Below are 55,846 nucleotides of genomic sequence, written 5' to 3'. Positions count from 1 at the left end.
TAAGAATGGCTGAAAGAGCGGCGGTTGGCCGCCCACCGCAATGGCAGATGCCCAATCTGCCATTGCGGTGAGCACATTTCCGTGTCAGCATGGTTTTCCTGCCTTCCAAGGCACATCTGGAGATCATGATGACGACATACCTGCCTGCCTTGATCTGGTCGCTGTCGGCCTTCGCTTGCCTCTTCATTGCCAAGCGCCGCCTCGTCAAGACAACGGCCGTCCGGGCCGTCCTAGTGACCTTGCTGGGGCCGTTTGCCATTCCCTTCGTGCTGGTCGCAAAGCCCGAAAAACCTACTCTGGCGTAATCACCCGCGACCGTCATCTACGGCTAAGCGTGCGGCCTGCGGGCATTCCTCTTTGCTATATTCAAGTTTTTAGCCGAAAGAGCATGCCCATGAAACGCAGCGCGACCCTGTTCCTGATGACTATCCTTCCCCTGTGCGCGGCCACGTTCGCCTCGGCAGCCGAGCCTGTGCAGCGCCTGCAGCGCGCCACGGGGTTGTGGATGGTGACGCCCGCCACCTCGCCGTTTTCCTGGGAAATCTGTGTTGACCAGCAATACGACCGCCTGATCGAAGATGACTTGTGGACCGATTTCGAGCAGGAATGCCAGATCGCGTCGCAAAGCCGCCAGGGCGACAGTTACCATTTCCAGTCCAGCTGTCCGGGTGCCATGCTGGCCGGCAGCTTCAAGGGCGACCTTGCCAAGGCATACACTTTGATCGCCGACACCACGATGGAATTGAACGGCAAGAGCGAGGTACAACGCACCGAACTGGCAGGGGAGTTTCAGGGCGCTTGTCCAGCAGGGCTGGCGCCGGGCGCCAAGAAAATGCGCGGCGGCATGGTGATGAAGAGTCTGTATCTAAACCGCCAGCAGCCACGCTGAAACAACAGTTTCCAGGGATAGGCAGGCGCCGGCATTGACGCCGGAGGCAATGATTTGTGATAATGAGAATTATTATCAATTAGCAGCGCCTTGCCATGAGCGCATCGGAGTCCCTAGTGAACATTGCGCAGTCCAGCGAGTCGATCGCAGGCATCTACAGCAGCCACCACGGCTGGCTGATGCGCTGGCTGCGCGCCAAGCTGCAGTGCGCGGACCATGCGGCCGACCTGGCGCAGGATACCTTTGTGCGCCTGCTGACGGCGCCGCCGGAAGGCCGGCAGACCTTGCGCGAACCGCGCGCCTACCTGACCACCGTGGCGCAGCGCTTGCTGATCGACCATTACCGGCGCGTGTCGCTGGAGCAGGCGTGGCTGGAAACCCTGGCGCAGCAGCCTGAATTGCTGATGCAGTCGCCGGAAGAGCGTTTGCTGGTGCGCGAAGCCTTGCAGCGCATTGATGCCATGCTCGACGGCTTGCCGCCGCTGGTGCGCAGCGCCTTCCTGCTGGCGCATGTGGACGGCCTTGCTTATGGGGAAATCGCCCGGCGCCTGGCCGTGAGCGAGCGCAGCATCAAGCGCTACATGGTGCAGGCGTTTGAGCGCTGCATCCTGCTGATCCTGTGAGCGCCAGCATGACTGCCATCGAGCCACGTGCCGCCCGCGCGGCGGCGCAATGGCTGGTGCGCCTGCACGGGGGCGCCTTGACTCCCGACGAGCAGCAAGCTTTCCTGGCCTGGCGCGCCAGCGATCCCGCGCACGAAACGGCGTGGACGCGGGCCGAGCTGGTGTGCAGCACCCTGGCCAGCGTGCCGCCCGCGCTGCGCCAGACGGCGGACGCGGCGCCGCAGTCGCCGCAGCGGCGTGCCGTGCTTTATGGCTTGGCTGGGCTGATCGCGGCCGGGCCGGCGCTGTGGCTGGCCAGCCGGTCTGCGCCGTGGCAAGCGTGGCAAGGGTGGCATCCTGCCATCCGCACGGCCAGGGGCGAAATCCGCCACATGGCATTACCTGACGGCACGCAACTGGTGCTCAATACGGACACGGCCATCAATGTGCATTACGGCGCGGTGGAGCGGCTGCTCGTGCTGCATGCCGGGGAAATCCATGTCGCCACGGCGCACGACGCAGCCGTGCCGGCGCGACCGTTCCTCGTGCGCAGCAGCAATGGCGCCGTGCGCGCGCTGGGCACGCACTTCAGCGTGCGCCACGCTGGCACCGTGCTGGCGCCGCGTACGCAGGTGAGCGTCAGCGAAGGCGCCGTCGAGATCCAGCCGTCGCAGGCGCCCGAGGCCTGGCGCAGGATCGATGCGGGCCAGCAGGGCAGCTTCGATGACGTGGCCGTTGCCCCCTTGTCGCCGCTGGCGCCGCACGCTGCCGGCTGGCTGCAGGGCGTGCTGATCGCCGAACGCATGCCGCTGGGCGAGGTGCTCGAACAGGTGGCGCGCTATCGCTACGGCGTGCTGCGCTGCGATCCGGCGCTCGCTGCCATGCCGGTGGACGGCATTTTCCAGCTGAACGACCCGGACAACATCCTGCTCTTGCTGCAGCGCTCCTTGCCGATCCGGCTGGCGCGCCGCACGCGCTACTGGATCAGTGTTGAGGCCGCCTGAAGCAAAATTTGCCACTTGCCTGTCCCTTTTCCCGGATTGCTTCGTCATACAAGATAGAGAACGAACAATCCGAACCATCGAAAGGGCTTACATGGCTTTGCAGCACCGCATCCTTGCACCATTTTCACCAGCGCGAATGACGCTCCATCCCACCACCGGCGCCGTGCGCGCCGCGCTGGTCTTGCTCCTGGCCGTGGGCGCCGCCGGCGCCGGCTTGCCGCAAACGGCGCAGGCCGCCGAGTCCAGCCCGGCCGCCAATGTGCGCGACTACAGCATTCCTGCCGGCGGCCTGCGCGGTGCGCTGTCCACGTTTGCCATCGCCGCCGGCATCAACCTGTCCACCCAGGGCGTGGCGCTCGATGGCTTGGCGACGTCAGGCTTGCAGGGCCGCCATAGCGTCTCCGCTGCCCTGCAAAAACTGCTGCAGGGCAGCGGCCTGGAAGTGACGGACGGTGGCAATGGCAATTATCTGTTGCGCAAGATTAATACCAGCACGGCCGATGCCGGCCTGGCCAGCATGCCCGCCGTGGTCGTCAGCGCCGAGGCGGACCGTGCCACGGAAGGCACGGGTTTATATACGTCGCGCGCCATGTCGACGGCCACGGGCTTGAACTTGTCGCAGCGCCACACGCCGCAAACGGTCAGCGTCATTTCACGCCAGCAAATGGAAGATTTTGATTTGACCACCTTGCAGGATGTGGCGCGTGCCACGCCCGGCCTGTATGGCAAGACGCAGGGCGTGTCCGACCAGGAAACCACGTATTTCGCCCGCGGTTTTGCCTTGAGCCACGTGAATGTCGATGGCTTGCCGCTCGATGTCACGGGTTTTAACGAGCGCAACGTCTCCGCCGACATGCTGATGTATGACCGCGTGGAAGTGGTGCGTGGCGCCACCGGCTTGATGGAAGGGGCTGGCGCACCGTCGGGCAGCATCAATATGATACGCAAGCGCCCCACGGCCACGCCCTTGCTGAACGCGTCGGCCCACCTGGGCAGCTGGAAGGACCGACAATTGACGGTCGATGCCAGCAATGCCTTGAACGCCTCGGGCAGCGTGCGCGGCAGGGTTGCGGCCAGCTGGCGCGACAGCGACAGTTTCGTCGACGTGGTCAACAACACCAACGGCACCGTGTATGCGATCGTGGAAGCGGACCTGACGCCGTCAACCACGGCCGGTATTGGTTTTTCGCGCCAGCACAGCCGCACCGATGGGGTGTTTGTCGGCTTGCCGACCTTGCCCGATGGCCGCCACATGGACTTGCCACGCTCGACTTTCCTGAATAATGCCGATTCTTTCCAGAAGCGCGACAACAACGTGGTCTTCGCCGACCTGGAAACGAAGCTGGAGCAGGGCTGGCGCAGCCGCTTCGCCATCACGCACATCGATGCCTCTTCATCGACGCGCAATACCACCAACAGCCGCGTCGCTGGCGCAACGTATCTGCTGGAACAATCTGAAACGGGCTGGAAGTACAACACGCAACAAGTGGTGGCCGACTGGCGCTTGAGCGGCCCTGTCACCTGGTTCGGCCGGCAGCATGACGTCATCGTCGGCGCCAGCTACCGCCATGACGACTCGGACGCGGGCCAGAGCTGGGACGGCGCGCAAACGCGCGTGATCGATATCCGCCACTGGAATCCGCGCGCCTACCGCATGAATGGCGCGCCGTTCGAGCCCTACAACTGGGGCCGCAAGACGGATGAGAAGGGCCTGTATGCGGCCGGCAACTTCAGCCTGGCCGATCCGCTGCGCCTGGTGCTGGGCGGACGCTTCGGCTGGTATGCGCAGGATGTCACTGGCTGGTATGCCACCAATCCGGCCTGGCGCCGCGACCTGACGGAAAACGCCAAGTTCACGCCGTACGCGGGCCTGGTCTACGATTTGGATCAGCACCATTCCGTGTATGCGAGCGGCACGCAGATCTTCCAGCCGCAAAGCGTGCTCGATGTGCGCGGCAATACCTTGCCGCCGCTGAGCGGCACCAACCTGGAAGTGGGCGTGAAGGGCGAGTATTTCGGCGGCAGGCTCAATGCCAGCGGCGCCCTGTTCCGCATCAGGCAGAATAACCGCGCCATGGCCGATGAAGTCAATTGTCCCACGGGCGGCGCCATCTATTGTGCCCGCGCGACCGGACAGGTGCAAAGCGAAGGCGTCGATCTGCAATTGTCGGGCTCGCCATTGCCGGGCTGGCAGATCGCGGGCGGCTACACCTATGTACTGGCCAAGTACACGAAGGATAGCGTGGTCGCCAACATCGGCCAGCGCATCGCCACGGACGAGCCGAAGCAATTATTCAAGCTGTATACGAATGTGCAGCTGAGCGGCAGCCTGGCGCAATGGAATCTGGGCGCCTCCGTGACTGCGCAGGACAAGATTTACCGACGCGACAAGGCTTTCCTGACGCAGCAGGGCGGTTACGCCATCGTCGGCCTGACGGCCGGCTACCGTCTCAGCGAACAGCTGCAGGTGCGCGTGAATATCGATAACGTGCTCGACCGTCGCTATTACCAGGGACTCGGCTACGCGTGGTCGGGCGGGCTGGAACGCTACGGCGCGCCGCGCAGCGTGCTTGTCTCGCTGAACTACAAGATGTAAAGGCTGTGCTTGCAGAGCGCGTCCTTCGCGGCGCCTCTGCTACACTGCCGCCGTCTTCACTTTCACACTGCTCCCATGTCCGCCACGCCTGTCCTGACGCCCCTGAAAAACGCTTTCCAGCTATCGCGCACCGAAAATAATATCGAGCTGATCCTGCCCGAACTGCTGGCCGCGCAATTGCACGTCGTCATCGGCGGGCAAAGCGAGCAGATCGACCTGTTCCTCGTGCCGTCGCCCAATCCCGAGCGCCAGTGCGTGACGGTGGCGGAAGACCCGGCTTTCCTGGCTGGTATCGCGTTTCCCAACATTCCCGTGACGGGCGCGCAACTGATCGCGTCGATTCCCTCCGAGATCGAAATCGTCCTCCTGCACGGCGACGGCGCCAATTACCTGACGCGCGAGCAACTGGCGTGGTTCCGCGGCATGCTGGCGCCGACCGCTTGAGTGGTGATAAGGCGCGCACGCTGAAAAGGGCGCGCGCGGAGTGGATATGCTTTGCACCAGCCGAGGATGTGACGCCATGCGCGGCACCTGCCGGGCTGGGATAAAACCGTGCAGCGGGAGTTGGCGTAGCTGCAGTGGCTGAAAGTGGTCATGCATGCACGCGCTGCAGGTCTACCGGGCAGCGCCACCGCTGGCGCGCGTTGAACCGCTGCGCTACACGACCCTCGAGGGCTATCCGCTGATCCGCGTGGTGGGCCTGGACTTGCCCGAGCCGCAGCGCTGGTCGCTGTGCCAGATCAAGGACGAACTCAGCAGCCGAAGTAGACTGGCCGCTATCGCTGTCTGCGAGACGCTGGGCCTGTCCAGCTAACAATCCAGCTAACAATCCCGGCGCGGTCCGCGTGTGCTGGCCGCAGGCGTAGACGGACCATTGTCGCATCGCCGCCGCAATAGCTATCATTTTTGATAACTATATTGCTGAAGTCCTATGAATCTTTTCGCAAAGCAACTATACTCAAGGCTCTTTAGAAAATCATCGTCACGCTGGCGGCCAGCTATCCGCGCCAGAGTTCGTACGTATTCCGCTTCTTCTCTCTGAACGAGCACCTTTCCCCCGCGCGGCAGCCGCGGGCGTGATGACCGAGTCTTGCCCTGGTCGACTGCTACCGTTGTCATTTTCGCTGTGTTGCCGCTTTACTAAAAAGCCTGGCGCCGGCGCGCGGTGCGCCGTCATGTTTAGCGACGTTAGGTTTCACTCTCTTATGCCACGACAGTATGTTTAGTTCCATCTTTGCCGTATCGACCGATGCCATGCAGTACATCTATGGCACGCACAATGTCGGGCTGGTGCTGTTTTCCATCGGCATCGCTATCTTTGCCTCGTTCATGGCCCTGCAGATTGCCGGCATGGCGCGCAGCAGCGAGCGCGGCTTCCAGCGCCAGACAGCCATCATCACGGGCGCCATTGCGCTGGGCGGCGGCATCTGGTCGATGCACTTCATCGGCATGCTGGCCTTCGACATCTGCACGCGCGTGTCCTTCGAGCCCAACCTGACCTTACTGTCGATGCTGCCGGGCGTGGCCGCCTCGTGGGTGGCGCTGCACTTGCTGGCGCGCCCGCGCATCAACTGGCGCCAGCTGGTGGTGGGCGGCGTACTGGTGGGGCTGGGCATCGGCTCCATGCATTACAGCGGCATGGCCGCCATGCAAACCTCGCTGACCCTGCACTATCAACCGTGGTTGTTTGTCCTGTCGCTGCTGGTGGCCGTCACCATGGCCATGCTGGCGCTGTGGATACGCTTCGGCCTGAACGCCATGCGTTTGCGCCTCAGCCCGCTGGCGGCGCTGCTGGTCAGCAGTGTCGTCATGGGCATGGCTATTTCCGGCATGCATTACACGGGCATGCTGGCGGCGCGCTTTTCCGGCACCCCCACGGCAGGCGAGAACACGATTACGGTCCAGGCCTCGTTCGTGGCCCTGGCCGTGGCTTTGATTACCGTCACTCTGACCGTCTTCGTGGCCGCCGCGAACGGCTTGCTGCGCTACCGCCAGTTGCTGCGCCACGCCAGCGTCAGCGAGTCGCGCCTGCGCGCCATCGTTGATACGGCCGCCGATGGCCTGATCACCATCGATGGCCAGGGCAAGGTGCGCTCCTTCAATCCCGCTGCGGAAAACCTGTTTGGCTGGCGCGAAGCGGACATCGTGGGGCGCGACGCCAGCGTGCTGCTGCAGCCGGCCGATGCCGCCGAGTACGAGGGTTATTTGCGCGACTACCTGGAAGCGGGCGCCTCGCGCATCCTCGACAGCGGACGCGAACTCGATGGCTGCCAGAAGGATGGCGCGGTGTTGCCGATGCGCGTGGCGATCGGCAAGATCGACACGCCGGGCCAGCCCCTGTTCGTGGCCTTCGTGACGGACATGCGTTCCTCGCGCAGCATGGAGCAGGCGCTGAAGGATAGCGAGCGCCAGTACCGCACCCTGATCCGCAATATCCCCGGCGTGTCCTTCCACTGCAGCTTCGCGCCCGAATGGAAGATGATTTTCATCAGCGACGCCGTCTTCAACCTGACAGGCTGGATGCCGCAGGACTTCGTCGAAGGGCGGGTCAGGCTGTTCGACCTCGTGCATCCTGACGACCGCCAGCGCGTCAACGACACCTGTGTGCAGGCGGCCGGCGAAAAACGCGATTTCGAGAACGTCTACCGCCTGATCCACCGCGACGGGCGCGAGCGCTGGGTGCGCGAAAGCAGCGGCCCCGTGCTGGATAACGACGGCGTCGTGCGCTGGATCGACGGCGTCATCCTCGACATCACGGAAAGCGAATTGCGCAACGCGGAATACGAAGGCAAGGTGACGGCCATCTCGCGCGCGATGGCCGTGATCGAGTTCGACCTGCAAGGGTGCATCCTGGCGGCCAACCAGAACTTCCTCGACCTGGTCGGCTACCAGCTCGATGACGTGCTGGGTCTGCACCACAGCATCTTCTGCGAACCCGGTTATGTCACCTCGCCGGACTACATCGCGTTCTGGCAGCAGCTGGCCCATGGCCAGTTCAACACGGGCGAGTACAAGCGCATCGACAAGGATGGCCGGGAAGTGTGGATACAGGCCTCGTACAACCCGATCTTCAACACGGACGGCAAGCCCTTCAAGGTGGTCAAGCTGGCCACCGACGTCAGCGAACGGCGCGCCATGCAGGAAAACCTGCGCGCGGCAAAAGACCGCGCCGAGCTGGCCGCCGAATCGAAAACCAGCTTCCTGGCCAACATGAGCCATGAAATCCGCACGCCAATGAACGCCATCATCGGCTTTACGGAAGTGCTGCTGGGGACTGCCCTGGACAGCCTGCAGCGCCGCCATCTGGGCACGGTGCGCCAGTCGGCGCGTTCCCTGCTCGAACTGCTCAACGACATCCTCGACATGGCCAAGCTGGAAAAAGGCGCCACCGAGCTGGAACTGGTGGACTTTTCGCTGCCCGACCTGGTCGACCATGTGGCGGCCTCCCTGCGCATCACGGCACAGGCGCGCGACCTGGTGCTGCATGTGGATGTCGATCCCGGCATGAGCCAGTTCTTCCTGGGCGACGCGCGCCGGGTGCAGCAGGTGCTGACGAATCTGATCGGCAACGCCGTCAAGTTCACCGAAGTGGGCCATGTGCGCGTGGCCGTCGGCATGCAGGGCGAACAGGTGCATATCGCCGTGCACGACACGGGCATCGGCATCCCCGCCGACCGTCTGGACAAGATCTTCGCCCCATTTACGCAAGCCGATTCTTCCATGAGCCGCCGCTTTGGCGGCACGGGACTGGGCACGACGATTTCGCTGCAATTGGTCGAATTGATGGGTGGCACCATCACGGTGGAAAGCACGCTGGGCGTGGGCAGCGTATTCCACGTGCTGCTGCCGCTGGCGCCGGGCAAGGCAGTGTTGCGCCGCAGCGAGCATGCCGTAGTGGCCTTGCCGCCGCTGCGCATCCTGGCGGCCGACGACGTGCCGCAGAATGTGGAGCTGCTGCTGATTACCCTGGGCGCGGCCGGTCACCAGGTGATCGCCGCCAGCGATGGCGAGAGCGCCGTGCGCGAATTCCGCACGGGCAGCTTCGACATCGTGCTGATGGATGTGCAGATGCCACGCATGGATGGCCTGGAAGCGACGCGCCTGATACGCGTGCATGAACACGAACAGGGCTTGAAGGCGACGCCCATCATCGCTCTGACGGCCAGCGTGCTGGAACAGGACCGGCGCGCCGCGCAGACGGCGGGCATGAACGGCTTTGCCTCGAAGCCGCTGGAAATGCACAAGCTGACTGTGGAAATCGCCCGCCTGCTCGATATCGCCGTGGCCATGCCGCCGCCGGCGGCCGGCGCGGCGACACGTGCGACTGCCGGCCAGGTGAACTGGCAGCGTGGCATCGCCCTGTGGGGCGGCCGCGAGACCTTGCAACGGGCCATCGCGCGCTTCGTGCAGGCCAATGGCGATTGCGCCGCCATGCTGGCCGCGGAGCTGGAACGTGGCGGCAGCAGCGTGGCCGCCCACTTGCTGCACCGTATCAAGGGCGCGGCGGGCAACTTGTGCCTGGTGCAGGTCGAAAGCCTGCTGGGACGCATCGAGCAAGCCATCGCGCGCCAGCTGCCGGCGACCGAATTGCTGGTGCAACTGGCCGCCGCCTTCATGGCGCTGGCGGGCGAGCTGGAGGCGGCAACCGAGGCGCCGCCGGCGCAGGCCAACGCAACGCCTGATGCCGCCGCACCCCTCGATGCGCCCGCCTTTGGCGCCTTGCTGCGGCAAGCCATTGCCAGCCTGGAAGGCGGACAACTGGACGACGCCCTGATGGCGCAGATTACTGCCATGCTGGCGCCGCACGGCCAGCAGCAACGTCTGCAAGCGCTGGCCAGCGCCATCGACGACTTTGAATTCGCGCGCGCCGTGGGCGTGCTGCGCCAGTTGCTGGCGTGGCTGGAAGCGCCAGCGCCTGCCGACCTTTCCTGATATTGGGCTAACGATGACCTTACACGAAGACAAACCGATCCTGCTGCTGGTGGACGACGAAGCGACGAATCTGCAGGTGTTGCGGCAGATTTTGCAGGACGATTACCGTCTGCTGTACGCCAAGGATGGCGACAAGGCGCTGGAACTGGCGCAGAACAACCCCGTCAAACTGATCCTGCTCGACATCATGATGCCCGCCATGACGGGCTACGAGGTGTGCCGCCAGCTCAAGGCCATGCCGGCCACTGCGTCCATTCCCGTCATTTTCGTCACCGCCCTGTGCGACGTGAAGGATGAGGCGGACGGTTTTGACGCCGGCGCTGTCGATTACATCACCAAGCCCGTCAGCCCGCCCATCGTGCGCGCCCGCGTGCGCACGCATTTGTCGCTGGTCGATGCCGAGGAATTGCGCCGCTCGCGCCTGCAGGTGATCCAGACTCTGGGCCAGGCGGCCGAATACAAGGATAACGAGACGGGCATGCACGTCATCCGCATGAGCTATTACGCGCGCCAACTGGCGCTGGCGGCCGGCTACAGCGCGGCGCATGCGGAAGATTTGCTCAACGCGGCACCCATGCACGACGTGGGCAAGATCGGCATCCCCGACGCCATCCTGCAAAAGCCGGGCAAGCTCGATGCGGAAGAATGGAAGGTCATGCGCAGCCACGCGGAAATCGGCGCGGCCATCATCGGCGAGCACCCGGGCGGCCTGCTGAAAATGGCGCGCATCATCGCCCTGACGCACCACGAGAAATGGGATGGCAGCGGCTATCCGCAAGGCTTGAAAGGCGAGGAAATTCCCCACGAAGGCCGCATCGTCGCCATCGCCGACGTCTTCGACGCCCTCACCAGCGAACGCCCGTACAAGCCCGCCTGGACGGTGTCAGACGCGATCGCCACCATGCAGCGCGACAGCGGCACGCACTTCGACCCGCAGTTGCTGGCGCTGTTTGTGGAACACTTGCCGACCATGCTGGAAATCAAGGACAAGTGGCGCGAGCCGGTGTAAGGCGGCGTATGTCGGATTACGCGGGGCTCGGCCCACCTCGGCGGGCCCACGCATCCGGCCTGCGACCGCTCAGGGCAAGGTGTCCGGCAGCCGCAAAATCCGCCGTATCTCGAGGATCGCCTGCGGGCTTTCCTGCACGCTGTGCCACGAGGGGATGACTTTTTCCGACAGGGCGCCGTCGAGGTGGGCGCTGGCGTAGGGCACCACGCCGTCGCTCGATTCCGCCAGGGGCAGCTGCGGCGTGTCGTTGCCCATGATCGAGTAATAGCGTACTTTCGGGCTGATGGGCAGGTCGGCTACCAGGCGCACGAACGGGTCCTTGTCGCTGAGGTTATCGATGCTGTTGGGGATGCGCAGCGGTTCGCTGCTGCCCGTGTCGAGCTGCGCCAGGCTGCCGGCGGCGTCCGACAATTGGTCGAGCATAGTGATGGGCAGTGTGACGAGGTTGGCGATCCAGCGCGCCACCTTGTGGTTGGCGAACGAGGTGCCGCGGTGCGGCGCGGCGATGAAGATGGCGCGGTTTATCTGCGGCATGGCCGTGAAATTGAGGTAGGGCGCCAGTCCGGCGCGTACTTTCTCCGCCTTCTTGCCCTTCAAATTGTATTCTTCCGTGATGGCGTCGAGCACGGTGTTACTGGCGTCCGAGACCATCAGGCGCGCCAGCACGCCGCCCATGCTATGGCCGATCAAGACCATGTCGTTCGCGGCGTCGGCCTTGGTCGAAGGGTCGAATTGCGCCAGCGTCGCGTTCAGCGCCTGGCGGATGGCGACGTTGTTGGCCGCCAGCGGCGCATTGCTCGGGTAGTACACCTGCCAGATCTGGTAGCGGCGGCGCAGTTGTTCGTCGCCCATCAGTTCATTTGCCACATTGATCCACGCTTCCGGGCTGCTGGCCAGGCCGTGCAGCATGACGATGGTGCGCTTGTTCGGGTCATAAGGCTGCATCAGGTGCACCTGCGGGCGCGAAATGCCATCGGCGCGGCCGAACAGGGTGCGCAGCGCCTGCACGCCAAAGCCGGAACGAGCCAGCCACAAGCCATAGCCGGCCGTGAAGTTGGCCGCCACGGGCAATTCCTGGCCCGCCATGCGCGTCGAGTCGCTGCGCGTCGGATCGACCAGCATCACCATCAACTTCTGCGTGGCCAATACCTCTTGCAGGCTGTTGCCGTCGAAGCGGATCAGCGCCGTGACGACAGGAAAGCGGGTTTCCTGGTAAGGCACATACTCGCCTTTCGATGCGCTTGGCTTGGGCATGACGGCCACCAGGTCGGCGCCGAAGCCGTCGCGCCGGTACACATTGCGCAGGCCGGAAAACGACAGCGAGGTGGCCGGCAGCAGTTCTTCGGGCAGGGTGCCGTCTTCGGGCAGGCGCAGGGCCGACAATTCGCTGTCGATCTGCCAGCCGGCGACACGGATCACATGGCCGTCGGGGCGGTACTCGCCGCGGTGGCGGAACAGGTTGCCGACGGCCTTTTGCGCGGCGTAGTTATAGTAGTCGCGGATTTGCGTCTGGCGTTCCTCGAAGGCGCGCTGGCCCGGCGTGCGCGTCGTGTAGAACAGGTAGGCATAGGCGTAGCGGGCCGATTCCAGCCAGGCGGCCAGCAATTCGGCGCTGGCATGGCCACCTTGCTTCTCTTCTGCCAGGGCGCTTTCCAGCCACAATTCGGACAGCGTGGCCAGGCGCTGTTCGTCGCTGAGCAGATCGGAGCGGGCCAGGTCGGCGCGGCAGCTGCCCGTATTGGCTACACAGGCGGCGATGTCGCTGCCGATAATGCGCAGCACTTCGCTGGCCGAGGCACTCAGCTTGCCCGTGGTGAGGATGTCGCCGCGCCGCTGCTGCAGGTAGTCGGCCGGGGAGATCGCGCTGACGGTGACGGCGGCGCAGCCGCTCAGCAGCGCCGCGCCGCACACGAGGGCGCAGGCGCGCAGACGCCGCATCAGCATCAGCATTGGGTGGCGCGCCTTAGAAAGAGTAGACCAGGGTCAGCGACGTCTGCGTATCCGTGTTCTTCTTGTCGTCGGGCACGCGCGTGTCATTGCGGGCGCTGAAGGCGGCCTTCATCTGCATGGTGCCGTTGATCTTCGTGCTGAGGGCGGTTTCGGCGATGGAGTGGGTGTTCGAGGTGCCCCGTTCCACGCTGAGCGTCTGCGTAAACATCGCCGACTGGCTGATCTTCCACTTCATGGCGGCCGCGCCGCGCACCGTCAGGCCGTGTTCCGATTCGCCCGTGTCGTTGGTGCCGCTGAAATAGCCTGGACCGAATTCCACGTCGACGCTTTTATCGCTCGATTGATACCAGCGCGAGCCATGACCGACAGCCAGGGTCGAGTACTTGGTGTAGGCGCCGAACTTGTCGTTGACGTGCGAAGCCAGTACGAACAGTTTTTCATGGTCCGCCATCAGCTTGTAGGCGGCCTTGGCGGAAGCAGAAAAGCGTTCGGCCGAACGCTCGCGCACTTTTTGTCCGTCGTCGTTCGTCGTTTCATCTTCCTTGAAGTAGCCGCTGAAGATGTACTGGTTGCTCCAGTCATCGAGTTCCTGGCGCGCGTCGATCTTGCCCGTCACCGAGGTGCCGACCGTATTGCCCGAGGTGGTGATGGCGCCCAGTTCGGCGGAGGTGCTCCAGCTGCCGATGGGAATTTCATCGAACAGCATGCTTTGTTTAGCGTCTGCGGCGGTGGCGCTGCCGCAGGTGATGGCCATGGCCAGCGCCAGTGCGAGAGAGTGGGTCGATTTCATGGCTGTATTTGTCTGTGGCGCGCGCCGGGCGTGCCTGTTGTTCGTTCGTGGCAGTGGTATGGATGCAGGCCGCAGCAAGCCGTGCGGCGCCGATTAAAACATGCGCACATGCGCGCGCGGGCGCGGCCAAACATTGTCGAGGCCGTATTGTACCCGACCCTGTCATCGTTCGCCGCACGCGGCGGGGCACATGAATGCTGCTATATTATGGGAAATATTGCAAACTTGGCATGCGTGGGTGATGACGATGAAAATGGTATGCAAGCTTGTCACTGTGGCCGGGCTTTGGCTCGCGGCGCAAGCCGGCGCGCTAGCGCTTGACGGGGCACCGTTACCGGGACCGGAACCGGGGCCGCAACTGACGCAATCGATGATACGCGATGCCGTGCGCGCCGTACTGGCGGAAGAGGCGCAGGTGCGTGACGCGCAGCCGCAGGCGGCCATGCAGCAGGTGACGATACGCGCCGACCGGAAATATGAACAGTTTTCCGCCGTCTTTGCCGAGGCGAAGGTGCCAGACTGCCTGCACGCCGACGGCTTGAAGCGTCAGCCCACCGGCATCGGCCCGCTCGCCATCGGTGGCGTGTATGCCTTGCCCTTCGTGGCGATCGCCAAGCTGCGCGGAAAATGTCACTAGCCGGGAATGCTCCGTGGCGGCACGGGTACGCGGCGGGGCTGGCAAGTGGCGCGCGCCTGGCGTATGCTGCGCCTATTTGCTGTCCCGATCTTTACAAGGAATTCCCCGTGCGCTGCCTGGTCATCGAAGACGAAGCCGAAACTTCCCGCTATATCTGTGCCGGCCTGCGCGAGGCGGGCCACGACGTCACCGCCTGCGACAATGGTATCGACGGCATGCGCCTGGCCTGCGGCGAAGACTGGGATGCGCTGGTGCTCGACCGCCTGCTGCCAGGGGAGATCGATGGCCTGGCCATCGTCGCGCGCCTGCGCGGCATGGGCCGCAACACGCCCGTGCTGGTGCTGTCGGCCCTGTCCAGCGTCGACGAGCGCGTGCGCGGCCTGCGCAGCGGCGGCGACGATTATTTGTCAAAACCGTTCGCCATCGCCGAACTGCTGGCGCGCATCGAGGCGCTGCTGCGGCGCGCCGCGCCCGTGCCCGAATCGACGCAGCTGCAGGTGGCCGACCTGGTGCTCGACATGCGCACCATGCGCGTGACGCGCGCCAACCGGCAAATCGCCCTGCAGCCGCGCGAATTTCGCCTGCTGGAATACCTGATGCGCCACCAGGGCCAGTCCGTCACGCGCGCCATGCTGCTCGAAGCCGTGTGGGACTACCATTTCGACCCGCAGACGAACGTCATCGACGTGCAGGTAAGCCGCTTGCGCACCAAGGTGGACAAGGAGTTTTCGCCGCCGCTGATCCACACGGTGCGCGGCGTCGGCTACACCCTGGGCGTGCTCGATGGCGCGTAGCTGGCACCATTCCATTGCGGCCCGTCTGGCGCTCGGCTATGGCGTGCTGGTGGTCGTGTCGATCAGCATTGTCTGCGCCGTCTTCTATTTTGGCACCATCGGCGTGCTTGACCGCAGCGTGGATCGCAAGCTGACCTTGCTCTCGGAGCGCCTCGCCGCGCTGTACCAGCAGGGTGGCAGCAGCCGCACGACGGCGGAAATCGCCCATCTGCTCACCGACCGCACCGACAGCGACACGGAGATCTTCTTGCTGGTGGGCGCCGATGGCCACCGCGTGGCCGGCAATCTGTCATCCTGGCCCGATGCTGCCAGTCCCGTGGGCCGTTTGCTGCACCGCGACGTCACGCGCGAAGGGCGCAGGGTGCCCGCGCGCATGCTGATCCGCGACCTGGCGGGCGGCGCGCGCCTGTTCGTCGGACGCGACATGGAAGAGGGCAAGTCCATCCGCACCCTTGTGCTGCGTTCGCTGGCGTATGGCGGCGGCGTGGCCATCTTGCTGGTGGTGGCGGGCGCGTGGCTGTTCCGCCGCCAGCTTGAGGCGCGTATCGGGCAAATCCGCCGCACAGCGGGGGAAATCGAGGCGGGTGACCTGAGCCGGCGCATTCCTGTCGCCAGCGAGGATGAATTCGGCTTGCTGAGCCGCGACATCAACCGCATGCTCGACCGCATCGAACACTTGATGGAAGGCGTGCGCCACGTGTCGAACGCCATTGCGCACGACTTGCGCACGCCGTTGGCGCGCATCCGCAACAAGCTCGATGGCGCCTTGCGCCAGCAGCAGAGCGTGGCCGGTTTTGAGAACGCGGCGCAGGCGGCCATCGACGATATCGACGACCTGACGCGCGTGTTCGACAAGCTGCTGCAGATCGCGGCGGCCGAATCGGGCATGCGTCCCGAGAATTTCAATGATAGCGATCTGCAGCAGATCGGTGCCGACATCGTCGAAATGTATGAAGCCACGGCCGACGAGCAGGGCGTGCTGCTGGTGCAGATGTATGGTGACAGCGTGCCGGCGCGCGGCGACCGCAACCTGCTGGGCAGCGCGCTGGCCAGCCTGGTCGACAACGCCATCAAGTACGCGGGGCGGGGCGCCACGGTGGAAGTGTCGGCCGGCAGCGATGAACAGGGCAGCTGGCTGGCCGTGCGCGATAACGGCCCCGGCGTGCCAGCGGAGGAACTGCCGAAGCTGACGCAGCGTTTTTACCGGCTCGACAAGAGCCGCCATCTGCCCGGCAATGGCCTGGGTTTGTCCATCGTGGCGGCCATCGCCGCCCTGCATGGGGGCAGCCTGGAGATCGAGGATGCGGCGCCGGGCTTGCGCCTGCGTTTGCGGCTGCTGCGCTAGCCGGGCCGAACATTACAAACTTGTAACCCCCTTCGTTTTCACCTCCCCCTATCATCCGATCTACCCGGCGTAGAGCGGCTGCGTGCGCGCAGCCGCCTGTTCCGGGCTGCCTGCGGCCGTCGCCGCGTCCCGTTCAGTAGAGCCGTTCGCATGCAAACTTTAGCGCCATCGGCGGCAATGCCGCGCCACAGCCGCCGCGAAGGGGAGCTATGCCTGCGCCTGACGCGCGGCGGCGTCTCGCTGTACCTGGCCAGTTTCCTGTTCCGGCCGCAGCCTGGCGCCGCCGTCATCCAGCTGGGCGCCCTGCAGGGCGTGCGCTCGCCCGCTGGCGCCCTCGCGGTGAAAGAGGCCACGCGGGCGCCGCACGGCTGCCGGACCTGGAACAGGTGCCGTCGAAAAAGCGCGCCGTGGCGCCATGCTGCAGCAGCAATGAAAGCACCCGACGGTATTTTTTGACCTGCGCGGCTTTTTTGCCGGGCGGCCCGGCGCAATCGGCGTGATCGGCGTATACTTATCGGCGTTCTCAACCTGAAGCCAGTCACCCCATGCCAGCACAATTCCCCACTTCGCGCATGCGCCGCCTGCGCGCAACCCCGCAACTGCGCGAGCTGTTCCGCGAGACCGAGATCAATCCGCGCGACCTGGTCCTGCCGATCTTCGTCGACGAAGGCAGCAGCGATTTCATCGACATCAAGTCCATGCCCGGCGTGCGCCGCATTCCCGAAGCGAAGCTGGCGCAGGAAGTCGAGCGCTATGCGCGCGCCGGTTTGCGCTCCGTCATGACCTTCGGCATTTCGCACCACAAGGATAGCCACGGCACGGACAGCCTGAATCCGGACGGCCTGGTGGCGCGCATGTCGCGCATCATCAAGGACGCCGTGCCGGAAATGGTGGTCATGTCCGACACCTGCTTCTGCGAATACACGGACCACGGCCATTGCGGCATCCTGCATGGCGACACGGTCGACAACGACGGCACGGTGCTGAACCTGGGCAAGCAAGCCGTCATCGCAGCCCAGGCGGGCGCCGACATCATCGCCCCATCGGCCGCCATGGATGGACAAGTGGCGGCGATTCGCAGCGCGCTCGATGCGGCCGGCTTCCATGACACGCCCGTGATGGCGTATTCCACCAAGTTCGCCTCGGGCCTGTATGGCCCGTTCCGCGACGCGGCCGGCAGCACCCTGAAGGGCGACCGCAAGACCTACCAGATGGACCCGATGAACCGCCGCGAAGCGATCCGCGAGTCGCTGATCGACGAAGCCGAAGGCGCCGACGCGCTGATGGTGAAACCGGCCGGTGCCTACCTGGACATCATCCGCGACCTGCGTGAAGTGACGCGCCTGCCGATTGGCGCCTACCAGGTCAGCGGCGAGTACGCGATGATCAAGTTCGCCGCGCAGGCGGGCGCCATCGACGAGCGCCGCGTGGTGCAGGAAACCTTGGGCGCCATCAAGCGCGCGGGCGCGGACATGATCTTTACGTACTTTGCGATGGATGTGCTGAATAATCCGTACTAAATACGGGGAGGGCAGTGGCGTTCTAGTATCATGGCGCGCTGCCCAACCTGGTACTGCGATCTGTAGCCTCCTATGTCCCTGAAAATCTCCCGCATCCTGCACGCCGGCTATGTCTTCGAATGCGAAGGCACGGTCATCGCCTTCGACCCCATCGTCGAAAACCCGTTCAGTCGCAATTGCCACGCCTTCCCGTCCGTGCGTTTCGACCTCGACGCCGTGCGCCGGCTGCGCTGGGATGCCGTCTTCATCTCGCACTTCCACGACGACCACTGCTCGCTCGACAGTCTCGATGTGCTCGACCGCGCCACACCCATCTACTTGTACTGCGTCTTTGACGAACTATTCGCCATGCTGCGCGCGCTGGGTTTTACCCATGTGCAGCGGCTGCACGTTGACGTGCCCGTGCGGGTGGGCGCCATCGAGGTGATCCCGCGCCGGGCGCTGGACGACGATGTCGATTCGCTGTTCCAGGTGCGCGCGGCCGGGCTGAATGTGCTCAACGTCGTCGATTCCTGGATCGGCCCCGAGACTTTGGCGCAGCTGGCCGCGTTTGCACCCTGGGACATGGTGCTGTGGCCATTCCAGACCATGCGCGAGATCGCCGTCATCGCACCATCGCAAGCGCAGGTTGGCCCCGTCGAGCTTCCCGACGACTGGGTGCCGCAGCTGCGCGCGCTGGCGCCCCGTTACCTGGTGCCCAGTTCCTGCCAGTTCGTGCAGGAAGACTGGTCCTGGTACAACCATGCGATGTTCCCGATTACCTACCGCCAGTTTGCGCAGGAGATTGGCATCGCGCTGCCGGAGGCGCACATCTTCCGCCTCGATCCTTCCACGTCCGTGCTGCTCGATGCGCAGGGCTTGACGCCGGCCGCGCCGCTGCCCTGGGTGATACCCGTGGGGCCGCAGGACGTGGATTTCGACTATCGCCCCGACGCGCCGCCGCCCGCCACCGCCGACATCGCCCGCCGTTTCGCGCCCTTGAATGCCGACGATACGGCGCTGGTGCTGGACTTCTGCCGCCACGGCTTGCTTGAGCGCTACCGCGACATGGAGCTGCCCGAGGACAGCTATTTTCAGGCCCCACGCCTGTGGCGATTGTCGCTGCATGGCCACGACGGCGCGACCACCGTCCTGCATTACCGCACGCATGGCGACTTGATTGATCTGGTGCCCGCCACCGGCGAGGCGCCGGGCTGGACGACCGAGGTGCCGCTGGTGAAGTGCCATGCGGCGCTGGCGCTCGGTGAATCGCTGACATCGATGTACATGCGCATCAACGATGGCCCTTTCGACGCGGCCACGCAGGCCGGGCTGGTGGAAGCGGACATCGTCGACGACCCCTTGATCCGCTGCCTGTTCAATGACGCCATCGGCGCCTACCAGGCGGCGCAGCTGAAACGCTTGCTGGCCCGCTGAAGAAATTGCCGCGACAGGGTAAGATAAGGTTCTCAGATCAAGGAATGAACAACATGACACAAGACAAGGAAACCGCGATCCTGGCCGGCGGCTGCTTTTGGGGCGTGCAAGACTTGCTGCGCCGCTATCCGGGTGTGATCGCCACGCGCGTGGGTTACAGCGGCGGCGACGTGGCCAACGCCACCTACCGCAACCATGGCACGCATGCGGAAGCGATCGAGATCATCTTCGAGCCGAACACCATCAGCTACCGCAAGATCCTGGAATTTTTCTTTCAAATCCACGACCCCAGCACGCCGGACCGCCAGGGCAACGACCGTGGCACTAGCTACCGCTCGGCCATCTTTTACACGAGTGAAGAGCAACGGCTGGTGGCCGAAGACACCATCCGCGACGTCGACGCCTCCGGCCTGTGGCCCGGCAAGGTGGTGACGGAAGTGACGCCGGCCGGCCCGTTCTGGGAAGCGGAAGCGGAGCACCAGGATTATCTGCAACGTTTGCCGCACGGCTATACCTGCCACTACATCCGGCCGGACTGGGTCTTGCCGCAACGTACGCAGTAAGCAGTAAGCGCGCAGGGGGCAGGGGGCAGCGGAGGCGAGATGCGCTATTGGCAGGTGGCGCGGCGGCAGGCGGAGGGACAGCTGGCGATGGAGCGCGCCCTCGACCTGGTGGCCGCCATCGGCCACGCGGACGTGAATGCCATGGCGGGCGCCATCCTGAAACGCTCGGCGCGGCCGGCGTTTTTTTTGCAGGATATCGCCGACAGCTGCGCGCGTCAGTTCTATGCGCTCGACGGCAACCAGAGCGTCATCGCGCCCGCCGCCCGGCCCTGCATCGATTCCTCCATCATGCTGTACCAGCAAGCCAGCGATGAAATCCGCCACCCCGGCGACCGCGCCGTTTGCTATCAAAGACCGAATGTGTCGGACCACCTGTCCCTGCTGGTGCAGCCGGCCAGCGACATCTGGCGGTCCATCCATTCTTACCGCGACAGCAGCCAGGGCCAGTTCCAACCTGGCGATATCGCCGCCATCGAAACCCTGTCGCCGCTGTTCGCGCAGGCGGCCAAACACCACTACCGCCTGAACGGCCAGCCTGCGCAAGGCGTGTCGCCCGTGCCGCTGGAAAACGTGGCGCCCCGCAGGGACAGCCTGCTGGCCATGATGGGGGAAACACAGCCATGGCATCCCGTGTGGATCAGCGTCTATAAAGCCAAGGCCTTGACGCCGCACAACTACCGGCATGACTGTGTGCTGTTCGCGGGCGATGCGGGCCACTTGGTATCCATTTTCGGCATGCGCGGCGCGAACGCCGGTATCGACGACGCCGACAACCTGGCCTGGAAACTCGCGTATGTGGTCAAGAGCCAGGCGCCACAGGCCTTGCTGGACAGCTATTCCGACGAACGCGTGTACGCGGTCCGTGAAAACCGTGCGCCACGGCACGGAAAGCACGGAAAGTACGGAATTCAGGGCGCCGCCCACGTGTGCCTTCGCGCTGATGCGCACGGCCGTGCTGGGCCTGGCGGGCAAACATGCGCGCGTGCGTTCGCTGATCAACCCGCGCCAAGCCAGCGCCAGACCAGCGCCATCGCGTCTGCGCAGTCGCCCTTGAACGCGCCTGACGTGGACGTGTTCACGGCTGTCCCCGCGCCAGGCACGGTCTCGCCCGAATGCCCGCTGGCGCGGCGGCAAGACGGCGCGCAGCAAGCGGGGTATATTACCGATCTGGTGCAGCGTGCCGTCGGCGCGTTCATGGACCTGTATTTCAGCGACGATGGCTGCGTGCCTGCGCAATTGCTGGTGCTGGCGACATCTTGCCGTTGACGACCGTGGCGATCACCCGCAGCGCAGCGCAAGGGAGCGCCTGGGACCACACGGCGCAGGTATGCTTGTTGCTTGTTGCTTGTTGCTTGTTGCTTGCCGCTTGCTGCCCGGCCCGGCCCGTCTTATCGCGTGCGCCCGGGCGGCCACGTGCTGGGCCGCTGGCGGCAGGATCAGGCAGCATCAGGCAGCATCAGGCAAGTTCAGGCGGGGCAGGTGGCGGCAGCGCTGGCGGCGGCAGGTATCACCCAATCAAAGTAACAAGGAGACAACATGACCGACATTGAACTGGACAATCTATACATTGAGCTGTGTCACACCATGGGCGGCCGGGGCGAACAGCGCTTGCCGCTATTCCTGGCCCGCTTCGCCTTGCTGGCCATGGGCGCCATCGGCCAGGCCGACGTGGTGCAGAGCTTGCTGCGCGACGCTGCCGACGGCCTGACGGTGCACGCATGATAGGCGCCGGCTACCAAAGCGGCTTCGGCAACGAATTTGCCACGGAAGCGGTGCCCGGCGCCTTGCCGCAAGGGCAGAATTCGCCGCAGCAGGCGCCGCTGGGCCTGTATGCGGAACAATTGTCGGGCACGGCCTTCACGGCGCCGCGCGCGCAGAACCGGCGTTCCTGGCTGTACCGCATTCGCCCCGCCAGCCAGCATCCGCCGTTTACCTCGGTGGCGAATAGCCGCATCGTCAGCGATTTCCACGCCATGCCTCCCACGCCGCCAAACCAGCTGCGCTGGGACCCGCTGCCGCTGCCCGACAGCAGCACGGCGGTGGACTTCATCGACGGCTGGCAGACGATGGCCGGCAACGGCAGTGCCGAAGCGATGAGCGGCTGCGCCATTCACGTGTATGTCGCCAACCGTTCCATGCAGCGCTTCTTTTATTCGGCCGATGGCGAATTGCTGGTCGTGCCGCAACAGGGCAGGCTGGCGATTGCCACGGAACTGGGCTTGCTCGAGCTGGAACCGCAGGAAATCGCCGTCATCCCCCGCGGCGTGCGCTTCCGCGTGACTCTGCCGGACGGCCAGGCGCGCGGCTATGTGTGCGAAAACTTCGGCATGGCGTTTCGTTTGCCCGACATGGGACCCATCGGCTCGAACGGCCTGGCCAACAGCCGCGATTTTTTGACGCCGCACGCTGCTTATGAAGATATCGATGGCGAGTGCGAACTGGTGGCCAAGTTTGGCGGCCACCTGTGGCGCACGACGCTCGACCATTCGTCGCTGGACGTGGTGGCCTGGCACGGCAATTACGCGCCGTACAAATATGATTTGCGCCGTTTTAATACCATCGGCTCGATCAGCTACGATCATCCCGACCCGTCGATCTTTCTCGTGCTGCAAGCACCGAGCGAAAACCCGCTGTTTGGCGCCATCGACTTTGCCATCTTCCCGCCGCGCTGGCTGGCCGCCGAGCACACCTTCCGGCCGCCGTGGTTCCACCGCAACGTGGCCAGCGAATTCATGGGCCTGATCCATGGCGTGTACGATGCCAAGGCGGCCGGTTTCGTGCCGGGCGGTGCCAGCCTGCACAACTGCATGTCCGGCCACGGCCCCGATACGCAAACGTTCGAACGCGCCTCGCACAGTGACACGTCCGCGCCCGCGAAGGTGGGCGACACCATGGCTTTCATGTTCGAGACGCGCACCATCCTCAAGCCCACGCCCTTCGCCCTGAACAGCGAACTGCTGCAAAAGGACTATTTCGCGTGCTGGCAAGGCTTGCGCAAACATTTCGATCCCGATCAAGCGTAGTCTGGCCTTGCTCAGGCGGCCCGCACCCATGCGCGGGGCGCCGTGATCTGTTACTTCACATGCTCAATGTGGCAGACACACGCGCCCAGCGACACTGGCCACGTCATCGCCCGCATGCGCGCGCAGTTGCAGCAGCATCAGTGCCATGCCCAGCATCAGCGCAGCCGCGCAGAGTTTCTTGTGCATCGTCTTTCCCGTTTTTATGATCGATGGAGCTTAGTTGCCCTACTTGTTGCCCTACTAGTTGCCGTACTTGTTGCCATATTTGCGGCAATTTTATTGCCGATATTCGGCGTGCGGATGATCAAGTTAGCAAGCGTGCTCTACAATTATGCATCTTGCGCATCCGCGCCATCTGAATTCTATGCATAGTATGTGAAGGGAATGACAAGCCTGTGACTTCCAAACCGATCAAGATCGCCGCCACCGTCGTCGTGGCACTCGCCGCTGGTGCCGGCATTTACGCCTATACCCGTCCCGCCGCCACCGCCACGCCGGGTGCCCCCGCCTCGGGCAGTCCGGCCGCCGCGCCCCAATCCACCGTTGACACGGCCGCCGTGGCCGCCCAGTTCCGCGACTTGCTGGGCAATTTCCGCAAGATCATCGTGCTGCTGGCCGACGAGCAAAGCTTGCCGGAAGGCGCGCGCGACGAAGCGCGCAAGGTGGGGCAGGCGCTGTTCCATGAAAACCAGGAACGCATCGCCAAACTGGACGCGGCGCTGGACCAGCTGACGGCGCCCACGAATCCGGGCCGCTTCGAGGCACTCGACAGCCTGTTGACGTATATAGAATCCGATCCCGGCCTGTATGACGCGGACCGCCTGGCCTTCCGCGAGCTGCTGCAAAGCATGCTGGCCGATGTGGCCAAGGATACCTCCTTGCCTGCCATCAAACTGCACAAGCGCATTTCCGAAGACCTCGATGCGCTAGGCGAGATCGAGCGCAATTACGAGAAGGAAATCCGGCAAATCTTCGGCAACCTGGGCCAGCGCGCCATCGAACTCAAGCGCGAACGCTGGGACGATTACGTGGCGCAGCTGAAAAAGCTCTACAGCCGCGAACAGATTTTGAAGGACAACGGCATTGTTGTGCCTTACACGGTACCGCCGGCCGCGCCGTCAGCTGGCACGGTGCCCGAAGCCAAGCCGGTGCCAAAAAAAGATGAGGTGGAAATCTTCGGCCTGGGCTTGCCGAAGAAAACCATCGTGCTGACCTTCGACGACGGCCCGCACCGCCGCTACACGGAAGAAATCAGCGCTATTTTGAAACAATATGGCGTGCCAGCCGTATTCTTCAACGTGGGCCGCAACCTGGGCAGCCTGGACGCAAAAGGCCACGCCAAGCTGAACGCGGGTGCGGAAGTGAGCCGCAAGCTGATGAAAGACGGCTATGCCGTGGGCAACCACAGTTTCAGCCACGCACAATTATCGAAACAGACGGGCGACAAGCTGAAAGGCGAAATTCTCGGCACCGACACCTTGTTGAAGGCCATCAGCCCCGAGCGGGCCGCGCTGTTCCGCTTTCCGTATGGCGCGCGCAACAGCGAAGGCATGGCCGCGCTGGCCGATGCGCATTTGAAATCCGTGATGTGGAATATCGATTCGCTGGACTGGGCCGACCCCGTGCCCAGCTCCATCACGAATCGCGTGCTGGCGTCCGTCGACAAGGCGGGACGCGGCATCATTTTGTTCCACGACATCCATGAACGCACGGTGAAAGCCTTGCCGGCCGTGCTCGACAAGCTGATCGCCGAAGGCTATCAATTTGCCGGCTGGGATGGCACGAGCTTCCAAGTGGCAAAAAGCACGGCGCCTGTGCCCGAGAAAGTGCCCGTGACGACCGGCTATGCCAATTCCTGGGCGGTGGTGATCGGCATCGACGATTATGCGAAATGGCCGAAATTGCAATATGCGGTGCGCGATGCGCAGGGCATCCGCGAAACCCTGATCGAGAAATTCGCGTTTGCGCCCGAGCGTGTCGTGACCCTGAAAAATGGCGAAGCGACGCGCAACAATATCCTGGCCGCTTTCCACGATAAGCTGGCCCACGGCGGCGTGCAAAAGAATGACCGCATCTTCGTCTTTTTTGCCGGCCACGGTGCCACGCGCAAGCTCAGCTCGGGGCGCGACCTCGGCTACATCGTGCCCGTCGATTCCGACCCGGCGCAGTTCGCCACGGATGCGATCCCGATGACGGAAATCCAGAATATCGCCGAAAGCCTCACGGCCAAGCACGCGTTCTTTGTCATGGATGCCTGTTACAGCGGCCTGGGCCTGACCCGTGGCGCCGGTTCCAGCTCCTTCTTGCGCGACAACGCCAAGCGCATCGGCCGGCAAATGCTGACGGCCGGCGGCGGCGACCAGCTGGTCGCCGATGGCGGGCCGAACGGCCACTCCGTGTTTACCTGGACCCTGCTGCAAGGCTTGGCGGGCAAGGGCGACCTGAACGGCGATGGCCTGATCACGGCGACAGAATTGGCTGCCTACGTGGCGCCGGCCGTCTCCAGCGTATCGAACCAGACGCCCGCGTTTGGCAGCCTGCCCGGCTCTGAAGGGGGCGATTTCGTCTTTGAATTGCCGGGCGAAACGGAATTCCTCAGCCCGAACACGACGCAGCTGTCGACGGAGGCCATTGCCCTGAACAGCAAGCTGGACGCCAAGCCGCAAGCGGCCAGCGTGACGGTCAAGGATTTGCAGGGCGGTGAACAGAAGATCGTCACGCCGGGCGCCGTGCCTACCTCCACGCGCCAGCTTGCGCAGCGGGCCAACGACCGCGGCTTGCAGCTATACAAGGAGAAACAATATGCGGCGGCGGAAGTGCAATTTACGGAAGCGCTGAAATTGCGTTCCGACTTCGCGCTGGCCGCCAACAACCTGGGCTTTGTCTTCTACAAGCAGGAAAAATACCGCGAAGCGGCCCGCTGGTTTGAAAACACGGTCAGGATGGACCCGTCGCGCGCCATCGCCTATTTGAACCTGGGCGATGCGTATGCCAAGGCCGGCGATGCCGCCAAGGCCAAGGCGGCATACAAAACCTATCTGGAACTGGCGCCAACGGCCTCGACGGCGCCGGCCGTGCGGCAAAAGATGGAGAAGCTGTAAGCGTGTCCGACAGCATGCTCACCGTCCATGTGTTTGCCTGCAGCGGGCGCTTCGTCAGCCGGGAAGCGCTGCAGGCTTACCTGTCGCCCAGGTACACGCAAGATGGCGCTGAACTGCCGCCGCCCTTCTTCCTGGAAACGGGCCTCACGCACTACGAGCCTGCGGGTGTGGAAAGCACGCTGCTGGCCTCGCCCGCGCCGCTGGTGCAGTTGCTCGATGGCATCTCGTATGGCGACAGCTGGCTGGCGCAGGCCTGCGCGGACGCAGACGCGCAGGGCTTGCTGGCTGACACGAGCGTGTGCGTGTTTGCGCCGAATCAGCTGGCGCACCCAGAACGCAGTTCGCTGCACCATGTGGGCAGCTATGCTTATGCTTATGGCGATGGCTGAGCGTCATCTTTGCGCTCTTCGTGTAATAGCTTGTTGACGCTGGCCAGCAGGCTGGTGCCCGACGTGGTGATGAAACGGGCGCCTGCCGCCTCCGCTTCCGTGCCGTAACTGGCGAGCGTATCCTTGCTGCAATACACGATGATGGGCAACGCGGGCTGGGCCAGCCGCACTTCGCGCACCGTGTGCACGCCCGCATCCTTGATGCGGTGGCGGTTTTCCACCCGTGCCATGTCCGTGATCAGCAGCGCATAGTGCTTCTGTTGCAGCATGGCCAGCGCCTGGCGCATCGATACGGCCTGGTCGACCTTGATGTTTTCCCGTTCCAGCTGTTCCAGCAGCAAGGTATTGTTGCGCGGATGGTCGTCCAGCCAGAGCACCAGGCTGGACGGCTTTTGCGCCGTCGGCGCGCCGGCCAGGGCCGTGACTGCCGCTTCGCCATCGGGCGGGTGGGCCAGCAGCAGCTGCGTAACGGCTTCTTGCATGTCGTCGAGCGACTTTTGCTGCAAACGGCTGAGTTCCGTCACTTCGATTTCCTTGCCGCTTTCCAGGCGCACGGATTCATTTTTGACAAGGCTGTCGGCGCGCTTGATCATGATGGACAGGTAAATGCGCGTGAGCAGGTAGCCGATCAGGAAACCATGCACGGAAAAGAACAGCATGATGCCGCCCACCACCGCCATGGCCGTGGGCGTGTTCGTGGCCAGGCTGGGCGCGATGAAGGCGGTCATGCTGCGCGCGCTGCCGGGCAGGCTTTTGAGCTCGATCAAACCCACGCCGACGATGATTTTCGTCAGCCAGTCCGACACTTCCACCAGATTCGAATTGATTTCCATGGGCGTGGGCGTGCCCAAAAACAGGGTATTGCTGGGGGGGCCGGCCGCCGTCTCGGCGTTTGCTGCGGGCGGTTCGTCCGGGGGCTGGCCCTTGCCATTGGCCCGCTCGTCGGGCGGTGCCACGTTGACGGTGCCAGAAGGCAGGCTGCGCGGTATGCCGAACAAAAAGCCCAGCAGCATGCCGCTGACGCAAAAGCCCAGGCTCCACAGCAGTGCCGGCACGGCGTGGTAGTACGGCGGCAGCACCGCGCCCGCCAGCACGGCTAGCAGCCCCGCCAGCAGGATGAACAGCAGGATATACGGCAGCACGTCGCGCTTGCGCGCGGCCGCCGTGGAGGTTTTGCTCGCCTTGCCGGCGCTGTCGCTCAGGTCCACGCTCGCTCCTTGAAGAATGCTGAATCCAGGTACCTGGCCTGCCGCGTATATATCTCGTAGGAGCCCATACTCACATCATAAAAAGAGGAGACGCGATGCGATTGAGAAAACGCAAACAGGTGGCAGCTTGTGCACTGGTATTGTTAAGCATGGGGCGCCAGGTGGCGGCGCAAGCGCCAACCGAGGCCGCCACCGTCGCCGACGCAGCGCGTACCGTGCGTGTGGCGGGCCACTACGATAACGCCGTCGGCACCTCGGACGCGGCCAGCCAGGGCGTCATCACGACGGACTTGATCATCAACCGGCCCGCCTTGCGCACGGGCGAATTGCTGGAATTCGTGCCGGGGCTGATCGTCACCCAGCACAGCGGCGACGGCAAGGCCAACCAGTATTTTTTACGCGGCTTTAACCTTGACCATGGCACGGATTTCGCCACCCATGTCGATGGCATGCCCGTCAACATGCGTACGCACGCGCATGGACAGGGTTATTCCGACCTCAATTTCCTCATTCCCGAGCTGGTGCAGCGCATCGACTACAAGAAGGGCCCGTATTTCGCCGGCGAAGGCGATTTTTCCTCGGCCGGCGCGGCGCGCATCCGCCTTGCCGACAAATTGCCGCAAGGTCAGGCTAGCGTGTCCGTGGGCCAGCACGGCTATGTACGCGGCGTCGTTGCCGATTCATTTAATGCAGGACAAGGCACCTTGCTGTACGGTCTGGAAGTAAACCGCAACAATGGCCCCTGGGACGTGCCGGAGCGCGTGCGCAAAGTCAGCGGCGTGCTGCGCTACAGCGAGGGCACGCCGGACCATGGTTTCAGCGTGACGGCCATGGCCTACAAAAACAGCTGGAACGCCACGGACCAGGTGCCGCTGCGCACCGTAGCGTCCGGCCAGATCGGCCGTTTTGGCTCGCTGGCGCCCAGTGATGGCGGCGATACCTCGCGCTACAGCTTGTCGTACGCCTTGCGCCAGCGCACGGAAAACCGACTGTTCGAACTGGACGCGTATGTGATCCGCTCGCAGTTGGAACTCAACAGCGATTTCACCTACTTCCTGGCTAACCCGGCCACCGGCGACCAGTTCCAGCAAAGCGAGCGGCGCACGGTGGCGGGCGTGAACGCCAGCGAAAGCTGGACCACGGAGCTGGCGGGGCTATCCATGCGCAACAAGCTCGGTGTGCAGGCGCGTGTCGACCATTTGTCGCCCATCGGCCTGTACAGTACGGTGGAGCGGGTGCGGCAGGGCACGGTGCGCGAAGACCGCGTGCGTGAGGCCAGCCTTGGCCTGTACGGCGAAAACACCGTGCAATGGCTGCCCTGGCTGCGCTCCGTGGCGGGCTTGCGCTACGACGCCTACCGTTTCAAGGTCGACAGCAGCGTCGACGGCAACAGCGGCACGGCAAATGACCATGTGGTGTCGCCCAAGCTGTCATTGATCCTTGGGCCGTGGAGCAAGACGGAGTTTTTTGTCAATTATGGCAAGGGATTCCACAGCAACGATGCGCGGGGCACGACGCAGGCGCGCCTGCTAGACGGCACGCCGTCCACGCCCGTCACGCCCCTGGTGCCGACGAAAGGCATGGAACTGGGGGCGCGCACGGAGTGGCTGCCGGGCCTGCAAAGCTCGCTGGCCCTGTGGCGCCTCGATCTGGCGTCCGAATTGCTGTTCGTGGGTGACGCGGGCGAAACGCAAGCGAGCCGCGCCAGCCACCGCCACGGCATCGAGTGGAACAACCACTATATAGCCGCGCCGTGGCTGCTGTTCGACCTGGACCTGGCCGCCTCGCGCTCGCGTTACACGGAACATGATCCGGCCGGCAACTTCATTCCTGGATCAATTGACAAAGTGGCATCGTTTGGCGTAACGGTGACGGACCAGGGCCCGTGGTCGGGCGCTTTCCAGCTGCGCTATTTCGGCCCCCGTTCCTTGATCGAGGACAATAGCGTGCGTTCAGCTTCCACCACCCTCTCCTATGCGCGCCTGGCGTATCAGCTCAACCGTAAGACGCGCATCGCGCTGGACGTGTTCAACCTGTTCGATAAACGCGCCAGTGATATCGACTATTATTATGCCTCGCGCCTGCCCGGCGAGGCGGTGGAGGGGGTGGATGACCGGCATTTCCATCCGGTGGAACCCCGTTCCGCGCGCCTGACCTTGTCATATGCGTTCTGACAGCGGTATGCTGCGGCATGACAGATCATGTAGTAAGTACCAGTAAATTTCTTTCCCTCATACTGCACCACGCGCCAGAAAAAATCGGTCTCGCGCTCGATGCCCAGGGCTGGGCCGATATCGGCCAGCTGCTGGCGCAGGCGGGCAGCCATGGCCGCGCCATTTCGCGTGAGCAATGGCAGGATGTGGTGGCTTGCTGCCGGGATCGCGCAAGCACGTGCACCTGTCTGCCAACGGCGAAACGGCCGTGGCCGTGGGCGCGCGCCATGGCAAGCCCGTCGTGCTGACGGTGGATGCGGCCGCCATGCAGGCGCAGGGCCAGGTGTTTTACGTGTCAGACAACGGTGTGTGGCTGACGCAGGCCGTGCCGGCGCGATTTATCGGCTTTCCCTGATTAATGAATGAGGCCTTTCGCCCTGGCTTGCCCCTGGCGCTTGCGGAGCCAGATCAGCACGCCTGTCACGCTCAAGCCCGCCACCAGCAGGCCCATGGCGCAAATGAACAGCTTGAAGGGCCAGCCCCACATCGAGGCCATGTGCAGGGCGCTGATCCAGCTGCGGATGGTGTCGCCGCTGGCCGCGCCCGTGGGCAACCAGGTGGCCAGCTGCCGGCCACTGGCCGCGTCAAAGAAGACGGTGGTGAGGCCCTTGTGGGCGCGCACGTCGCGGCTGCTGCGCACCATGTAGCTGTACACGCCCAGTTCGCGTTCATATGCCAGCGCGTTTTCCTCGATGATGGCAAAGGCGTGCTGGCGCGCCAGCTGCGCCATCAACAGGCGGCCCTGTGCGCGCGCCGCTGGCCAAGCCAGCTGCGGCGCGGAAGACGGCGTGTGGCGCGCGACGATTTCCTCGGCCCCCTGATGCGCAAACAGGGGCTGCATGACGGCCGCATACGCGCCATACAGGTTGAAGGCGACGCCGCTCCAGGCAAACACCAGCAGCATGGCCCACAGCCACAGGCCGCCCGCGCGGTGCAGGTCGAACACCAGTTTATAACTGCCACTGTAGCGGCGCAGCAGCCAGGACGGGCGCCAGCGCTGCAACCACGGCCTGCTGCCCGGCGCGCGTTTTTTCAGGCGCGCGGGGAAGGTCAGGGCGGCGCCGATGAAGCAGTCGACCGTCCACACGATGGCGATCAGGCCGAAAATCAGCAAGCCCGTGTCGCCCAGCGCCAAAGCGTAATGCAGGCGCTCGATGAAGGGCAGCAGGTTGATGGCGCCCTGGCCGATCTCGCCCCAGCGCCGCTGGCCCAGCACGGCGCCCGTGTACGGATCGACAAACACTTCGTTGCTGGCCAGCGGCGCGCCGCCAGACGGCTGCAGGTAAAACACCATGCTGTGGCCGGGTGGCGCCGACAGCGGCGCGTAGCTGACCTGCGCCTGGGGAAAGCGCGCGGCGACGGCCTCGCGCAATTGCAAGGCGTCGAGCGGCGCGGCGCCTGGCGCGGGCGGCGCCACGCGGAAAACGGCGGGCAGCAGGGCCGCCTCCAGTTCATCCTTCCACGCCAGCGCGCTACCGGTGACGCCCGCCACGATGAGGAAGCCAGCCATCAGCAGGCCGGCATAGCGGTGCAGGACCGCCAATGCAGGCCGCATTTGCAGCGATGGCATCAGAAACGATACATGGCGCTGACGTTGGCCGTGCGTGCGGCGTTGCGGTAGCACAGGCCAGGCAGGTAACCGCAGTCATACAGGGTCTGCTTGTTGAGCACATTGTTGACGTTGAGGGAAAACTGCCACGGCCCGCGCGACACGCCCAGCGCCGCATCCCACTGCGTCAGGCCGCCGTTGCGGATGTTCAGGTTGTTGCCGTCGGAGTTCGAGCGCATGGCGCCGAGGAAACGCATGCCCAGCGCCGCATACGCGGGCAGGGCCGTGCCCACGTTGAACGACTGGCGCGTCCAGGCCGAGGCGCTGTGGCGCGGCGCGCCCGATTGCTGCAAGCCCAGGTCGCCGTTATTGCTCTTCCTGACCTGCGTATCCAGGTAGGTATACTGCGCGATCAGGCTCAAACGGCTGGCGAACTCCGTGCGCGCTTCCAGTTCCAGGCCACGCGAGCCCACTTGGCCCGTTTGCTGCAAGCGGCCAGGATTGGCGATGTCGGAGGTGGTGACATTGTCGCGCACCAGGTCGAACACCGCCGCCGTGTAACTGGCGCGCTGGCCCACGGGTTCGTAGCGCACGCCCGCTTCGAACTGCTTGCCGCGCGACGGCTTCAAGGCGTCGCCGTTTGCCGTGATGCCCAGTTCGGGTGAGAAAGAGGTGGCGTAGCTGACATACGGCGCCCAGCCGCCATCGAACAGGTAGACGGCGCCCAGGCGGCCCGTGGTGGCTGATGGCGACTGGTGGTAATCGGGTTTGACGCTGCCGCTATCGAGGTCGGTGACGTCGCGCGACTGCGTGGCCTTGTCGCGGCGCAGGCCCGCCGTCACCACCCAGCGGTTCCATTTCATTTGATCTTGCGCATACAGGCCCAGCTCGCGTGACGGTGCGTCCGCGCGCGTGGGCGCCTTGGCCGCCACCAGCGGCTGCTTGCCATACACGGGCTGGTACAGGTCGAGCGGCTCGATAAAGCCCTTCTGGTGGCGGTAGTCGTCCGTGTTGCGGATATTCGCGTAATCGACGCCCAGCAGCACCTGGTGCGTCAAGCCGCCGGTGGCAAACTGCGCCTGCAGCTGCGTATCGGCGAACAGGCTTTTCGACGCCGTATCGACGGGCATGAAATAGCGCTCCACCGTGCCATCGTCATTCAGGCCCAGCGGGAACATGTCCGTGCGGTCGTTCTTCAGGCGCGTGTAGCGCAGGTTCTGGCGCAGCGACCAGGTGTCGTTGAATTTGTGCTCGAATTCGTAGCCCAGCATGGTGTTGCGGCGCTTGAAGCGGTTATCGTCGCCCATCAGGTTGACACCCGGATCGACCTGGCCGCGCGAGCCAGGCCGCAGCAGCTGGTTGGGAAACGCGTACTGCTGGTTGTCTTGCTCGTAGCGTGCCAGCATCGTCAAACGCGTGGCGGGGCCCGCCTGCCAGGTCAGCGAGGGCGCAAAATACAGGCGGTTGTCGCGGTCGTGGGCCAGGCGCGTATGGGCTTCGCGGCCCAGCATGACGACCCGGTAGCTCCAGGCGCCTTGCGCGTCCAGCGTGCCGCCCACATCGGCTTTCAGCTGGCGGCGCTGGTAGCTGCCGTACTCGACGCCCACTTCGCGCACGGCGTCCGCGCTGGGGCGCTTGCTGACGGCGTTGACCATGCCGCCCGGCGGAATCTGCCCGTACAGTACGGACGCGGGGCCGCGCAGCACTTCCAGGCGTTCTAGTCCATATGGCTCGATGGAGGCGCCAAAGGTGCGGCCCGAATTGCGCAAGCCATCCTGCAGGATGCCGTTCGTCTCGATGGTGAAGCCGCGCAGCAGCGAGGAATCGTCGCTGCCCAGCGGGCGCTGGTTCGGCGTCACGCCGGCCGTGTAGCGCAGGGTTTCATCGAGCGACTCGGCATTGCGGTCGCTGATTTCATCGGCCGTGACCACCGACACGGATTGCGGATTTTCATTCAGGGCCGTGTCGGTCTTGGTGGCGGAGGCCGCGCGCCGCGCCACATAGCCGCGCACGGGGCCCGTGGCCGTTTCGCGTTCGCTGCTGGCATTGATGGTGATGGCGGGCAGGGTGGCGCTGGCCTGCGCCTGTGCCGCCTGTGCGCCTGCTGGTGCTGGTGCGGTCTCCGCCCGCAGCGCATATGCGCCGTTGGCACCCTCCACCACGCGCACGCCCTGGCCGCGCAGCAGTTCCTCGAAACCCTGGCGCACCGTGTAACTGCCTGCCAGGCCGCCGCTGCGCTTGCCCTGCAACAGGGCCGCATCGGCCGACAGTTCCACCCCGGCCGCGCTGGCGAACGTGGTCAAGGCCCGCTCCAGCGAGCCGGCGGGAATCGCGTAGGGGCGCTTGGCTTGCGCATTGTCCGCCGTCTGGGCGCGGGCTGTCGGCGCCGTGATGGCCACGGCACTCACTGCGGCGCCGGCCAGGAACAGGGCCTGGATGGCGGCGGCGAGGGGACGCGGACCCAGCTTGTGCGCGGGTGTGGTCAGGCGAGGGGGCATGCTGCAAATCCTTGGAAAGTGGCAGGAAAAAATTGCTTCTTCCCGTATTCCGAACGAAAAGCCAAAACCCTCAACGTTTTTTCATTTATTTTGCATGTATTTTTCAGGAGGCCTGGCGCGGCCCCACACTGACCCAGTAGCGCGTGCGATAGCTGAGCCGCACAGGCAGGCTCAGGGCCAGGTTGGCCAGCGAGCGGTCCGTGTCGCGCAGCGAATACACGCCCGTCACGCGCAGGCCGGCGATGGACTCGTCGCAGCGCAGCACGCCGTGGCGGTAGCGTCCCAGCTCCGCCAGCAGCTCGCCCAGGGGCATGCGCTCGGCCACCAGGCTGCCATTCTCCCAGGCGGCGGCGCTGTCTTCTACCTTGCCGATGTCCTGCACCGCATGGCGCGTGTAGCCGGCGCGCCGGCCCGCCTGCAGGTGCACTGGCGCTGCGCTGTCTTGCGACGGCTGCAGTGCCACGGCGCCCTGGAACACGGCCACCTTGCTGGCGTCATCATCGAGGCGCACGGAAAAGCGCGTGCCCAGGGCCGTGGCCGTGCCATGCGGCGTTGCCACCAGCAGCGGACGGTAGGTGGACGTCGCTTCGTGCGCGCTGGTGACAAGGATGGCACCCGCGCGCAGCACGATGCGCCGTTCGCCGGGGCTGTAACGCACGTCGATGGCGCTGGCCGTGTCGAGCACCAGTTGCGTGCCGTCGGCCAGCACGACGGTGCGCGTCTCGCCCACGGCCGTGCGATAGTCGCTGGCGGCGCGCTGCCATGTCGCTGTTTCCTGTCCCAGCAGGGCCGTGCCGCCGCCCGCCGCGATCAGGCCCAGCAACTGCAAGGCGCGTCGACGGCCGGCGGCATGCCCTGCAAGGGCGGGCGCTGGCGCCAGTGCGCCACGCGCCACCTCGCGTGGCAAAGCCTCGAATTGCCGGGCGAAGCGCTGCAGCCGGGCCCAGGCCCGCTCGTGCTCGGGGTGGGCGGCGCGCCAGGCGGCGCAGGCGTCGGCATCGGCCGCGCTGGCGTCTTCCGCCCACAGCCGCGCCATCCACTCGGCGGCGCGCTGCAGCACGGCGGGGGCGATGGGCGGGGTGTCTGACTGGAGATTCATGCGCATTGCGCCATGCAGCAGGCCAGCAGCGCGCGGGCGATGTATTTTTCCACCGACGAGATGGACACGCCCAGCCGCGCGGCGATGTCGGCGTAGCCCATGCCTTCGAGCTTGCACAGCAAAAAGGCAGCGCGCACTTTAGCGGGCAGGCTGGCCAGGATGGCGTCGATTTCCAGCAGCGCCTCGACGATCAGCGCGCGCGTTTCCGGCGTCGGCACGGCCGCTTCCGGCTGCGCCGCGATGGCGTCCGCGTAGGCCGCCTCGATATGCCGGCGTCGGAACAGGTCCACTACCAGCCCATTGGCGATCTGTGCCAGGTGCTGGCGCGATTCCGCCGGTCCGGGCGCGCGGCCCCGCGAGATGATGCGCAGATACGTGTCGTGCGCCAGGTCGGCCGCGTCGCAGGCGTTGCCCAGCTTGCGGCGCAGCCAGCCCTGCAGCCAGCCATGGTGGTCGTTGTAGAGCACTTCGATTTGCCGATGCAGTTCCAGTTCGGGGCCTAGCATGTAACCTTTCCATGCCATGGTCCGCGGGACGGTGTGGCCTTGATGCGATTGAGAATTGTTCGTATTGTAGCCCGATTGCCTGGACTTGTGGCCCGGCAGTGGCGGGCCAGCAACGCTACACGGCAGCCATCAAGCTGAAATCAGCTTGATATCGGCAACTCTTTCCACCAGCCACACGCACGCCACCAGCGCGATGGCCAGCGAGCCGACCGTCAGCACCTGTCGGTACAGCCAGGTCTTGCGCAGCAACCAGGCGACGGGCAAGAAGGCGGCGACGATGGCCAGCTGTCCCAGCTCCACACCCACGTTGAAGCCCAACAGGCTGGCCAGCAAGGAGCCCTGGGGCAAGCCCAGGTCGCGCAGCACGCTGGCAAAGCCGAAGCCATGGATCAGGCCGAAGGCAAAGGCGGCCAGGGGCCGCTTGCCGCGGAACAGCGGCAGCAGGTTGTTCAGCGCGGCCAGGATCACGGAAGCGGCGATGGCCGACTCCACCCAGCGCGATGGCAGCGATATGAGCGACAGGCTGGCCAGGCTCAAGGTGATGGAATGGGCCAGGGTGAACGCCGTGACGACTTTCAGCACGTCGACAAACGCCGCCTTCAAGCCGTGCTGCTGCTCGCGCAAGCCGGGCAGCAGCACGGCCGGCAGCAGCAAGGACAGCAAAAACAAAATATGGTCGTAACCGATCCAGATATGCCAGATGCCGTGTTTGACGTAGGCGCCGAACTGCGCCAGGCGCTCCGGCGCGGCCAGGGACAGCGTCTGGCGCGGGTTGTCCGGGTCGAAGATGGCCGTTTGCGTGGCGCCGTCGCTGTTGATCTTGAGCAAACCCTTGTGCTGCGGGTCGAGGTCGGCGAACAGGCTGTAGCCGACGTGTACATTCGCCAGTGCGCCACCCGGGCAAGCGGCCTGGAAGCGCAGCACGTTGTAGGCGCCGTCCGTGTGGTGGTCGATCAATTGCTCGACAGCTATCAACGGGCAGGCGCCCTGGTCGCTGGCCACCTGCAGGCGCTGTAGCGCGTAGGCGGCAATCGCCTCGTGGCGCGCGCGGATTTCATCCCAGGTCAGGGCGCCGTCGCCATTGCCATCGAGGCCGATGGCGAAATCGAGGTCGCGCAGGGCGATATCCCATTGGCCCTCGATCTGCTGGCCGTGCACGCTCAGGCTCACATAGCTGTCGCTGGGCTTGTGCGCCTGCGCGGGATGCATCCAGGCGCAGAACAGGAACAGGCACAGGACGAAGCGGGCGTTCACAGCGCCCCCGCTTTCTTCGCTGCGCTGATTTTCGCGCCATTCCGCGGCGCCAGCTGCCTGACGAGGCGCTGCAGTGCCGCGTCTTCCACGCCATGCGCCGCGATCCAGGCCAGCACCGGCTGGGCCGCGCCTTGATTGCGTGCCGCCAGGGCCGCTTCCAGCAAGATGCGCATGTCGGGCACTTCCTTCTGGATGGCCCAGTTTTGCTGCGCCAGCTGCAGGGCAGCGGGAATATCTTGCTGCAGGAACAGGGTGTAACGGGCTTGCTCGCGCTGGTGTACGGTGTCGCCACGCTGCATGGCGGCATAGAAGCGGGCCGCCAGTTCTGCTTTTGCCGCCAGAAAGGCCGCCTGCCGGCCGGGCAGAGATTGCAGAGCCAGCGCGTAACGCAGCAGCAGGGCGTCGATGCGCTGCTGGTCTTTCAATAAGGTAACGACTTCCTGCGGGCGCCGCTGGTCGAGCAGGAAATCGGCGTAGGCGCCCAGCAGATAGCTGTCGCGCGGCTGCTGCGCCAGCGCCTGCTTATAGCGCGCTTCAGCCAGCGCCAACTCGGCGCGCCGCGTGGCCATTTCCGCCAGCAGGGTCAGGGCCCAGCTTTCCAGCTCGGGCGCCGCGCCGGCGCTTCTCTGCAAGGTCAGGTCCAGCAAGCGCTCGCTGCTGGCGGCGCGGCCCGTGACGCTGGCGACGTTCGCAAGGCAGGTGACGGTGACCAGCTGTGTTGTCAAGGCTGACAGGCGGGCGCAAGCCGCCGTGGCCTGCGCGTAATCGCCCTGCACGGTGAGCACGGTGGCGCGCGTCAGCCAGGCCTGGCCGTTTTGCGGCTGTTGCGCGAGGACGGCATCGAGGTCTTGCAGGGCGGCGGCGAAATGGTGGGTGCTTTGCAAAATGGTGGCACGCAGCAGGCGCACGGGGACGGGTGGCGCTGCCTGCCGCCACCAGGGCGCCAGCGCCGCTTGCGCATAGCCCAGGTAGCGCGGGTCCGTTTCGCTGCGCGCCAGGGCAATATAGCGCTGCGCCAGGCCGGTGGCCAGGGCCAGGTCGCCTGGCGTGGCATTGAGCTGCTGGCGCAGGCCGCGCAGGGCGACCTGCGTGGCATCGGCGCGGCGCGCCAACTGTTCGATGACAACGCTGCCATCTTTCGGCGTGTAGGGCGCGGCCAGTGCCAGCGCGGGCAGACAGGCGCATAGCAGGGAAATCGGTGTTTTCATCGTGGACGCCGTCGACGGTAGAGTGGGGCAGCAAGGGCGCCGGAGAACGCTGTCTCCGGCGCCCGCACTTAGTTACTGCGCGTTACAGCGGGACCGGCTCCGTGTTTTCCGGAGACGTCGCCATGATGGCGTCGATGCCCACGCCGTCCTTGTCATCGCTGGTGGTCAGAATGACGTTGCTGACGGCCACATAAAACGCATCGAGCAACACCACGGGGGGCGGCGTGGTGCCACCATTGTCGCCGCCGTGGCTGCTGCTACCGCCGCCGCAGCCAGCCAGCAGGGCCGTGAGCGCCAGGGCGCCGATTACATAGAACTTTTTCATCGCATTCTCCTGGTTGACTTACAGCTGTGGCGAACCGGCCACGGGTGTTTTCAGATAAGGGAAACCTGCCGTGAACGCCGTTTCGTCGAGGAAAGCGCCGTCCGTGAAATGCAGGGCGCCGGCGGGCGCATCGGCCGGGGCGCAGCCGATGTTCAGCGTGCACAGCTTGCCCATGGCTACGCGCAGCACCACGTCGACCACGTCGTCGCCGGGGCGGCGACCGTTCGGAAAGCCCGCGTTATCGCCGCCGATGACGCCGAGGCGGTTTTGCGCACCGACGTTGGTAGCGGCGATCGACGTGTTCAGGCGCAGCATTTCCGATGCCGTCACGGTGACGGGCTGGTTCACGCCCTTGATGCCCGTGAGGAAAGTGGCCACCAGGTCGTTGCGGGGGAAATTGGTCGGCGCCTTGGCGCCTGCCGAGCCGAACAGCACCTCCACCAGGGCTGGCGCCGTCGGGTTGGTGACGTAGTCGGCAAATTGCGCATCGCCCGACGGCTTGCTGGCGTTGAAGCGGTCCTTGTCCTTCAGGCCGATGACCAGTTCATTCACCAGCGGCATGCCCAGGCGCGACACTTGCACCCACGCGCCGCCTTCCTTCGACGCTGCGGTGGTGCCCGGTGCCGGGTTCAGCAAACGTCCCTGGCGCAGGCTGGCCGTGGTCCAGCCGCCGATGACGGGGTCGCTGCCGGCCGTCAGGCAGGCGGTCGACACTTCCATCTCGATAGCCGTGACGTTTTTCCGCGCCAGGTCATCCTTGGCTGCCGATTCCGCGTTGGCCGCAAACTCCGTGGCGGGCGCCTTGATGTTAATCAAGTCAAACGTTTCGCCCAGGTTCACCACGAAAGGGTCCTTGCGCTGGCCGACGAACAGGCGCGCCGGCGTGGCGCAGCCGGGGATGTTGACGGCGTACACATGCTGCGCGGCATACCCGGCATAGTTGGGAATGGCCTTGTTGCCGATGTTGTCGACGGGCTTGTCAAAGGTCGTGCCGCCGCCCGTGGCGTTGGTGACGCTGCTGCGCGTGCCCGTGCGGCGGTCGCCCCGCACCACTGTCACGCTGTAGGTTTCGCGCACGTTCAGACCGGCCGGGTTGACGCTGTCGATGGCGCCGCCGTTGATGACCAGCGGAATCGAGACTTTCTTGCCGCCTACGGTGAACTGGCCATCCTTGATGGTGTTGGTAAAGCGAAACTGGAAAGTGAGGTCTTCCTTGCCGTCGCCATTGTTGTCGATATGGATTTCATACAGGGCGTTGGGATCCATGGCGAAATAATTCGGCCCGCCGTAGGCGTCTTGCAGGGGAATATAGTCGGCCACGAGGGTGGTGTAGGCGCCACGGCCCGCTTCATAGCTGCGGAACATATAGAAGTCGGTGGCGTCGACTTTTGGGGTTTGCGTGATGAATGGCGCTTCGCGGTGGCTGGAAGCGTAGGCCGCTGGCGCAATGGCCAAGGTTATGGATAAGGTGAGCAGGTTGCCCAGGAGGGCGGTGCCCAGTGCGGTTTTCGAGTGTGACAATGACATTTCGATTCTCCCAATATTTTTTCGCGTTGACAGACAAGTCCAAAAAACTGCAGGCTGCCTGACTTATACGAACGGGGGGAGAAAACGGATTCACTCTTTGGCCAGCAGGTGCTGGCTGCCTGTCACCATGCTGCGGGATTGATCACGCCTATGGCCATCAGCGCCGGTTTGCAAAATAAATATCCCTGCATCAAGTCGATGCCCATCTTCTTCAAGCAATCGCGTTCGCCGGCCGTTTCGATGCCCTCCGCCAGGATTGTAATGTTGAGTTCCTTGCAAATGGCGATGATGCCCCTGACGATTGCCTGCTTGGGTGCGCTTGCCTCGATGCCGCGCACCAATTCCATGTCGATCTTGATGATGTGCGGCTGATATTCCGCCAGCAGGCTCAGCCCCGCGTAGCCGGCGCCGAAATCGTCGATGGCCGTCTGAAAGCCGAAGCGGCGATACTCATGAAAGATGTTGACGAGGTGGGGCCGGTCGCGCACTTCTTCGCCCTCGGTCACCTCGAAGATGATGCGGCGGATGGGGAAATTGTATTCGCGCGCCGCGGCTAAAGTGGCCTGGATGCACGCCTCTGGGCGGTACACGGCATTCGGCAGAAAATTGATGGACAGATATTCCTGGATCCCGAGCCGGGCTGCACCCTGGATGGCGCGCACGCGGCAGGCCTGGTCGAAGACATAGCGGTTTTCATCATTGACCTGGGACAAAATCGAGTATGCCGATTCGCCGTTGAGGCCACGTACCAGTGCTTCATGGCCAAAGATCGAGCGCGTGGACAGTTCGACGATCGGTTGATAGGCAAAGGTGAAGTCGAAGCCCAGTGGCTCGGTGTCCCGGCACTGGCTGCAGCCTGCCTTTTTCCCGGCTTGGCCTGATGTGTTGCTAGATGAGGTCATGGTAGCGCTAGCCTCTGATGATAAATGTACGAGTTGTATGCAGCAGTTATACCACGGCCTGCCGCCGGTGGAACGCTTTTCTGGTGCACAGAGAGTGACGCGAGACTATGTCCGGGTGAGAAAGGAACAAGCGAGGCGCCCGAGATGCCAATGCAATGTGTAGTAAGCTGGTGCCTCCTGATTTCCCGCATGCATAGCCATGACCGAACCGTCCGCCGCCGCGCTGTCCCCCGAAGCAAATCCCTGCGACAAATCGCTCCGCCGCCGCTCGCTGTTCGCCGCCTGCAGCGCGCATGCCGTGCATGACGGCTTGACGGACGTTATCTACGTGCTGCTGCCCATCTGGCAGGCGCAGTTTGCCATCAGCTACGCCATGGTGGGCCTGTTGCGGGGATCGTACTCGGGCATGATGGCCGGTTTCCAGTTGCTGGCCAGTCGCCTGGCCAGGCGCTGGGGACGCGAACGCATGCTGGTGGGCGGCACGGCGCTGGCCGGGGTCGCTTACCTGATCGCGGGGCAGGCGGGCGGCCTGGCCGTGCTGCTGTTTGCCTTGCTCCTGGGCGGCCTGGGCGCCAGCACGCAGCATCCACTGGCCTCGTCGATCGTCACCGATACGCACGAGGCGGGCGGCGGCGTGAAGGAGGCGTTGTCGCACTACAACTTTGCCGGCGATATCGGCAAGACCCTGATTCCCGCACTGGTGGGCTTGCTGTTGCTGGTGTGCAGCTGGCAAGCCAGCGTCTCGCTGCTGGGACTGCTTGGCCTGACGGCGGCCGGCTTGCTGTGGTGGCTATTGCCGAAACCAGGCGAGTTGCAGGCCGGCACCAAGAAGGCGGGCAAGGGCATCGCGGGCAGCGGCTCGAAGGCGAGCTTTCGTGCGCTGCTGGCCACGGGTACCCTGGACAGCGCCGTGCGCATGGGCTTTCTGACTTTCTTGCCATTCTTGCTGAAAAGCAAGGGCGCAGGCACGGCCGGCATCGGCGTGGCGCTATCGCTGCTGTTCGTGGGTGGCGCCTTCGGCAAGCTGCTGTGCGGCTATCTGGGCGCGCGCATCGGCATGATGAAAACCGTGTGGCTGACGGAATCGATGACTTCCGTGCTCATCGTCGTGGCCCTGTGGCTGCCCCTGGCTGGCATCATGGCCACGCTGCCCTTGCTGGGGCTGGCGCTGAACGGCACCTCGTCCGTGCTGTATGGCGCGGTGCCGGAACTGGCCGCCCCTGGCAAGCGCGAACACGCGTTCGCCCTGTTCTACACGGGCAGCATCGGCGGCGGGGCGCTGTCGCCCGTGCTGTTCGGCGCGCTGGGTGACCATACCAGCGTGAACGCAGCCTTGCTGGCGCTGGCGGTAGTCTTGCTGCTGACTTTGCCGCTGGCGTGGAAGGTGCAGCGCGGCTTGGCGCACGGTGGCGCCCCATCGTCTACACTCGCCGCATGAAAAATTTTGAAAAGCGGCGCGACCGCTACGACTTGTTCCGGGCGTTTGACAATCCCCTCGTCAACATCAACTTTCAGCTCGACGTGCCGGATTTCCGGCCCTGGTGCAAGGAACGGAAAATCCCCGTATTCCACTTCTTCCTGTTTTGCCTGCTCAATACTGTCAGGGAGATCGACAACTTCATGTACCGCATCTACCAGGACGAAATAATCAAGATCGACGATTTTCCCGCCTCGTACACCGTCATCAACGGCGACGATAACCTCAACTACACGCGCTTCACGATGACGGACCAGCTCGATATATTCATCGCGCGCAGCCTGGAAGCGAAACGCCTCGCCGAAGCCAGCTCCGCGCTGATCAATACGGGCGAGGGCGAAAGCGAGCGCGAGCAGCGCAACAATATTTTTATCACCTGCCTGCCGTGGCTGGATATGGCGGCCATCGAGCACCCGATCCACCGCCACCGCGACGCCGATATCCCGACTTTTACGTGGGGCAAGTTCGGCCCCGCGCAGGCAGATGGCCGCATGCGGGTACCGTTTTCCGCGCAGGCCCACCATGGTTTTGTCGACGGCTACCATGTGCAGAAACTGGCGCAGGCGCTGGACAAGCGCATCGCCGCCATCATTGCCTAGTTCGACAGATAGTCGCTGGGCGCCTGCCCCAGCACGCGGCGGAAGGCGACCGTGAAGGCGCTGGGGCTGGCATAACCGAGATCGAGCGCGATGCGGGTGACGGCTTGTCCTTCGGCCAGACGCGTGATGGCCGCCAGCAGGCACGCTTGCTGGCGCCATTGGGCAAAGGCCAGCCCCGTCTGGGCGCGGAACTGGCGCGTAAAAGTGCGCCGGCTCATGCCGGCCTGGGCCGCCATCGCGTCCAGGTTGCTGTCCAGGCTCGGTTGCTGCAGCATGTCCATGCACAGCCGCGCCAGCCGGGGTTCCTGCGGCAGGGGCGCGCTCAGGGGCAAGGGCCTGGCAGCGGCAATCTCATCGAGTAGCAAGGCCATCAATCGTCCGGCGCGCGACGCTTCCGCATACAAGGCTTCCACATTCACGGCCTCGGCCAGTAGCGCGCGCAGTAACGGCGTCGCTTCCAGCACCTGGCAATCGGGCGGCAAGCCTATCCTGGCGATGGCGGCTTCTTCAATGAAGACATTGTGCATGGTCACGGCGCCATGCATGCGCATGCCGTGGGATAGCCGGGCCGGTACCCAGCAGGCCCGTTGCGGCGGCACCAGCCAGTTGCCGTGTGACGTGTGCACGCTGATGACGCCCCGCGCCGCATAGGCGAATTGCCCGCGCGCGTGGTTGTGGCTGGGGAAAATGGCGCCGGGGGCATAGTCGCGTGCGGTGGCGATCACTGCGCGCGGCACTTCCGTATAAAAATCATCCATGGCCTGTACTCTACAGTATTTGACCTGCTATCGCAGGCGGGCCGCTCGATCTCCCCTTACCATCCACTCTTTTTCAGGAGAGTGTATGCACAATACCTATCATCGCGTGGGCCATGGTCCCCACGCCGTCATCGTCCTGCACGGCTGGTTTGGCGACGCGCACGCGTTTGCGCCGATGGAAGCGGCCCTCGATGGTAGCGCTTTCAGCTATGTCTTCATGGACAATCGCGGCTATGGCGGCATGCGCGGCGCGGCGGGTGAATATTCGATGGAAGAGGTCGCCTGCGACGCGCTGGCGCTTGCCGATGCGCTGGGCTTTGCCACTTTCAGCGTGGTGGGCCATTCCATGGGCGGCATGGCGCTGGAACGGCTGGCCTTGCTGGCGCCCTTGCGCTTGCGCAAACTGGTGGCAGTGGCACCCGTGCCCAGCTGCGGTGTGGCGTTCGACGGGGTGGCGCGGCAACTGTTTCTCGACGCCAGCGCGAACGTGGATGCGCGGCGCGCCATCATAGACCGCAGCACGGGCGGGCGCTTGCCCTCCACCTGGCTGGACTGGAAGGCGCAATACTCGTGGGAAAGTTCGGATCCAGCGGCGTTTGCCGCCTATTTTCTGGCGTGGAGCGGGACGGATTTCAGTGAAGAAGTCAAGGCGGCGCGCGTGGCACTGCCTTTGCTGGCGCTGGTGGGGGAGCACGATCCGCGCTTCGATGCGTGCCTGATGCACCGCACGTATCTGGCATGGTACCCGCAAGCCAGGCTGGAAGTGCTGGCCAATGCGGGACACTATCCGATGAATGAAACGCCGCTGGCCCTGGCGGCCAGCATCGAGGCGTTTTTATCAGTGGAGTGACGTTACGCCGCCTTGGCGCGCAGGCGCAGCAGGCTCAGGCCCAACAGCACGAAGGCACCGCCCGAAATGCGGTTGAACAGCTTGGCGCGGCCCGGCGTGGCCAGTTGGGTTTTCAGCAGGCGCGCCAGGTTGGCATAGAACAAATGGGCCAGCATGGCGCAGGCGACAAACGAGGTCGTCAGCACGGTGAACTGGATGGCCACGGGTTCACCCGGCGTGATGAATTGCGGAAACAGGGCCGAAAAGAACAGGATGGCCTTGGGATTGGTCAGCGCCACCGTCAAGCCTTGGCGGAAGAGTTTCCAGAATGAATTAGGATTCGCCGCGCCAGGCGCCATGGGCGCATCGGCCACGATGCTGGTCTTGCTGCGCCATTGCTTGATGCCCAGGTACACCAGATACAGGGCGCCAGCCAGTTTCAGCAGCATGAAGGCCGTGGCCGAGGTGGCCAGCACGACGCCCATGCCGGCCATGGCCACGCCGGAAATGATGAACAAACCAAAGCCATTGCCCATGCTGCTGATCATCGCGCGGCGCGGGCCGACGGCGATGGCATTCGAGATGGCCAGCAAGACGGCCGGGCCGGGAGAAAACGTGACGAGCAGGGCGACGCTGCAGAAAAGCAGCCAGTTCGAGAGATGCATGGGTGTTCCTGGGTGGGGCCGGGGCCGGATTGAGAGTCAAAACACCTATATTGTACGAAGTTTTCGGCGCCCGCGTCAGCGGCCCCGGCTTAAGTCAGGCTCAGCTTCAGGCAAACAGGCTGGCGACTACATGGTTAATGACTGCGCCACCGGCGATCAGCCAGCAGAACAGCAGGCCGGCCAGCAGCAGCGGCTTGATGCCGGCGCGGCGGATGGCCGACATGTGCGTCGTCAAGCCCAGGGCCGCCATGGCCATGGCCAGCAAGGCCGTGTCGAGCTCAGTGATGGTGGCCACGGTGCTAGCGGGCAGCAGGCCCAGCGAATTGAAGGCCACCACGCCGATAAAGATGAAGGCGAACCAGGGAATGGCCAGCTTGGCCGCCTTGTCGTGGCTGCCTCCTATGGCCTTGCCGCGCGCCAGCACCGCCGACAGGATCACAAGAAACGGAGCCAGCATCATCACGCGCACCATCTTGGCGATCACGGCCGCATTCGCCGCCTCTTGCCCGATCGACTTGCCGGCCGCCACCACTTGCGCCACTTCATGCACGGTCGAGCCGATATACACGCCGAAGGCGGCAGGCGTGGCGCCCAGCACCTGCCAACCCAGATTCAACTGGTACAGCAAGGGATACAGAAAGATGGCGATGGTGCCGAACACCACGACGGTGGAGACGGCCACGGTGACATCCTCGCTGCGCCCTTTCACGACGGGTTCCGTCGCCATCACGGCCGCCGCGCCACAGATGGCGCTGCCCGCGCCGATCAGAATGGCGCTGTTGCGTTCCAGCTTGAACACCTTGGTGCCGAGGAACATGGCCAGCCCAAACGTGGACGCCAGCACCAGGGCGTCGATGGCGATGCCGGCCAGGCCCACTTGGCCGATATCCTGGAACGTCAGGCGGACGCCATACAGGATGATGCCCAAGCGCAATAACGTCTGCTTGGAAAAGGCCACGCCTGCACCGCAGGTGGGGGCCAGGCGGCCATACACGCTGTTGCCCAGCACAATGCCCAGCATGATGGCCAGGGTCAGCGCGCTCATGCCGTGGCTTTGCATCCATTCCAGCTGGCCCAGTGCGATGGCGCCCCAGGCGATGACACCGCTCAGCAGCAGGCCCGGCAGAAGGCGGCCATAGCGGTCGCTGAAACTTGTTGTGTTGTTTGTTGAGAGGGATGACATGCCGTACTCCATGGTTCTTGGTTCGTATGGCATGACTGTACAGCTCGCCGATTAAATGGTAAAACAGATTGTTTTTGTATGTTTAACTAATTAAATAGGTAGATTTGATGGCCTTAACTTTGCGGCAACTGCAGATTTTTCTGGCCGTGGCGGACACGGGCAGCACCAGCGCTGCCGGCGAGTTAATTGCGCTGTCGCAATCGGCCACCAGCGCGGCCCTGAATGAACTGGAAACCTTGCTGGGCGCGCAACTGTTCGACCGGGTGGGCAAGCGATTGCTGCTCAACGACAATGGCCGCCTGCTGTTGCCGCAGGCGCGGCAGATGCGCGACGGCGCCGCCAGCATCGAGCGCCAGTTCGCGAGTGCCGACCCGTCCGTGCCCGTCAGCCTGCAAATCGGCGCTAGCACGACGATAGGCATCTATCTGTTGCCGCAGATCCTGGCGAAGGCGGCGCAGCAATACGGGCGCAGCATTCCCCAGGTGACGATTGCCAACACGGCCGACATCGCCGCCGCCGTGGCGGAGTTCCGTGTCGATATCGGCCTGATCGAAGGGCCGTGCCACGAAGCGGGCTTGCTGGTGGAGCCGTGGCTGACGGACCAGATGCTGATCGTGGCCGCGCCCACGCATCCGCTGGCGCAGCTGCGCCATCTGCTCAGTTTTTCGGAGCTGAACCAGGCGGGCTGGCTGCTGCGCGAAGCGGGCTCGGGTACGCGCGAAGCGGTAGAGCAGGCGCTGGTGCCGTATCTGCACTATCTGCGCCCGGCAGGCGAATTTAGCAACTCGGAAGCGATCAAATATGGCGCCGCGGCGGGGCTCGGTATCGCTTGCCTGTCGCGGGTCGTGGTGGCCGATTTGCTGGCCAGCGGGCAACTGGTGGAACTGGAGACCATGCTGCCGCCATTGGCGCGCAACTTTTACCTGATTCGCCAGTCCAAGAAGATACTCTCGCCCCGTTTGACGGGTTTTCTGGAATTGTGCCGCCACGCTACACGCATGGCGGGGTAGGTCTGCACGGTTTCATTTTGGCCGTGGAGCTGGTAATGCCGCATCGGGCGGCGCCAGCGTGCCTGCGCGCAGCCGCTTGACGGCTTCGGCCACGGCGCGCGCCACGTTGCGCACTTCTTCTTGCATATTGGTATCGCGGTCCAAGGTCTCATGGCTTTGCGCATAGCTGTCGTAATAGCCGATGTAACGGTCCAGTCGTGATTTCGCGCCCGCATCGACCAGGCCCATCCAGTCCAGCCAGTCCGACAGGCCCCGCCGCACGCCTTCGATGCCGGCCACGTCGCCATGCACGACGAGGCCATATGCGCGCCCGGTCAAGTGTTTCGGGTAATTCCAGCCTTGCAATTCCAGGGCCTTCGCTTCCAGAGCTTTCTTGCCGTGCGTGGACGTGGGGTCCGGGTTGCCGCCGTCGGCGCAGACGAGCCGGTCTATCATCAGTTTCAGCACGCCGGGCGTCTGGTACCAGTACACGGGCGTGAGGATGATGACGGCATGCGCAGCCGTCCAGCGCTCGTAAATATCCGCCATCCAGTCATTCGTCTGGCGTTCGCCATGGTTCGGGTAGCAGCTGCACGGCCAGTGGCACAGCGGCATGGCCGTCGAGACGCAACCCTTGCATGGATGAATGTGCAAGTCATACGCGGAGGTCAGCAAGCTCAGATCCAGCACGTCCGCCTCGATGGCGTCGGCCTGCAGCTCTTCTTTCGCCCATTGCGTCATGCGCCAGGTCTTTGATATTTCGCCCGGGCAAGAACCATCGTTGCGTGCCGCGCCGCAGATCAGCAGCACGCGCGACGGCGTGGCGGGATCTTTCTGGCGCGCCTCGGCAGCCAGCAAGCGGTCGCGCGTGGCGATCCACTCCACGGATAGCTCGTAGTCGGGATCGATAAAACCCGGTCCGGCCTTTTGCGTGACGGGTGCCTTGCGGCCATCCTGGTAATTCTTCCACGCCACTTCTTCCACCTGCACCAGGGCGCCGCGCACGGCGTCGAACGTGGGGTCGGCAAACGAGCGGATGAATTGCAGATGGAATTCGACCCTGCCCAGCGGCGCGGGCGCCTGGCCCTGGCGCGGCTGGGGAGTGGCGGAAGGGGTGGAATGGGTGGAAGGGGCGGCCATGGCTTCTCCTTGTGGTGACAACGCCATCTTGCTGGAAGACCGGCCACTGGTCTGTGCGCTGAACAACTGTGCAGCGGCGGCTTGCTAAATTCCCTTTTATGGGATAAATTTCCATATATGGAAAATTTGATGCTGAGTGATCACGATACGGAGCAGCGGCTGGCGGCGCGTTTAAAGCAGTTGCGCGTGGAGCGGGGCTGGTCGCTGGACCAGCTGGCCAGTGCCAGCCAGGTTAGCCGCGCCACCTTGTCGCGCCTGGAAAATGGCGACGTCAGCCCGACCACGGTCGTGCTGGGCAAGCTGTGCGCCGCGTATGGCCTTGCCATGTCGCGCCTGCTGCGCATGGTGGAAGACGACTTCGCGCCCCTGCTGCGGCGGGCCCAGCAAAGCGTGTGGACGGACCCGGAGACTGGATTCCGACGCCGCTGCGTTTCGCCGCCGTCGCGCGCGCTGGCCGGCGAAGCGCTCGAATGCGAACTCGGCGCTGGTGTGACCATCACCTACGCCGCCTCGCCGCGGCCCGGCATGGAACACCATCTGTTGCTGCAGGACGGCAAGCTGAATGTGACCGTCGATGGCCGCTCACACGCCTTGCAGGCAGGCGATTGCCTGCGCTACCAGCTGCACGGCGCCAGTGCGTTTACGACGCCGCCGGACAGCGGCGCCCACTATTTTTTGTTCATTGTTTGAGGTTGATATGTCCCCATCGCTGCGCAGTTTTACCTCCGCCGATATGCGTGCACGCTTGCCGGAACTGGGCGCCTTGCTGCAAGACTGCGTGCACGACGGCGCCAGCATCGGCTTTATCTTGCCCTTCGATGCTGCGGCCAGCCAGGCGTTCTGGACGGACAATGTGCTGCCCGCCGTGACGCGCGGCGTGCGCCTGCTGCTGATGGCCGAGGTGGACGGGACGGTGGCCGGCGCCGTGCAGCTGGACTGGGATACCAATCCCAACCAGGCGCACCGGGCCGAAGTGCGCAAACTGCTGGTCGCGCCCGCTTTCCGCCGGCGCGGCATCGCCCGCCAGCTGATGCTGGCGCTGGAAGAACAGGCGCGCCTCTTGCCGCGCAGCCTGCTGACCTTGGATACGCGCAGCAGCGACCATGCGCAAGCGCTGTATTTGTCGCTCGGTTATGTGGTGGCGGGCAGCATCCCCGCCTATGCATTGGCGCCGGCCGGCGACCGGCTGGACGCCACCACCATCATGTACAAGCAGCTATAGCAACCCCTTATCAATCAGCTATACGCGATGAGCTATCAGCGGGAACTCAGGCTTTCAGGCGCGCTCTAACGACAAGGGTGCGCGAGGGTGCCAAGGCGGGTGCGGCCGTGTTTTGCGTCGTGTCTTGCGTCGCCACAAGGCTGGTGGGCGGTGCCACGTGCAGGGGCGCCACCTCATTGCCCAAGGTGAAGATGCCCACCGTGCCCGATAGCTGCTGGGCGCGTTGCTGCATGCTCGCTGCCGCCGTCGACGCCTGTTCCACCAGCGCGGCGTTTTGTTGCGTCACATGTTCCATCTGCACGATGGCGGCATTGACCTGCTCGATGCCGGACAATTGCTCGCCGCTGGCCATGCTGATCTCGCCCATGATGTCCGTCACGCGGTGAACGCTGGCAACGATTTCGCGCATGGTGGCGCCCGCCGTATCGACCAGGCGCGCGCCCGCGTCGACCCGTTCGACGGAGTCGCCGATCAATTGCTTGATTTCCCGCGCCGCGCCGGCAGAACGCTGGGCCAGGGTGCGCACTTCGGCGGCCACGACGGCAAAGCCGCGGCCCTGTTCGCCCGCGCGCGCCGCCTCCACGGCCGCATTCAGGGCCAGGATATTCGTCTGGAAGGCGATGGCGTCGATCACGCCGATGATGTCAACGATCTTTTTCGACGACGCATTGATCGCGCTCATGGTATCGACTACTTGCGCCACCACCTTGCCTCCTTTGCCGGCCACATCGGCGGCCGATAGCGCCAACTGGTTGGCTTGCCGCGCATTGTCCGCATTTTGCTTGACGGTGCCGGTCAGCTCTTCCATTGAGGCGGCCGTCTGCTCCAGCGAACTGGCTTGCGCCTGCGTGCGCTGCGACAAGTCCAGGTTGCCGGCGGCGATTTCGCCCGAGGCGTCGGCGATGTCTTGCGTGCCGCCGCGCACCTCGCCCACGATATGGATCAAGCTGGCATTCATGTCTTTCAGTGCCTGCAGCAACTGGCCTACCTCATCGCCGGATTCGACGCGGATATTACCGCTCAGGTCGCCGGCGGCCACCTTGCGCGCCACCTTGACGGCGTGTCGCAGGGGCCGCACGATGCCGCTGCTGATGAACCAAGCCGTGGCCAGGCTCAGCACGCCGCCGATCAGGCCCAGCGCGATGATCAGTACGCTGGTATTGCGCGCGCGGGTAATGGCCGCTTCGGCCGCCGCGCGCATCTGCGTTGATTGCGTGGCGATCTGCTGGTCGATGTCGCGCAAGGCGGACTGCTCTTGCGTGCTGTTGCGTGTGGCGTGCAATTGCTCGATGCGCGCATAGCGCTGGTTCACGCTGCTATCGATTTCCCCGCTCACAGTAGCAAGCTGCCATGTGCTGATGCTGACGACCACCGCCAGCAACAGCGATGCCAGCAAAAAACCCGTGGTCAGGCGTGCACCGATGCGTATGTTTGAAATAGTCATGTCCCCTCAGCTGTTGTCCCATGGTGGCCGCTACCCATGCGGGCGGCACGGCGTGGCGCTGTTGCCCCTGACGTTGCCGGGGTGAAATGAGTGTAGCAGTGCAATACTAAGTAATCTATAAATATTTCCATATTGGAATTGGTCACTGCTTGTTTAGCAACAGCCGGCAGCCAGGGCCGAAACGCATAGTCGCCTTGCCTGTCGCCGGCGGCTGGCTTGTTGCCAGATAAAATCACCCGCCGTATTACAGACTCGTCCTACCTCAAACCCCGGCATCGTCCGACTGGCGTGTACCGGTGCGGCGCCTACACTGTTCCTTGCACGGACCCGGCGGCGGGTCCTTTCTTCTTACAGGAGGCTGATATGGCGAATATCCAGGCAGGATCGGACGGTGCTGCAAACGAGGAAATGACGGCAAAGCGCCTGAACGTGGTCGACTGGATCTCCATGATCCTGCTGATCGTGGGCGGATTGAACTGGGCGCTGGTGGGCTTGTTCGACATTGACATAGTGGCCCGCATTCTAGGTGCCATGACGACGGCTTCGCGCGGCGTGTACGTGCTGGTGGGGCTGGCGGCGCTGTATTCCATTTACCTGTGCGTGCACAAGCTGCCGGCCAAACCCTAGGGGAAGTTATGTCCATCGATGCCTATCTCCGGCGCGAACGCAAATTCAAGCAGCTGGAACGGGATTTCAAGCGGGAAGGGCGTACCCGGGCGGTGCTGCAAGCGCAGGAGGCTTGAGTTGCTGTCATGGCTTGATGGGCCGTGCCTGCCTGTCTGCCTGTCCGCGTGTGTGCGGGCAGGCCAGTGCGTGCCCTGCTTACTGACTGCTTACTGACTGCTTACTTACTGCGTGCGCAGGTAGGCCAGCAAATCGGCCACTTGCTGCGCATTGCCGATGCCCCAGAATCGCATGTTGTTTCCAGGAATGAAATCGCTCGGTGCTTTGAGGAAGCCGGCCAGGTTTTGCTCGGTCCAGACTATATTCGCGTTTTTCATGGCCGCCGAATACTTATAGTCGGTGGTGGCACCGGCCTTGCGGCCAATCACGCCCGTCAGCTTGGGGCCGAAGCCGCCGCGCGCCGATGGCCCTACCTGGTGGCAGGAGGCGCACTTGCGAAACGCGGCCTTGCCCGCTTCGGCGTTGCCCTTGAGGGTGGCGGTAGCGGCGACGGCCTGCGCGACAGCGTCTGGCGCCAGCAGCAAGGCTGCAGCGGCAAGAGGGGAGAACAAGCGGAAAAGAAGTGTGGATATCATCGGTAAGGCAGGAATGGGCTGAATGTACGATATGTACGATAAGGCAAGCGATAAGGCAAGCGATAAAGTATTTTACAGGCGGGCATCAACACCTGCACGCCAGCCGCGCGGTAATGCCAGGATGCGGCGCAGGCAGCGGTACAGAATGGACTGACTACCGCTAGCGCTTGCCGCCCTGAGCGCCGAGTGCCGCCATGGCCGAGGCGATCACGATGCAGCCGATGGCCAGCCACTGGGTTAGGCTCAGCAGTTCTCCCAGCACGGCCATGGCGGCCAGCGCGCTGACGGCGGGCGCCGCGCTGCTGAACATGCCAAACACGCCTTGCGGCAAACGGCGCAGGGCAAAGATTTCCAGCGAATACGGCAGGGCGCTGGACAGCATGGCGATGGCCAGGCCCATCAGCGCAAGCGATGGCGCCAGCAGGGCCGTGCCCGAGTAAGTGATGCCGATGGGCACCGTCAGCATCGCTGCCACCGTCATGCCCCAGGCCACGGCTTGCCCGCCTTGCAAGGTCGAGGCGCGCTTGCCAAAGATGATGTATAGCGCCCAGCACAGCGCCGCCCCAAGCGCATACGCCACGCCGACCGGGTCCAGGCTGCCCGGGCTGCCTTGTAGCGGCAGCAATAAATATAGACCAAACACGGCGCACGCAACGGCGAGCAAATCACGCGGCCGCCGCGACGACAGCATGGCCACTGCCAGCGGCCCCGTCACCTCGATGGCCACGGCAATGCCGATCGGTATCAGCGCAAACGCCCGGTAAATCAGCAAGTTCATCAGCCCCAGCACGGAACCGTAGACCAGCAAATTCAGCACATCCTTGCGCGTCAGCCGGAAACGCCAGGGCCGGAAGATGGCCAGCAGGATCAGCGCCGAAAACCCCACCCGGTATGCCGTAATCCCCTCGACCCCGATGACAGGAAACAGATTTTTCGCAATCGCCGCCCCCAGATTGACGGAAATCTGCCCTCCCAGAACGGCCAGGGAAGGGAACAGGATACTGTCGGGGAGAGGGGAGGTCGAGGCGGGGGAGGTCATGGGACGGTATTTTAATACGGCAGGGGCTGTGTGGTCGCTGCCAGATCGGTAAGTGACGTTGATTGAATTAAGTAGTTTCTTCCATGGTTGGCGTATCCCGGCCAGTTGCATGTCATTTTCTTGATGTTATGTTGTAAAATACGCTACAGTTACAGAATTGTTTGCTAACGGCAAAGAGCAGTCTTTCGAAGCGCATTAAGATGACTTTCTGCCAACCAAGAGCCTAAGAACCGATGATAAAAAAATCAATGATTGCCGCGTCAATCGCAATTCTCGTGAGCGCCATCGCTCTTTCACTCTGGATACACAAAAGCTTCTTCGGTGTTTCGCTGATGAGCCTTTTTGGGGTGACGTAACGAGCGGTAATCTTCTTTCCCATTCAGGCGTCTACTTTGATTCGATTTCCTCCGCTCGTGGACGACTCTCCATTTTCGTGTTGATAAGATGCTATCCCTCTTCTAACGGCTGGGTTCGGCCAGAAGCCGACGTTGAGGTGCCCTAATATCCTGGCAAGAAAACGAGGAAAGAATGACACGCGAACGGGTAGCAATATTTCTGTTAAGTGCTGCGCTGCTGCTGTGCGCGCGGGCTTTGATAGTGACAGAAAATCAGCGATATGCGATGTTAGTGGGGTTGTGCTCGGACCCCGCTGTGCCCAAAGCACCTTGTCTGGCAAGGACCGAAACCAGAACAGGTTGGTGGTAGCGTCTCTACTATGGGCTAAGTAATTAATGCTCGTTATAGTCGGCTAGCGGCCAACAGCAGACATTGAAAACGTTAACGCCTTGTGCGGTACAAGGCACCTAGAGGAGAGTCATGGCAGGAAAATTTTTGAGTCGAGGCGCGCTAGTCCACCTTATCAAGAGTCAGGAACGAACTAATGCTATTCAGAAGCGCGATGGATTAACCCAGCACCCGGTGCGCACAACTGTGTGCGGTTGCTCGGATCCTGACTGCGGTGGCTGGCATACCATACTGACTGAGAAAAACGTGCCAACCGAAGACGAGTGCAGGTCGATTTTGCAACACGAAAAGGCCAAAAGAAAGGCATAGTTGCGTATGGTCGATTCCGGCCAGGAGCGGACAGTCGGCAATTGACCAATCAAGCTTTACTCAGAAAGTCAGCATGCCTCACCGTGATCCTTTTGATGTTATTTCATTCACCGTTGATCTGGATGATCCGGTAGAGCACGGTGATGCTCAACGCTTTATGGTTAACGCCCTGGCTCGGGTGATCGAATGTCTACCCGTTACCGCGCAATCTTCTGTTTTGGCTGCTAAACGATATCTTGAGGGCGCGGCAACTGATAGCGAGGCCTTAGCTGTCCGGGTGAGGCTTTGGGAGACCATCCGAGGACGCGATATGTCGGATGACCCTGAGGTGTTGCGTATCAGAACCACGATTTGTGCGCTGCACGACATGGACGCTGAAGCACCTTACGACAAGTTGGAATACTTTCTGACGTTTTGGGAGCGCAGCGGCTTAAGCATGGTCGAGCTAGCTGGAGCGATGTTCGACACATACGGCGTTGTTTATCACGACGTTTAATCGGCTCCGGTGGCATATGTCGAATGCGTCAGATCTATGTCTGCTTCGGGGCGGAAGCGGACGTTACAGGTTTTGCCTGTTTTGCGCAGTAAGCGGCCTTTTCTTGCATTCACCAGCATTATTAAAAGTGGTGAAGTTCGACGCCATTGCTGCGGGCGTTTACGATGGTGGCACGAACATGGTGAAAATAGAGCATCAGCGCGGTAGTCGTAATTGCCGACTCGATCCTTCAGGTATATTGATCGACGTGGCTGCCCTGTATTCCTTGCTGCCTGTCGCACCACATATTTACCAGTAACTCGGGAGTATTATTGAATGACTGTTTTTAGTATCGGCGACACCAATTTTGAAGTGGATGTAGCGAAATCAAGCATTAGTCTGGAGGCTCATGGCAGCGGCATGCTGGAGCTCAATATCGATATCCATGGCGACGATGATGTGTTTATGCGCTTGACCGAGCCGGAGGATGCGGAATGGTCGTGGGCGCTGTATCCGCCGGCGTTTTTCCTGCACGGCTTGCGCATACCGGAAGGGCAGGGAGGAGCGTTTGCGATCGGGATGCTGGATATGCATCCCGAGGCGGAGGAATCGGGTATCTATATGATGGAATATGGCGACGTGTCTGCCGTCAATATTATCGAATTGTCCGCACGGCGCCTGCTCGTGTCTGGCGTAGTGGACTTGTGCGGCAAGCGCCTGCCATTTCATATTGATATGCCGCGCAGCTAGTGCCGGGGCAGGCCTCCTCGTGATTGGAATGCACCCAGTTGACGCGCATTCCCCCACGGAGCCGGCTCCGCTCCTGCCTGATTACTCCAGCCCTAACACCTTCGCCACATCCCCC

General features: G+C 63.7%; 54 protein-coding genes (1 of these 54 running past the window's edge). 33 read left to right on the top strand and 21 right to left on the bottom strand.

What is annotated here, in order from left to right:
• The first annotated feature begins 125 nt into the window (after nt 1–125).
• The 9 genes from ACP7DE_RS06625 (at nt 126) to ACP7DE_RS06585 (ending at nt 11,032) form a co-directional block, all read left to right on the top strand.
• Nucleotides 126–305, top strand: coding sequence for a hypothetical protein (locus ACP7DE_RS06625; RefSeq protein WP_426071340.1), 180 nt, complete (start codon nt 126–128; stop codon nt 303–305).
• Between the two features lie 89 nt (nt 306–394).
• Nucleotides 395–889: a DUF3617 domain-containing protein gene (locus ACP7DE_RS06620; protein ID WP_426071339.1), complete on the top strand. Its 495-nt coding sequence runs from the start codon at nt 395–397 to the stop codon at nt 887–889.
• Between the two features lie 95 nt (nt 890–984).
• On the top strand, nt 985–1,512 hold the full coding sequence (locus ACP7DE_RS06615; protein WP_426071338.1) for a sigma-70 family RNA polymerase sigma factor: 528 nt from the start codon (nt 985–987) through the stop codon (nt 1,510–1,512).
• An 8-nt stretch (nt 1,513–1,520) separates the two neighbouring features.
• Complete coding sequence (locus ACP7DE_RS06610; protein WP_426071337.1) at nt 1,521–2,495, top strand: FecR domain-containing protein; 975 nt, start codon at nt 1,521–1,523, stop codon at nt 2,493–2,495.
• A 136-nt stretch (nt 2,496–2,631) separates the two neighbouring features.
• On the top strand, nt 2,632–5,091 hold the full coding sequence (locus ACP7DE_RS06605) for a TonB-dependent siderophore receptor (RefSeq protein ID WP_426071336.1): 2,460 nt from the start codon (nt 2,632–2,634) through the stop codon (nt 5,089–5,091).
• 75 nt (nt 5,092–5,166) lie between these two features.
• A complete protein-coding gene (locus ACP7DE_RS06600; RefSeq protein ID WP_426071335.1) occupies nt 5,167–5,535 on the top strand; it encodes a hypothetical protein in 369 nt (122 codons plus the stop codon).
• 154 nt (nt 5,536–5,689) lie between these two features.
• On the top strand, nt 5,690–5,905 hold the full coding sequence (locus tag ACP7DE_RS06595) for a hypothetical protein (protein WP_426071334.1): 216 nt from the start codon (nt 5,690–5,692) through the stop codon (nt 5,903–5,905).
• 404 nt (nt 5,906–6,309) lie between these two features.
• The gene (locus ACP7DE_RS06590; RefSeq protein WP_426071333.1) at nt 6,310–10,023 is read left to right on the top strand and encodes a PAS domain S-box protein; all 3,714 of its coding nucleotides are present in this window, start codon (nt 6,310–6,312) and stop codon (nt 10,021–10,023) included.
• 13 nt (nt 10,024–10,036) lie between these two features.
• Nucleotides 10,037–11,032: an HD domain-containing phosphohydrolase gene (locus ACP7DE_RS06585; RefSeq protein WP_426071332.1), complete on the top strand. Its 996-nt coding sequence runs from the start codon at nt 10,037–10,039 to the stop codon at nt 11,030–11,032.
• Nucleotides 11,033–11,101: 69 nt separating this feature from the next.
• Here ACP7DE_RS06585 and ACP7DE_RS06580 read toward each other — a convergent pair whose 3' ends face one another.
• Nucleotides 11,102–12,982 carry an esterase/lipase family protein gene (locus ACP7DE_RS06580; RefSeq protein ID WP_426071331.1) on the bottom strand — a complete coding sequence of 627 codons (1,881 nt, stop codon included), beginning with the start codon at nt 12,980–12,982 and terminating at the stop codon, nt 11,102–11,104.
• A 13-nt stretch (nt 12,983–12,995) separates the two neighbouring features.
• A complete protein-coding gene (locus ACP7DE_RS06575; protein WP_426071330.1) occupies nt 12,996–13,772 on the bottom strand; it encodes a DUF481 domain-containing protein in 777 nt (258 codons plus the stop codon).
• Nucleotides 13,773–14,019: 247 nt separating this feature from the next.
• Between ACP7DE_RS06575 and ACP7DE_RS06570 the strand changes: the two genes are divergently transcribed.
• The 10 genes from ACP7DE_RS06570 (at nt 14,020) to hmgA (ending at nt 23,070) form a co-directional block, all read left to right on the top strand.
• Nucleotides 14,020–14,409 carry a hypothetical protein gene (locus tag ACP7DE_RS06570; protein ID WP_426071329.1) on the top strand — a complete coding sequence of 130 codons (390 nt, stop codon included), beginning with the start codon at nt 14,020–14,022 and terminating at the stop codon, nt 14,407–14,409.
• Nucleotides 14,410–14,516: 107 nt separating this feature from the next.
• Nucleotides 14,517–15,203, top strand: coding sequence for a winged helix-turn-helix domain-containing protein (locus tag ACP7DE_RS06565; RefSeq protein ID WP_071077124.1), 687 nt, complete (start codon nt 14,517–14,519; stop codon nt 15,201–15,203).
• The gene (locus tag ACP7DE_RS06560; protein WP_426071328.1) at nt 15,193–16,548 is read left to right on the top strand and encodes a sensor histidine kinase; all 1,356 of its coding nucleotides are present in this window, start codon (nt 15,193–15,195) and stop codon (nt 16,546–16,548) included. Before ACP7DE_RS06565 ends, ACP7DE_RS06560 begins: the two co-directional genes overlap by 11 nt.
• Nucleotides 16,549–16,698: 150 nt before the next feature.
• The gene (locus tag ACP7DE_RS06555) at nt 16,699–17,004 is read left to right on the top strand and encodes a DUF535 family protein (protein ID WP_426071327.1); all 306 of its coding nucleotides are present in this window, start codon (nt 16,699–16,701) and stop codon (nt 17,002–17,004) included.
• 89 nt (nt 17,005–17,093) lie between these two features.
• Nucleotides 17,094–18,068 (top strand): porphobilinogen synthase, encoded by a 975-nt coding sequence (gene hemB, locus ACP7DE_RS06550; protein ID WP_426071326.1) that lies wholly within the window; start codon nt 17,094–17,096, stop codon nt 18,066–18,068.
• A gap of 72 nt (nt 18,069–18,140) precedes the next feature.
• The gene (locus tag ACP7DE_RS06545) at nt 18,141–19,484 is read left to right on the top strand and encodes an MBL fold metallo-hydrolase (RefSeq protein ID WP_426071325.1); all 1,344 of its coding nucleotides are present in this window, start codon (nt 18,141–18,143) and stop codon (nt 19,482–19,484) included.
• Nucleotides 19,485–19,537: 53 nt separating this feature from the next.
• Nucleotides 19,538–20,047, top strand: a complete 510-nt coding sequence (msrA, locus tag ACP7DE_RS06540) for a peptide-methionine (S)-S-oxide reductase MsrA (protein WP_426071324.1) — start codon at nt 19,538–19,540, stop codon at nt 20,045–20,047.
• A 39-nt stretch (nt 20,048–20,086) separates the two neighbouring features.
• Nucleotides 20,087–21,313, top strand: coding sequence for an FAD-dependent monooxygenase (locus ACP7DE_RS06535; RefSeq protein WP_426071323.1), 1,227 nt, complete (start codon nt 20,087–20,089; stop codon nt 21,311–21,313).
• 270 nt (nt 21,314–21,583) lie between these two features.
• A complete protein-coding gene (locus ACP7DE_RS06530) occupies nt 21,584–21,769 on the top strand; it encodes a hypothetical protein (RefSeq protein ID WP_426071322.1) in 186 nt (61 codons plus the stop codon).
• Nucleotides 21,766–23,070 (top strand): homogentisate 1,2-dioxygenase, encoded by a 1,305-nt coding sequence (hmgA, locus tag ACP7DE_RS06525; protein WP_426071321.1) that lies wholly within the window; start codon nt 21,766–21,768, stop codon nt 23,068–23,070. The genes ACP7DE_RS06530 and hmgA overlap by 4 nt, the downstream gene beginning before the upstream one ends.
• A gap of 63 nt (nt 23,071–23,133) precedes the next feature.
• Here hmgA and ACP7DE_RS06520 read toward each other — a convergent pair whose 3' ends face one another.
• Nucleotides 23,134–23,256 carry a hypothetical protein gene (locus ACP7DE_RS06520; protein ID WP_426071320.1) on the bottom strand — a complete coding sequence of 41 codons (123 nt, stop codon included), beginning with the start codon at nt 23,254–23,256 and terminating at the stop codon, nt 23,134–23,136.
• A gap of 209 nt (nt 23,257–23,465) precedes the next feature.
• On the opposite strand from ACP7DE_RS06520, the gene ACP7DE_RS06515 reads away from it, so the two are divergent.
• Both ACP7DE_RS06515 and ACP7DE_RS06510 read left to right on the top strand, forming a co-directional pair.
• Nucleotides 23,466–26,171, top strand: a complete 2,706-nt coding sequence (locus ACP7DE_RS06515; RefSeq protein ID WP_426071319.1) for a polysaccharide deacetylase family protein — start codon at nt 23,466–23,468, stop codon at nt 26,169–26,171.
• Between the two features lie 2 nt (nt 26,172–26,173).
• On the top strand, nt 26,174–26,560 hold the full coding sequence (locus ACP7DE_RS06510; RefSeq protein WP_426071318.1) for an immunity 22 family protein: 387 nt from the start codon (nt 26,174–26,176) through the stop codon (nt 26,558–26,560).
• Here the strand turns inward: ACP7DE_RS06510 and ACP7DE_RS06505 are convergent.
• The gene (locus tag ACP7DE_RS06505; RefSeq protein ID WP_426071317.1) at nt 26,545–27,768 is read right to left on the bottom strand and encodes a response regulator; all 1,224 of its coding nucleotides are present in this window, start codon (nt 27,766–27,768) and stop codon (nt 26,545–26,547) included. The two genes, ACP7DE_RS06510 and ACP7DE_RS06505, sit on opposite strands and share 16 nt — an antisense overlap.
• Nucleotides 27,769–27,863: 95 nt before the next feature.
• On the opposite strand from ACP7DE_RS06505, the gene ACP7DE_RS06500 reads away from it, so the two are divergent.
• The 3 genes from ACP7DE_RS06500 to ACP7DE_RS06490 are packed head-to-tail and all read left to right on the top strand — an operon-like array spanning nt 27,864 to nt 30,336.
• Nucleotides 27,864–29,942, top strand: a complete 2,079-nt coding sequence (locus tag ACP7DE_RS06500) for a TonB-dependent receptor (protein WP_426071316.1) — start codon at nt 27,864–27,866, stop codon at nt 29,940–29,942.
• A gap of 17 nt (nt 29,943–29,959) precedes the next feature.
• A complete protein-coding gene (locus tag ACP7DE_RS06495) occupies nt 29,960–30,229 on the top strand; it encodes an RNA 2'-phosphotransferase (protein WP_426071315.1) in 270 nt (89 codons plus the stop codon).
• On the top strand, nt 30,136–30,336 hold the full coding sequence (locus ACP7DE_RS06490) for an RNA 2'-phosphotransferase (protein ID WP_426071314.1): 201 nt from the start codon (nt 30,136–30,138) through the stop codon (nt 30,334–30,336). The genes ACP7DE_RS06495 and ACP7DE_RS06490 overlap by 94 nt, the downstream gene beginning before the upstream one ends.
• On the opposite strand, the gene ACP7DE_RS06485 is transcribed toward ACP7DE_RS06490, so the two are convergent.
• The 9 genes from ACP7DE_RS06485 to ACP7DE_RS06445 form a co-directional block, all read right to left on the bottom strand.
• The gene (locus ACP7DE_RS06485; protein ID WP_426071313.1) at nt 30,337–31,524 is read right to left on the bottom strand and encodes a PepSY-associated TM helix domain-containing protein; all 1,188 of its coding nucleotides are present in this window, start codon (nt 31,522–31,524) and stop codon (nt 30,337–30,339) included.
• 26 nt (nt 31,525–31,550) lie between these two features.
• Nucleotides 31,551–34,028 carry a TonB-dependent siderophore receptor gene (locus tag ACP7DE_RS06480; protein ID WP_426071312.1) on the bottom strand — a complete coding sequence of 826 codons (2,478 nt, stop codon included), beginning with the start codon at nt 34,026–34,028 and terminating at the stop codon, nt 31,551–31,553.
• Nucleotides 34,029–34,131: 103 nt separating this feature from the next.
• Entirely contained in the window at nt 34,132–35,127 is a 996-nt protein-coding gene (locus ACP7DE_RS06475) for a FecR domain-containing protein (protein ID WP_426071311.1), read from the bottom strand.
• Nucleotides 35,124–35,633: a sigma-70 family RNA polymerase sigma factor gene (locus ACP7DE_RS06470; protein WP_426071310.1), complete on the bottom strand. Its 510-nt coding sequence runs from the start codon at nt 35,631–35,633 to the stop codon at nt 35,124–35,126. The genes ACP7DE_RS06475 and ACP7DE_RS06470 overlap by 4 nt, the downstream gene beginning before the upstream one ends.
• Before the next feature lie 129 nt (nt 35,634–35,762).
• The gene (locus tag ACP7DE_RS06465) at nt 35,763–36,887 is read right to left on the bottom strand and encodes a HupE/UreJ family protein (RefSeq protein ID WP_426071309.1); all 1,125 of its coding nucleotides are present in this window, start codon (nt 36,885–36,887) and stop codon (nt 35,763–35,765) included.
• Nucleotides 36,884–38,095 carry a tetratricopeptide repeat protein gene (locus ACP7DE_RS06460; protein ID WP_426071308.1) on the bottom strand — a complete coding sequence of 404 codons (1,212 nt, stop codon included), beginning with the start codon at nt 38,093–38,095 and terminating at the stop codon, nt 36,884–36,886. The genes ACP7DE_RS06465 and ACP7DE_RS06460 overlap by 4 nt, the downstream gene beginning before the upstream one ends.
• A gap of 82 nt (nt 38,096–38,177) precedes the next feature.
• Complete coding sequence (locus ACP7DE_RS06455) at nt 38,178–38,420, bottom strand: hypothetical protein (protein WP_426071307.1); 243 nt, start codon at nt 38,418–38,420, stop codon at nt 38,178–38,180.
• 18 nt (nt 38,421–38,438) lie between these two features.
• Entirely contained in the window at nt 38,439–39,947 is a 1,509-nt protein-coding gene (locus ACP7DE_RS06450; RefSeq protein WP_426071306.1) for a DUF4331 domain-containing protein, read from the bottom strand.
• A 122-nt stretch (nt 39,948–40,069) separates the two neighbouring features.
• On the bottom strand, nt 40,070–40,849 hold the full coding sequence (locus tag ACP7DE_RS06445; protein WP_426071305.1) for an EAL domain-containing protein: 780 nt from the start codon (nt 40,847–40,849) through the stop codon (nt 40,070–40,072).
• Between the two features lie 199 nt (nt 40,850–41,048).
• On the opposite strand from ACP7DE_RS06445, the gene ACP7DE_RS06440 reads away from it, so the two are divergent.
• A complete protein-coding gene (locus ACP7DE_RS06440) occupies nt 41,049–42,287 on the top strand; it encodes an MFS transporter (RefSeq protein ID WP_426071304.1) in 1,239 nt (412 codons plus the stop codon).
• Complete coding sequence (locus tag ACP7DE_RS06435; protein ID WP_426071303.1) at nt 42,284–42,925, top strand: CatA-like O-acetyltransferase; 642 nt, start codon at nt 42,284–42,286, stop codon at nt 42,923–42,925. Before ACP7DE_RS06440 ends, ACP7DE_RS06435 begins: the two co-directional genes overlap by 4 nt.
• Here the strand turns inward: ACP7DE_RS06435 and ACP7DE_RS06430 are convergent.
• Nucleotides 42,922–43,683, bottom strand: a complete 762-nt coding sequence (locus ACP7DE_RS06430; protein ID WP_426071302.1) for an AraC family transcriptional regulator — start codon at nt 43,681–43,683, stop codon at nt 42,922–42,924. The two genes, ACP7DE_RS06435 and ACP7DE_RS06430, sit on opposite strands and share 4 nt — an antisense overlap.
• Nucleotides 43,684–43,768: 85 nt before the next feature.
• On the opposite strand from ACP7DE_RS06430, the gene ACP7DE_RS06425 reads away from it, so the two are divergent.
• A complete protein-coding gene (locus tag ACP7DE_RS06425) occupies nt 43,769–44,533 on the top strand; it encodes an alpha/beta fold hydrolase (RefSeq protein WP_426071301.1) in 765 nt (254 codons plus the stop codon).
• 2 nt (nt 44,534–44,535) lie between these two features.
• Here the strand turns inward: ACP7DE_RS06425 and ACP7DE_RS06420 are convergent, their stop codons facing one another.
• Together ACP7DE_RS06420 and ACP7DE_RS06415 are read right to left on the bottom strand one after the other, a co-directional pair.
• A complete protein-coding gene (locus ACP7DE_RS06420) occupies nt 44,536–45,177 on the bottom strand; it encodes a LysE family translocator (protein ID WP_426071300.1) in 642 nt (213 codons plus the stop codon).
• Between the two features lie 106 nt (nt 45,178–45,283).
• Complete coding sequence (locus ACP7DE_RS06415) at nt 45,284–46,360, bottom strand: YeiH family protein (RefSeq protein WP_426071299.1); 1,077 nt, start codon at nt 46,358–46,360, stop codon at nt 45,284–45,286.
• A 107-nt stretch (nt 46,361–46,467) separates the two neighbouring features.
• On the opposite strand from ACP7DE_RS06415, the gene ACP7DE_RS06410 reads away from it, so the two are divergent.
• Complete coding sequence (locus ACP7DE_RS06410; protein ID WP_426071298.1) at nt 46,468–47,370, top strand: LysR family transcriptional regulator; 903 nt, start codon at nt 46,468–46,470, stop codon at nt 47,368–47,370.
• A gap of 12 nt (nt 47,371–47,382) precedes the next feature.
• Here the strand turns inward: ACP7DE_RS06410 and ACP7DE_RS06405 are convergent, their stop codons facing one another.
• Entirely contained in the window at nt 47,383–48,489 is a 1,107-nt protein-coding gene (locus ACP7DE_RS06405; RefSeq protein ID WP_426071297.1) for a flavodoxin family protein, read from the bottom strand.
• Between the two features lie 129 nt (nt 48,490–48,618).
• Here ACP7DE_RS06405 and ACP7DE_RS06400 point away from each other — a divergent pair, with 129 nt between their 5' ends.
• Both ACP7DE_RS06400 and ACP7DE_RS06395 read left to right on the top strand, forming a co-directional pair.
• Nucleotides 48,619–49,179 (top strand): helix-turn-helix domain-containing protein, encoded by a 561-nt coding sequence (locus ACP7DE_RS06400; RefSeq protein WP_426071296.1) that lies wholly within the window; start codon nt 48,619–48,621, stop codon nt 49,177–49,179.
• Nucleotides 49,180–49,186: 7 nt separating this feature from the next.
• Nucleotides 49,187–49,711 carry a GNAT family N-acetyltransferase gene (locus ACP7DE_RS06395; RefSeq protein ID WP_426071295.1) on the top strand — a complete coding sequence of 175 codons (525 nt, stop codon included), beginning with the start codon at nt 49,187–49,189 and terminating at the stop codon, nt 49,709–49,711.
• 46 nt (nt 49,712–49,757) lie between these two features.
• On the opposite strand, the gene ACP7DE_RS06390 is transcribed toward ACP7DE_RS06395, so the two are convergent.
• Entirely contained in the window at nt 49,758–51,155 is a 1,398-nt protein-coding gene (locus tag ACP7DE_RS06390) for a methyl-accepting chemotaxis protein (RefSeq protein ID WP_426071294.1), read from the bottom strand.
• A 363-nt stretch (nt 51,156–51,518) separates the two neighbouring features.
• Here ACP7DE_RS06390 and ACP7DE_RS06385 point away from each other — a divergent pair, with 363 nt between their 5' ends.
• Nucleotides 51,519–51,782: a DUF378 domain-containing protein gene (locus ACP7DE_RS06385; RefSeq protein ID WP_426071293.1), complete on the top strand. Its 264-nt coding sequence runs from the start codon at nt 51,519–51,521 to the stop codon at nt 51,780–51,782.
• A 221-nt stretch (nt 51,783–52,003) separates the two neighbouring features.
• On the opposite strand, the gene ACP7DE_RS06380 is transcribed toward ACP7DE_RS06385, so the two are convergent.
• Entirely contained in the window at nt 52,004–52,414 is a 411-nt protein-coding gene (locus ACP7DE_RS06380) for a c-type cytochrome (RefSeq protein WP_426071292.1), read from the bottom strand.
• Nucleotides 52,415–52,574: 160 nt separating this feature from the next.
• Nucleotides 52,575–53,453, bottom strand: a complete 879-nt coding sequence (locus ACP7DE_RS06375) for an EamA family transporter (protein ID WP_426071291.1) — start codon at nt 53,451–53,453, stop codon at nt 52,575–52,577.
• A gap of 1,126 nt (nt 53,454–54,579) precedes the next feature.
• Between ACP7DE_RS06375 and ACP7DE_RS06370 the strand changes: the two genes are divergently transcribed.
• Both ACP7DE_RS06370 and ACP7DE_RS06365 read left to right on the top strand, forming a co-directional pair.
• Entirely contained in the window at nt 54,580–55,002 is a 423-nt protein-coding gene (locus tag ACP7DE_RS06370) for a hypothetical protein (protein ID WP_426071290.1), read from the top strand.
• A gap of 315 nt (nt 55,003–55,317) precedes the next feature.
• The gene (locus ACP7DE_RS06365) at nt 55,318–55,731 is read left to right on the top strand and encodes a hypothetical protein (protein ID WP_426071289.1); all 414 of its coding nucleotides are present in this window, start codon (nt 55,318–55,320) and stop codon (nt 55,729–55,731) included.
• Nucleotides 55,732–55,812: 81 nt separating this feature from the next.
• Here ACP7DE_RS06365 and ACP7DE_RS06360 read toward each other — a convergent pair whose 3' ends face one another.
• A protein-coding gene (locus tag ACP7DE_RS06360; RefSeq protein WP_426071288.1) for a phytase crosses the window boundary here: on the bottom strand, nt 55,813–55,846 show its 3' portion. 1,826 nt of this gene lie beyond the right edge of the window; the window shows 34 of its 1,860 coding nt (coding positions 1,827–1,860); its start codon lies off the right edge, out of view — the gene reads right to left on this strand; it ends in the stop codon at nt 55,813–55,815.

This window comes from Janthinobacterium sp. DSP2-3-3 (assembly GCF_049897325.1).
Classification (GTDB): domain Bacteria; phylum Pseudomonadota; class Gammaproteobacteria; order Burkholderiales; family Burkholderiaceae_D; genus Janthinobacterium.
The sequence above is the reverse complement of the archived record's forward strand: the minus strand, read 5'-3'. Positions and strand labels throughout refer to the sequence as shown.

What these genes read in the sequence shown, in the direction of transcription:
- ACP7DE_RS06450 (WP_426071306.1), bottom strand. Translation starts at nt 39,947, where the DNA reads ATGTCATTGTCACACTCGAAAACCGCACTGGGCACCGCCCTCCTGGGC.
- ACP7DE_RS06495 (WP_426071315.1), top strand. Translation starts at nt 29,960, where the DNA reads ATGACAGATCATGTAGTAAGTACCAGTAAATTTCTTTCCCTCATACTG.
- ACP7DE_RS06455 (WP_426071307.1), bottom strand. Translation starts at nt 38,420, where the DNA reads ATGAAAAAGTTCTATGTAATCGGCGCCCTGGCGCTCACGGCCCTGCTG.
- ACP7DE_RS06400 (WP_426071296.1), top strand. Translation starts at nt 48,619, where the DNA reads ATGCTGAGTGATCACGATACGGAGCAGCGGCTGGCGGCGCGTTTAAAG.
- ACP7DE_RS06590 (WP_426071333.1), top strand. Translation starts at nt 6,310, where the DNA reads ATGTTTAGTTCCATCTTTGCCGTATCGACCGATGCCATGCAGTACATC.
- ACP7DE_RS06595 (WP_426071334.1), top strand. Translation starts at nt 5,690, where the DNA reads ATGCACGCGCTGCAGGTCTACCGGGCAGCGCCACCGCTGGCGCGCGTT.
- ACP7DE_RS06610 (WP_426071337.1), top strand. Translation starts at nt 1,521, where the DNA reads ATGACTGCCATCGAGCCACGTGCCGCCCGCGCGGCGGCGCAATGGCTG.
- ACP7DE_RS06555 (WP_426071327.1), top strand. Translation starts at nt 16,699, where the DNA reads ATGCAAACTTTAGCGCCATCGGCGGCAATGCCGCGCCACAGCCGCCGC.
- ACP7DE_RS06420 (WP_426071300.1), bottom strand. Translation starts at nt 45,177, where the DNA reads ATGCATCTCTCGAACTGGCTGCTTTTCTGCAGCGTCGCCCTGCTCGTC.
- ACP7DE_RS06620 (WP_426071339.1), top strand. Translation starts at nt 395, where the DNA reads ATGAAACGCAGCGCGACCCTGTTCCTGATGACTATCCTTCCCCTGTGC.
- ACP7DE_RS06380 (WP_426071292.1), bottom strand. Translation starts at nt 52,414, where the DNA reads ATGATATCCACACTTCTTTTCCGCTTGTTCTCCCCTCTTGCCGCTGCA.
- ACP7DE_RS06395 (WP_426071295.1), top strand. Translation starts at nt 49,187, where the DNA reads ATGTCCCCATCGCTGCGCAGTTTTACCTCCGCCGATATGCGTGCACGC.
- ACP7DE_RS06535 (WP_426071323.1), top strand. Translation starts at nt 20,087, where the DNA reads ATGCGCTATTGGCAGGTGGCGCGGCGGCAGGCGGAGGGACAGCTGGCG.
- ACP7DE_RS06500 (WP_426071316.1), top strand. Translation starts at nt 27,864, where the DNA reads ATGCGATTGAGAAAACGCAAACAGGTGGCAGCTTGTGCACTGGTATTG.
- ACP7DE_RS06480 (WP_426071312.1), bottom strand. Translation starts at nt 34,028, where the DNA reads ATGCCCCCTCGCCTGACCACACCCGCGCACAAGCTGGGTCCGCGTCCC.
- ACP7DE_RS06365 (WP_426071289.1), top strand. Translation starts at nt 55,318, where the DNA reads ATGACTGTTTTTAGTATCGGCGACACCAATTTTGAAGTGGATGTAGCG.
- ACP7DE_RS06370 (WP_426071290.1), top strand. Translation starts at nt 54,580, where the DNA reads ATGCCTCACCGTGATCCTTTTGATGTTATTTCATTCACCGTTGATCTG.
- ACP7DE_RS06585 (WP_426071332.1), top strand. Translation starts at nt 10,037, where the DNA reads ATGACCTTACACGAAGACAAACCGATCCTGCTGCTGGTGGACGACGAA.
- ACP7DE_RS06390 (WP_426071294.1), bottom strand. Translation starts at nt 51,155, where the DNA reads ATGACTATTTCAAACATACGCATCGGTGCACGCCTGACCACGGGTTTT.
- ACP7DE_RS06615 (WP_426071338.1), top strand. Translation starts at nt 985, where the DNA reads ATGAGCGCATCGGAGTCCCTAGTGAACATTGCGCAGTCCAGCGAGTCG.
- ACP7DE_RS06580 (WP_426071331.1), bottom strand. Translation starts at nt 12,982, where the DNA reads ATGCTGATGCTGATGCGGCGTCTGCGCGCCTGCGCCCTCGTGTGCGGC.
- ACP7DE_RS06605 (WP_426071336.1), top strand. Translation starts at nt 2,632, where the DNA reads ATGACGCTCCATCCCACCACCGGCGCCGTGCGCGCCGCGCTGGTCTTG.
- hmgA (WP_426071321.1), top strand. Translation starts at nt 21,766, where the DNA reads ATGATAGGCGCCGGCTACCAAAGCGGCTTCGGCAACGAATTTGCCACG.
- ACP7DE_RS06460 (WP_426071308.1), bottom strand. Translation starts at nt 38,095, where the DNA reads ATGAAAACACCGATTTCCCTGCTATGCGCCTGTCTGCCCGCGCTGGCA.
- ACP7DE_RS06410 (WP_426071298.1), top strand. Translation starts at nt 46,468, where the DNA reads ATGGCCTTAACTTTGCGGCAACTGCAGATTTTTCTGGCCGTGGCGGAC.
- msrA (WP_426071324.1), top strand. Translation starts at nt 19,538, where the DNA reads ATGACACAAGACAAGGAAACCGCGATCCTGGCCGGCGGCTGCTTTTGG.
- ACP7DE_RS06575 (WP_426071330.1), bottom strand. Translation starts at nt 13,772, where the DNA reads ATGAAATCGACCCACTCTCTCGCACTGGCGCTGGCCATGGCCATCACC.
- ACP7DE_RS06570 (WP_426071329.1), top strand. Translation starts at nt 14,020, where the DNA reads ATGAAAATGGTATGCAAGCTTGTCACTGTGGCCGGGCTTTGGCTCGCG.
- ACP7DE_RS06520 (WP_426071320.1), bottom strand. Translation starts at nt 23,256, where the DNA reads ATGCACAAGAAACTCTGCGCGGCTGCGCTGATGCTGGGCATGGCACTG.
- ACP7DE_RS06445 (WP_426071305.1), bottom strand. Translation starts at nt 40,849, where the DNA reads ATGACCTCATCTAGCAACACATCAGGCCAAGCCGGGAAAAAGGCAGGC.
- ACP7DE_RS06425 (WP_426071301.1), top strand. Translation starts at nt 43,769, where the DNA reads ATGCACAATACCTATCATCGCGTGGGCCATGGTCCCCACGCCGTCATC.
- ACP7DE_RS06530 (WP_426071322.1), top strand. Translation starts at nt 21,584, where the DNA reads ATGACCGACATTGAACTGGACAATCTATACATTGAGCTGTGTCACACC.
- ACP7DE_RS06625 (WP_426071340.1), top strand. Translation starts at nt 126, where the DNA reads ATGATGACGACATACCTGCCTGCCTTGATCTGGTCGCTGTCGGCCTTC.
- ACP7DE_RS06375 (WP_426071291.1), bottom strand. Translation starts at nt 53,453, where the DNA reads ATGACCTCCCCCGCCTCGACCTCCCCTCTCCCCGACAGTATCCTGTTC.
- ACP7DE_RS06545 (WP_426071325.1), top strand. Translation starts at nt 18,141, where the DNA reads ATGTCCCTGAAAATCTCCCGCATCCTGCACGCCGGCTATGTCTTCGAA.
- ACP7DE_RS06435 (WP_426071303.1), top strand. Translation starts at nt 42,284, where the DNA reads ATGAAAAATTTTGAAAAGCGGCGCGACCGCTACGACTTGTTCCGGGCG.
- ACP7DE_RS06415 (WP_426071299.1), bottom strand. Translation starts at nt 46,360, where the DNA reads ATGTCATCCCTCTCAACAAACAACACAACAAGTTTCAGCGACCGCTAT.
- ACP7DE_RS06475 (WP_426071311.1), bottom strand. Translation starts at nt 35,127, where the DNA reads ATGAATCTCCAGTCAGACACCCCGCCCATCGCCCCCGCCGTGCTGCAG.
- ACP7DE_RS06470 (WP_426071310.1), bottom strand. Translation starts at nt 35,633, where the DNA reads ATGCTAGGCCCCGAACTGGAACTGCATCGGCAAATCGAAGTGCTCTAC.
- ACP7DE_RS06600 (WP_426071335.1), top strand. Translation starts at nt 5,167, where the DNA reads ATGTCCGCCACGCCTGTCCTGACGCCCCTGAAAAACGCTTTCCAGCTA.
- ACP7DE_RS06430 (WP_426071302.1), bottom strand. Translation starts at nt 43,683, where the DNA reads ATGGATGATTTTTATACGGAAGTGCCGCGCGCAGTGATCGCCACCGCA.
- ACP7DE_RS06560 (WP_426071328.1), top strand. Translation starts at nt 15,193, where the DNA reads ATGGCGCGTAGCTGGCACCATTCCATTGCGGCCCGTCTGGCGCTCGGC.
- ACP7DE_RS06405 (WP_426071297.1), bottom strand. Translation starts at nt 48,489, where the DNA reads ATGGCCGCCCCTTCCACCCATTCCACCCCTTCCGCCACTCCCCAGCCG.
- ACP7DE_RS06440 (WP_426071304.1), top strand. Translation starts at nt 41,049, where the DNA reads ATGACCGAACCGTCCGCCGCCGCGCTGTCCCCCGAAGCAAATCCCTGC.
- hemB (WP_426071326.1), top strand. Translation starts at nt 17,094, where the DNA reads ATGCCAGCACAATTCCCCACTTCGCGCATGCGCCGCCTGCGCGCAACC.
- ACP7DE_RS06385 (WP_426071293.1), top strand. Translation starts at nt 51,519, where the DNA reads ATGGCGAATATCCAGGCAGGATCGGACGGTGCTGCAAACGAGGAAATG.